The sequence below is a fragment of the Paraburkholderia sp. BR14374 genome, assembly GCF_040948685.1.
GTDB lineage: Bacteria > Pseudomonadota > Gammaproteobacteria > Burkholderiales > Burkholderiaceae > Paraburkholderia > Paraburkholderia youngii.
Genome location: NZ_JBFPKF010000010.1, coordinates 171,551 through 217,202 on the forward strand (window position 1 = coordinate 171,551; position 45,652 = coordinate 217,202).

The window sequence follows — 45,652 nt, forward strand, 5'->3', positions numbered from 1 at the left end:
GCACAGGCAACCGCGCAGCACCTCTCGTACCGCCCGAGCCAGCGCCGCGGCGGCATTGCCGAATGTTCGGAGATCATCGAGCGTCAGTTCTGACCGCGACGTCGGCGGCGGCAGCGCGATCTGTTCCACTTCGCACAACAGATCGCAGTGTGTGTTGTTCTGGGACTGCTCCATGTGCTCCAGCAGCCAGGCCCGGATCGCCGCCAGGGAGTCCGCGGCCGCCGATTGCAGGTCCGGTGACCATACCGCTCCATAGGCCAGGGCTTGCACCGCGATATCCCGGATCACTATGGGCTTGACCTGCCTGGCGTCCTCGGCGGGGACTTCGCCACCCGCCGCTTCCTGGAGCTCGGCGGGTTCCTGTTCGGCGAGCCGATGGACCACCCACAAGAGCGCCGCGGCATGGGCACGTTCAAGTGCGGTCTCCATGAATTTCCTGATCTCGGCGGGCGTTATGGTCTTGCGGACCCTGGCCATGAGCCCTTCGGCTTCCCTGATTTGATTCCTCACGCCCCCAACCCCGAGAAGACGCTCCTGCATTTCCACTGTCTGTATCCGGAGGCGTGCAACGTCCCTGCCCAGCACACGGACCGCCGCTAGCACCGGCCGAAGTTCCGGTGACTCCTCCCGTTCGCCCACTTCCTTGAACTCGCCGAACTCGCGGGCAAGATGCGCCAGGTGTTGCTCCAGTTCCGCTGCGAAGGCTTCCGGCTTAAGCGGTGCGGGAGCATCGCGCAAAGCCTTCACTGCGTGCACGGCCTCAGCGCCATAGATTCGCAGGTGTTCCGAGTCGACGGTCGTCCGCTCGAGCGCCGTCGGGTCTCCGATGCAGTCCCAAAAGCGCGAGCAGATAGCCGGCGGCGAATCCTGTTTGTCCGCACAACGTAGCTCGAATCGAAAACCCTCCCGGATGCGCGTCGGCTCACACGCCTGTGGGACGCACGGAGAGTCGGTGGCATAGGGCGACACCGGATCACTCGGCTGCTCGCAGTAGCTGATATACAAACAGTACTCGCGCGCGCCATTCCCCCTGTGTCTCGCCTCACCCGCGGATGCGGGCAGCGGCTTGCTGCCGGCGATGTACCGGCCAGACGCGCCCGCTGCTGAATCGGCGCACGGATCCCCGCAGTCATAACCGCTGTTCAGGCGAAGCTTCAGGTCCCGCACCATGGCATTGATGTCCAGTTCCTGCGAACAGGACACCACGATGTCATTCCCGCAACAATCCAACGCATAGCCCGGCTTCACGATCACATGTCCCATACCGCAGGGCTGGCAGACCACCTCGAGCCCGCATACGACGCCGGACCCAAACAGCGCGCGACTATGGAGGCGGTTCTTGGCGTCTACGTAGTCTCCCAGAAGCTGCAGGTCTTCGTCCGTGAGGAGTTGACCGGCAAAGAACCTCGGCCGCGTGAATCCCACGTTCTGACAGGTCATGCACCCAACACCTCCGCACGCGCATGGCCCGCCCGGCGCGCTGCTCGTACCCACGCAGCCGCAAGGCTTACTGGAACGGCTTGCCTGCATGGTCGTATTAGTGCTCATCGAAATCTCTCCCGTGCCTGCCGCCCTGCGGATGCTCCCGCTCCCGGATGTAGAACCAGCCTTCGAACGTTCCTCCGGGGTAGCCGTCGCCTGAAGTCCAGGGACCGTAGCCTCTCGGTGGCATCCCGCATTCCGTCGGGGATGGCCGTATCCTGAAGCGCTCGGCATACTCTTCCAGGATGGGGACCCGCCCACCCCAGTTCTCGCCGTCCACCGGGCGACAGCATTCATCCAGGATAAACTCGCACCGCACCGTGATCAGGACGCGGTCGCCTGGCTCCAGGGTCTCCCCCGTGCGGTCCCGATAAACGATGCGATCCGTCAAAGGATGATCGTGGAGATCGACGAATTCACCCGCCTTGTGATAGATCTCGGCCGAGCGTCCGCGCCCGCCCTCGATCACCCAGACATCCACAACACCAGGCCGGATCGAAGATGACAGTACCGGCCGAGAGAATCGGATTTCCAGCCCTCGTTGCGCGTCGCCGCGCTCGTGGTCGGTTCCCAGAAGCAGTTTCGCCTCATCCTGGGTATAGTGATGCCCCTGTTGCCAGCTCACTCCAACGATCGTGGTTGGCTGATAGAGGCCGACTGGCCTGCGCACGTGATTGTGGACGTGGTGTTCGCGGATCGGATGGCCTGGACAAAAGGCGTCTATTCGGGCCAGCAGAAGACATGGTTCGGTACAGGGCTCGCAGCAGGTTTCGCACCGACAGTCGGCCGCAGGAGGGTCGACGCTCACCCGGACCGTCACATCGTCCTGTAACTTGCTGTACGAGCAGTCGGCTGTGGCCCCGCACGCCTCGGTGATGACGGGGCGAACCGGGTCCAACGGTCGCTCGCAGTAACAAATGCTCACGTAAAGGCTGGAGGCACCGTGTCGAACTCGCCGATAGTCGTCGGCGCTGAGCCGTTCCAATACATCGACCACAAGGGGCCGGCGCACGACCAGTTCGTTCCCGCAGCAGTCCAGCGCAAGGCCGCAGTCGATGCGAAAACGCGTGCGCGGGGCTTCGCGGCAGTGCTGCTTGTGCAACGCTTCCAGTCGCCGCCTCAATTCTTCGATGTGGGCGTCCAGCGTGCCGAGGTCCTCCGCGGGCGTCTCCGGGAGGGCAGGTTGAGAGTCCGCCGGTTTACCTGAAGCGCCCGTCGATTCAGGTGCAGTCGGCGATATGGCGGCCGGAACGCGGACGGGCCCCGGCGTTCGGTCGGCTCCACGTTCAGATGCCGACGCCGGCTCGGCCCCCGCTGCCCCGGCCATTGGCAATGCAGGCGCGGAGGCCTTATACGACCCTGCGGCTACCCTGCGGTCCAGCAGGCGGTCCAGCTCTTCGCGCAATTTCCGTTCTTCTTCCTCTTCCTCCTTGAAGCAGTCTTCGGGAAATGGGACCGGTTCGACGAGCAGCCCGCAGATCGTTCCATATCCATGCAGGCAGCGGTTGTGCAGCTTGAGCTTCTCGCGAAAAAAATGTTGCTCGGTCTGAAAATCCTGAGCGCTCAGCATTTGCCCATAGAAATATCTCAAGCGGCGAAACGCCGGCAGGTCGATACACCCGTCGCCGTTGCCTCGCTGCGGTAAAACCCGTCCCGTGCCGTTCATGGTGTCATCACCCTGCGATGGTTTGAATGCCAACGAGCGAGTCGCGTCCTAGCACGCGCCCCGGTGTCGAGCCGCCCCGTCCCTGACCCAGAATGCCCATGCGATTGAGCCGAATGTTGCCGCGCGCGCCCAGCACGGACTGCGCCAATGGAACGAAGGCCGTGTCTACGCCGACCGCCGACCAGTGGCCCAACAGAAAACCAGCGCCCCCGAACCGTACGCTTGCCAGCGTGTGGGCCGGCTTCTGCGCGTCGATCAGCCGGATCAACGCATCCCGCGCCCGTTGGGACATGTCCGGCATTGGTGGTACAACGATACGCAATCGATAGGCGCCGTCACTCAACGGATCCTTGTCCGGATCCCCGTAGCTGCGCAGTGGCGTAGTCGACAATGGCGAAGCCCCCAGCCGGAAGCGGGCCCGGGCCTTGCCAAACAGTCGCACTGCTCCAACGCATGCCGTGCGGTGCAGCGCCGGCCGCAATGCAGGATCCGCGCGCCGTTTCGCGCACACGATTTCCCGGCTGCCGAGCGCCCCCCAGATACCCGTCGATGACAGCTCCTCAATCGATGGCGCCACGCCGAACACCAGCTGCAACGCCTGACGCAGGCCGTCCAGGGTACCGCGCTGCCGATAGAGCTGGGGCGCGTTCTGAAGGATTCGCCGCCGCTTGTCGGCGTCCCAGGTGGAATCGAACCCGATGTCGAAGAATCCGCCCAGCCACGGCAGCAACTGTTCCGGGACACCCGACGGATCCAGCAGCGCGGGATAACGTTCGATCGCGCGGTCGACGTCCGCGACCGAGGCGTCGAACAGAGCCAGGAAGCGCTCCGTGAAGTCCTCTGCCTTTGGGTTCTCACGGTAGACCGAGGGCAAGTGGTTAAGGCTCGTCACCCGGGGAAAGTCGATTTGAACGCGTCGGACAGTGGGCGTTGCACCGCCGTCACCGATCAGGCGCAGGCGGAAGTAGAGGTAGCGGCCCGGGGGCTGGTCGATGAGGAAGTCGGTGGCGCCCGGCGGCGCAGTAGTCCAGTCCGAAAAGTGCGGGACGCCTGCAGGAAAATCCCGCCACTGGGCATCCCGTTTCGAATCGCCAGCCGCTGGCGCCTGGGAATTTTCCGCGCTGGCGACTGCGAAGGATAGTGCCGTCCCCGCAGGAACATCCGCGTCCACACGGACGCGATGCCAACGGCAGCGCGGGACGCCACTGTCAAGCGGTAGTGTCAGAAGCTGTCCCTGAGTCTGGCGCCGTGGCGCCGCAGGCGGGGGCACGTCCCTGGCTTCGAGATTGCGGCCGTACCAGGAGAAGCACGCCACCACCGCGCCATCATCGACGCAAAAACCCGCTTCGGCAGCAGCCACCAGGCCGCTTGGCGGAAATGCCAGCGCCAGTTCCGCGACGGTCACCGGGGAGAACCGATCATCGCCCGGCTCCGCGCGCAGCAGACCCCAGACGGATCCCAGCCGCGTTACCACCCAGACGCGCTCGGCAGAATCGACCGCCAGCGCCCAGACATTGTCCGGTGCAGCAGGAACGGGCGCCCGTCGAAACCCATCGAGCCCAAAGCGTTGGATCTCCCCGGAGCTACCTGTCGCCACCAGTAGTTCACCGGCCGGCGAGAACGCGATCGGTCCGGGGTCACGGATCTCAATATTGCCAATCAACCTGCGTCCTCGATCTGCCCAAACCAGCACGCGGCCAGCGGCACGGTCGGACACCGCGACGAGACGCCGCCAGGCGGTCACCGCTGCAACGTCTCGATGCACCTCGGGCGCGCAGGCATCCGTCCACAACGATCGCCACTCGGGCTGGCATGCGTCGCGGTGCAGGATCAGGGACTTGGGAGGCGCGGGCGTCGCGAGGTACCACTCGCAAACAGAGCAACCGCGCGCCAGACGCGCGGGCAGAATATACGCAAGGATGCCAGCAGGATCGACGGCAGCCGGGTCAACCAGCGCCAACGACAGACCGACCGGATCGTCGATGCCGACGAGATTGGTGATGTCGCTGGTGGAGGCATCCCATCCCACGTAGGCGTCGAGCAGGCGGAAGTTGCCCTTGGTGGCGGCACAGCTCATAGCCGTTCCCCCGGCGCGAGCGCGATCAAGTTGTGGTCGCCCGGCCACAGCAGCGCCGCAGCAGGGATCGCATAGTCACTACAGGGCGCACCAGCAACGCCGGCCACGATGAAGCGCAGATTCGACACCGCGATCACCCCGTTCGTCGGCACGACGAGTCGGCGAACGAGCGCAACATACGAAATCGTTCCACCGAACGGCCAGCCCTGCCCGCTCTCCCCCCCGATCACCGGATCGAAGTAAGCGTCGAGCAGAGCCAGGACGGCGTCGACCACCTGTCCCCGGCGGAACGCCGGGTCGATAACGAGGGTGAGTTGTACTTGCAACCGACGATATTGGGGCGCCGCGGCCACGACTTCGACGCCTGCGGGAGCTAACTCTCCACTGAGGTAGGTCGAAACCGCGCGCAGCGTCTCCGCGTCCGGCACCGGCGCCCCCGAATCCCTCTGGGCGGGAACAACGAATACGCCCACCACGCCGGGGATCTGCGTCCCGGGAAAGGCAGGATGAAAGCCAGCAAAGGCTTGGGCGCGCGCCACCAGCGCACCGGGTGTGCGCAACGCAAGGATTTCATAGTCCGCAACAGCAACGGCGCGGCCGCGTGCGCGGATTTCTCTCGCGCCGCGCAACTCAGCCTGATCCTGCGTTTCCGCGTCCAACCCACCAGTGGCCGGTTGGGGATTCTGCACACTTGAGACGAATGGCACGGAATTGACTGGATTGCTGACCTTGCCTGCTGCCACCGCTCCCGCTGCGCCTCCGCCAGCCTGGTATTGCTGTGCGACGACATTGCGGAACCCGGGTGGAACGCGTTTGCCGTGGGTTCCATCTCCAAAAGTCACCTGCCCGCTTGCCGAGTCAAGCACAAAGACCTCGTCCTCCGGTCCGAATTCGGAAAGATCATCCACTTCGCTCCACGGTCGCGCGGCGGCGAGCGCTGCGGTGGCGGAACCAGGCTGAACGGACGCTGGCTGCCCGGCCACGAAAGATAGGTCGGCGGTGTCATCGACGAGGAGTATCAGTGAGTGAGGAACGACCGGTACCTGGCTCAGGCTCATCACTGATCCGCCGGCGGGGTTGTTCGCGAGCGGCGTGAGAACTTCGCTGGTGATCGTTCGAACGGCCGTGGCGCGCACCATGTTCAGCCTGACCGACAACAGGAGAGGAGCTTGCGGATAGGCCCCGTACTGGACCTGCAACCTGATCCAGCGCAGGGCACTGGAGTCAGGCGCACCATCGGGTACCCCAGGCCTCCACGTCGTTGGCAAAGCTACGGTAACGACACCGCTCTGCAGCAGCCCGCTGGTCTCGTCGACAATCACTGCAGCGCGCTGATATTCTCCGCCGTCCAGGACGTCCCACTGCAGGAACGGTGCGAGCGGAACGGGTAAAGGGAGGAGGCCGCCAGTCGATACCGGCGCCGGCTGCCCATCCTGTTGCTGGACCTGAATACCGATAGAAAGCTGCGGTCCGAACTGCACGGACGCGTCGGTCGACAGGCCGATGAAGAACGCGACTCCCGGCCGAGGCTTGGGGCCGAACGGTTGGAACGGGACATTATCAGTGGTGGGATCAATTGCTTCATAAAAGCCGCGGTCCAAAACATAGAGTTGCTGGATTTTCCCCGGCGCCGCATAGAGATCGGCATCGGTTTCGAAGATCACCAGATCTCCACCGCCTGCCGGTGAGGCACCCACCTGGAATCCGCTTGGCACAAGCACTGAATGGGGTGCTGCATCTGCAACCGTGAATTGCAGTAAGGCGACTGCGGGAATCGGCGGCGATGGCCGCACCCCAGCGGTACGCAAAAACTCGACAAAGGATTTTTGCGGCAAACAGTTCAGACGCTGCAGTACCGGTTCCATTTCCTCGGAGAACAGCTTCACCAATGCAAGGCCCGCGTCCCCTGGACGGCGACTCGTCCATTCGGCGGCGAAAGATCCCGCTCTGGCGAGCACTTCCCGCCGCACGCCGTCGCGAACAACCCCAACCAGTTGGGGCTCGACCTGAGGAGCGGCCCCCTGCGGCACGGGCCGGGATCGAGCCAGATCCGTGGCCTCCTTGCCCCACCATGGCGCGCTCATCGCAGCCCCCCGTTCGACGAAGTGCGGCGTTGCGTATGGAGGTCTACGCGCCGCAACTGGACAAGCTCGTGGGACTCGATCTTCACGTCCTTGCAGTTTTCCGTCGTGTCCATGGCATCCAAGCTGATCGCCACGGACAGCACGTCGCCAGCCGGCCCCAAGATGTCTTGCGCGACCTGGAGCAGAGCCGATGGGCGCAATGGGTCTCCAAACGGCCACCCGAGCCCGTCAGCCCCCCCAACCAGCGGATCGAGAAACGTCTGCAGACCTCTCCTGACCTGCTCGTGAAAATCGGTGGGTAGTGCACCGTCGCTGGCGATGATGACGGAGACCCAGACCGGACGATAGACTGGCCCCATCACGAAGATTTCACTGCCAAGTAGGCGCCCGGTGTCGAGCCGCGTCCGGGCCGCTTGCAGCGCACCGGAATCCGGCTGCGGCGCGGCCACAAACGCAAGCGCATCAATAGTCCCGTCGTTTGTGATGCGCGGAGCGTAGGGAACAACAAACACTGTGACCACCCCAGGGACCGTGGTGCATGGAAAGTCGGAATGAAATCCGATGCCGGCGTAGGCCCGACGAAAAGCCACCCCGGGGGTCGAACGCGCAAGGTTCTCATAGTCCGAGCGGATGACGGCCCGGTTGCGCTCGTTTAGTGCGGCCCGCGCGCGCTGGGTGGCGGCATCCAGCGTCTCTGCCTCCAGGCCGCCATCACCGCTGACCACATTAACCGCCGTAAAGCCGGGGTCCGGATCGCCGTCTCGCCCTGGCAGCGCAACCCAGCTCAGGTCCGTGCCGACATTTCCGTCCGCTCCGCCACCCACCTCGTACGCCAGCTGGATCGCCGCAGCCACTGTCGTCAGCGGTACCGGCAAGCGGCCGGTAAGCCCGTCCCCAAAGCGCAACTGCGATTTGCCGCGCTCTACGACGAAAACGCGGTCTGCGGGCCCCGAAAGCGACAGGTCTGCAACCGCCGACCACCGATATGCTTTGCCAGCCGGGTTCTGGGGATCTCGCTCCTGGAGCGTCAACTGCACCCTATCCTCCAGGGGCGGATACTCCTTCAGACTCGAATCGCTCGGAACAGCGGGCAAGGAAATTACGTTCCCTGGAATCGGCAGCCAACCGGGGTTAGCGAGCGACTTTTTGCGAAGCCATCTATGGTGTGCTACCGCAGCGTTCGGCACGATGCGAGAAAGGAGTGGCACTACTGAAAATTGAGGATTACCGATCAACATCCGTATCGTGTAGGAATTGGAGGCGGAATCGCTTCTGTCCGACTGCCCCTGCCAATCCGCAGGTATGGCGAAACGCAGAAGACCCGAACGGCGCAGACCGGCCGTCCCATCGTCCACCTGTCCAGCCTGAAGCGGGAGCCACGTCCCCGAGGCACCAGCGTAGGAAAATGCCAGCGTGGCAGGCGGTGCAACCGCCGCCGCATCCCACGACCATTGTGGAAAGACGTCCGACGGCGTTTCGAGCTCCAGCAGCAGTGAAACAAAGCCCCCCGAAATGCTGGCGGGTACTGGCGCGCTTAGCTTGAGGGTGATCAAGACTATGGCCGACCCCGCGCCGGGCGACATTAGCGGAACCGGTTGCCCCTGTGTCAGGTCTGCCGACCGTTCGACGCCGTCGACATCAACTGTGATCGAATTCACCGGCAGCACCGTAAGACTCTGGTCGAGCGTGAAGATGAGAGGTGGAATAGTATCTCCGCGTCGCATCAGCATGCCTTGAGGGGCGGTGGAGAATACGTTCGAATGAGACGTGGGCGAATCGGCGACAAGTTGGAGGACCGTGACGGCAGCCCTCGCCGGCTTCGGCGCTTCGCCGAGCAGTGACAGAATCGCCAGGATGAGCGCATCGGGTACCTGGTCCATCCAATAGATCCGTTGGTCGAGCAGCCACGCGAACAACTCGAGCATTGTCACGCCTGGATCAACTGGGGCGTGCAGAGTCCACTGCCGGTCCGAATCGGGAAATATCCGAGTCTGGATCGCCGTGACCATCTGGTCCCAGGTCAGAGTGTCGAGTTGTACAGGGTCGAGAGCCATCAGAGTCCCGCAACTGTGCCAAGGTAAAAGGGGAAGACGAGGTTGCCGCTGGTGTTCGTCTGGCGGACCGTGTAGCTGATCGAAACAGTCGCCTGGAATGCCCTGCCCGGATCCGGGTCGGCTTCAGCACGCACGTCGGTCAGGTCGACCCGGGGTTCCCAATCCCGCACGGCTTCCTGCACTGTCGTTTCCAAAAGACGCAGACATTGCGAAGTCCCCGGAGCGAAAACTAGCCGCGGCGCCTGCGTGCCAAAATCCGAGCGCATCACTCGCTCACCCAACTGGGTCATGAGCAGGATGTGCAGCGACTGTTCCACGTTGTCGTCGCCGCTCACGTAGCCGAGGCTCCCGCTCGCATCCGGCAGGATCGGAAACCTCCAGCCCGTGCCAATGAAGGATTGCGCCATGGCTCAACTCGTTCGGGTGACCAGTGACAGCACCGCCTGCGTCATCGGAACCACTGGAGGCGAGCTAGGCGTGGTCGGGGCAGTACACGCATGGGTGTGAAGGTTGAAGAACGTCATGAATGCCTCTCCAAGGACCAAGGGCTCTGTCGCCGCCGCACCACCGAGGGCGATGCTGGTGCCCTGCAGGACGATGGTGGTCGCGTCCAGCGTGATGGTCCCCGAATCGCCGTCGACCGTGACGGATCGGCCGTTCGTGGTCAATGTGATCGTATTGCTCGAATCGTCCACCACCACGCGTTGGCCCTGGCTGCTTTGGAGAGTGATCTTCTTCTCAGCATCACTGAGGTCTGCGGTGTGCCCACCCTGCGTTGTGATGCGCACCCGCTGCTGTCCACTCGAGTCATCGAACAGGAGTTCGTGCTGACCCTTCGTGCGGATCATCTTCTGATCTTGGCTCGCCGAGCGATAGCTGGGCGGCTTGTCCTGGCCGTTGTATAGCCCCCCCAGAATGATCGGCAAACGCATGTCACCGTGGATGAACGCCACCAGGACCTCGTCGCCGATCTCGGGAACAAAGAACGCGCCGTACCCGTTTCCGGCGTAGAACTGGCGAACCCGACACCATTCCGTTTCCATCTGATCGTCGAGCCACGGGTATTTGACCTTGACCCGCCCCTCCTTCCCTGCTTCGTCCTCCACAGCCGTGACGATCGCCTCGACGACGCCGTAGAATCGCTTGTCCGTCGTCCGTGTGCGGGAAATCGTTGCGTTGGCGGTGCTCATCCCTTAGTCCCTCCATCGACATAGTTACGCACGTCGAAACTGGTCATGTACCCAGAACTGCCCAGCGCGTGCTCGACCTTGGTCACGTAATATTTCCCGCTGAAACGCTTGCCCACGCCCTGAACCTCGATGTTGTCGCCAGGACGCAGGTCGGGCAGGCCGATCACCTGACCGCTCGCGGTGATGTAGCTGTAGGCTCGCTCTCGCAGCAACGCCTGAGCCAGTGCCTTGGCTTCCTGTTGGCTAGTCACGGGCTGGTCGACAACGATGTCCTCACGGTCCTGTAGACGGGTCTGGATGGCAGAAGGCCCATTCTCCCCGCCGCCAGCGGTGGGGAGATCCCCAGGGCCAGCGACGTACTGAATGATCGACTTCGTGTTGGGATCCCAGCCCTTCACCGTGACTTTCCCGACCTGGCGATTCAGCGAAATCGCCGGATTGAAATTGATCAGGCTCTTCCCCCACTCAAACACGTACACTCGCACCCGGCTACCATTTCGGGCGTCAGTGGGACTCTGGAAATAGAGCGCGTCCAGTCCGGTGTCCGGATCAACGCCAATGAAACAGTCGAAGTCCACGCGCTTCGCCCGCTCCATGAGGAACGCTGCATCGTCCTGGTTCTTCTGAATAACAATGTCGTGCATCAAGCCAGTGTTCTGGATCTTTGGCACTAGACCGTTGCGCAGTGCGATGGCACGCACAATGTCCCCGTCGTCCTTGTTGACGAACTTCTTCTGCTCACCGTCTCTAGGTTTGCGCTCCTTCAGTTTGACCATCCGGTCCTCCCCACCAACCGCCAAGGTCGGCGGCCCAGATTCAGGAAAACGCGGTGTCAGGCTGGTGATCAATCCTTCGACCATGGAGAGCAGGTTGCCTGCGTAGCCCATCTGCACATGGACCCGATTCCCCAGGTCGAACGTCGTCGTATCGCTGTACTTGAACGTCAGATGCTTGTCGTCCCAGTTATTCACGGTTAGATCGAAGTGCGTCATGTTGTCGAGGTCCATCGTGACCTTTACTTCCAGTACATCGCCCTTCGATGTCGGATCGAGTTCCTGCCCCTCAACCGTAATCCTGTAGTCGGGTGCGTAGTAGTCCGTGGACGGCAAACCTGAGGAGCGTAGCGAACGGGCGGCCATGGGTTTTCTCTCCCTACGTCAACCTGGGCAACTGCAATACGGTGCCAGGCTCAAGCGAGCGCGGATCACTTATCCCATTGTTGCGGGCGATGTCGCGCCAGACTCCGGGATCCCGGTAAACAGCGAAGGCGATTGAGCTCAGGGTATCGCCGCGCTGAACCACATAAGTCTTGTCATAGTCCGGCGACGCAGTGGGATTTTCCTTGATCTGGATTTCGACCGGCCGGTATTCCTTGAGACTGAGCGCCAGCTTCGCCCTCAGAGGTATACCTTCTGGTGTGAACAGGACGTAGGTGACATTCATGCTTTCCAGAACACCGCGAAAAACCTCGGTATCCCAAACGAATCGCACGATCGGCGGCGCATGCAGCTCGCGGTTCAGATCGAGAAGGCCGCGCAGCTTGTTCACGTACGCAACGCGCACATCGTCCAGTGTCTCCGACGTGTCGACCAGAACCTCCGCGGTCATCTTTTCGCTGGCACCCCGGACGAACTGAATTGGCGGAGACTCCAATCCGGGAATGGCAATTTCCGCAAAATTGTTTGCCTTCTGCAATTGGTATTCTGTCGGATTGAAGCGCAACGGAATGACAGGATCAGCAACGCGAGGCGCCACGATCTCCAGATAAGCCTGGACAAGACTTTGGCCGGCAATTTGGACAGGGCTTAGCATCACGTACCGTCCGTCGAAGGGCGATCGCCGAGCGAACGATGAGCCTCGGCGAGCCGCTGGCGGGTCTTCGCCTCCTCCGCCAGCCGGCTCCACTGCCGCATATACTTGTCGAACAGACGAGCGAACACCGCCTCGTCGCTGTCGCCCTCTACGTCGAGCCGAACTTCCAGATTGTGGATAGTGATCATGGTCAGGACGGTCCCGGTGGTGAGAGCAGAACCGATACCAAGCCGTGATGGGCGATTTCCAGCGACTCCACGGCGACGGCGCTCTGCATGGCGTTCAGTTCGGGCCCGACCCATTTTGCTGCCAGACCCGCCTGGAAGGTCCAGCTCATCGCCGGCGTTCCGGCGGCGGTGAGCATAATCACTGAGCCGTCGCGCCTGGCGCCGAGCGACTGGGTCAAGCCAGCAACGTACCAGGACCACAAACCGCGATCGCGGACGACACCCCGGCGCAGAGAGATCCTTGTCCACGAATGACGGACGGGTAGCTGATGCAAGTGGTCATTCAAGCCACCCTCGGCATACGCGGTTACTTCGAGGTCCGCGCCAAGACCCTTGACTTCCATGAATTCGCCGCCCGCCACAAGCGGTAGTAGCGCGGCCTGGGCCGGCGGGAGATAAGCGTCGCCGGGCTGCAAGGTTACAAGAAAGCGAAAGGCTGGCAGGACGTCTTCGATCACGATTCAAATACCTCCAGTTGTCCATTCGCGCTGACTTGTACGCGCAGCGTGATGAATTCCATGGGGACGGCAGGTGCTACCTGGATCAGGCACAACACGACTCCCTGGTCGATCTCGTCGGGACCGTTGATGGTGGCGTCGCAAGTCACCTTGAAGGCCTGTTCCGGCGTGGCCCCCTTGAGCGCTCCGGCCCAAAAGGCCTCAAGCAGCACGGTCGTGATGCTGCGCACGAAGGCAAGCCACAGTTCTGGTCCGTTGGTGCTGAACACTAGAGGCTCGGCGACCGCCCGGATTGCCCGCACCAGCACATGTACCAGTCGTCGGTGTGCAATGAAGCCGCCCGGTGGAGTCAGTCCAACCTGCGTCCCACGGCCCTCGGCTCCATGATGGTCGGGCAGGCCTAGTACGCGGCCACCCCACACGAGCAGCCCGCGTCCAGGTGAACACCGAAGCAGGTTGATTCCGCCAGCGTAAAGGATGGCTTGATCGGCGGCGTCGATTGACTGTGAGAGGTCAAGCGCTTCCATGATCGAGGCGTTTGCGGGCGTATAGTAAGCCCCCAACTGACCATCGAGGCGACTGATCACCCCGGCCACGTGCCCACAGCTGGCTACACAACGCAGGGGCGCAGCAACTCCTCCGAGCGGGTCGGGCACGCGCAGGCGGGGATGGTACACGGCGGCATTGCGAAGCACCGCCTCGTCCCCTAGTTCGGGGTGCAACCGAAGCCCGTCGACCCAAGACACTGCCTTCAGCGAATCTGTCAGGTCGGGCGGGACATCGATGATGACCAGTCGATCGTGGAGTTGCTCCGCCTGAATCAACAGGGCGGCGAGCACGTCGATCCGGTCCGCCTCGGTTAATATTGAGTTGCCGTCAGAACCATATGAAGCGCTTGCTGCGTGTAGGTCCGGACTGGCTACGAGTGCCACTTCGGGTTCGTCCCCCAGGGATTGCACTGCCGCCAGGTAATCCGACCGGCTTGGGGGTATGGTTAGCCCGGATCCCAGTCGCGGCGGCGTCCATGTCCGATAGCGAGGCCCCGCGGCGCCCAGCAGGACCGGCGCCAGCCCCGGCGGCAACGGCATCGCCGCAATCCGAATGTAGGCAGACTGTGCCGCCACTTCCTCTGAGATAGAACCGGGGTCGATGCCGGTCAGAAACTCAGGCTGCTGGTTTGGTGGAATGATGTCCAGCTCTATTTCGGGCTGCCCCATGCGGCCGGACGTCCAAAGGCGGATCTCAATGAACGTGCCGTTCGCCCAGTCACCCGGACTCGTTGCCTCGATGCGGTACTGGATGGCTGCTAGCCCGCTGGCCCCCGGCCAGTCCGCGTCCAGATTGCCAGTCGCTGTGTCAAAGCATCCAGCCGTCCACGTCGTCCAAGCGGGCTGCGAACCGCCCCCAAGGAGACGCACAATGTGCGCTGCCCGTCCTCCGTTTTCGAAGTAGCCGCGCAGCGCGTACGGCGTCATCATCCCTTCGTCAAGATCACCAAACACGTTCACGTACTCCCGCCACCCGGTCACACGGATCGCCAGCCCAATCGGTCCTCGCACCGTGCGGCCGAAGAAGCCCGCCACGTCAGTGCGCAGCGGCGACTTCTCGGCTGGCGGCGCGACAAACGTGTAGTAAAGACCGGGAATGGACGCCGCAGGACTCATGCTTGTCCGTCCACCGAAAGCCCCTCATGACAGATCTCCAGGGTCTCAATCGCGATTTCATTGTTTTTCGCATTGAGCCCCGGACCCGTGTACTTGCATGGCCATGCACGCGTAAAGTTCCAGCGCATCACCTCCTGCCGCTGTTCGTCAAGCAGCACGATAGAACCGTTGGTGCGCTGGATCGTTCCGTTCATGCCCTGCAGAATCCAGTTCCAGAACGTGAGATCAGCAGTCACTCCCCACTTGAGCGTAATGTTGGTGAACTTCTTCAGGCCTGGGATCTTGCGGACCGAGATGTCTTCGGAACCGTTACGGTACTCGATCGGAGGGACCTCCGAGCCGAGCCCCGCGACTTCCATGAAGGAACCCTTCACGTTCTTTCCGTCATTGCTAATGCCGGTCACAATGACCTCAAAACAGTAGCCGGCATAGGGGTCCGGACGAAATACTGCGGGCATGCTGCTCTCCTTAGCGATGGTGTCAACCGGCGGCCGTGGTAGCTTGGGTAAATTGCTGGATGCGGAAGATCACGAACTCCGCAGGCTTCACCGGTGCAATACCAATTATGCAAATGAGCCGCCCATTGTCGATGTCGTCCTGCGTCATTGTCGTCCGGTCGCACTTGACGAAAAATGCTTCGCTTGGCTTGGTTCCCTGGAGCGCACCGCTGCGCCACGTCGTTGCCAGAAAGTCCGAAATGGTCTGCCGTACGCGCGCCCAAAGTGGCTCGTCATTGGGCTCAAACACAACCCATTGCGTGCCATAGTCAATCGAGGCTTCCACGTAAATGAAAATCCGCTTCACGTTGACATACTTCCACGCACTTTCCGACGATAGAGTCCGGGCTCCCCATACTCGATTTCCGCGTTGTGGAAAGAACCGTAAAGCATTGATGCCCACCGGGTTCAGCAGCTCCTGCTCCCGCTTGTTCACGTCCTGCGAAATATCAAAAATCGACAGGATTTCCTCGTTTGCGGGTGCCTTGTACACGCCGCGATCATTGTCGACACGTGCATAGATTCCCGCAATGTGGCCTGAGGGAGCGATGGAAACGTTCCGGCTCACCGAGGCGTCGCGCACATCAATCCATGGGTAATACAGCGCCGCAAATTTGCTATCTAGAGGCGCGCGAAAGGCCAGGACGTCGTCGATTCCAAGGTTCTTGCCAGAGTCTAAAATCGCGAAACGGTACCGCAACGACTCGCAGTGTGTGATCAACGCCGACTGTATCGTTCTCGACCACATCCCCGGCACGACGCATAGACTAACGTCAGTTACGTCCTCCAGCGCCTGGATGCCGGTACGGGCTCCGCTGCCTTTGTCGACACCGACAAAGTCGTCAATAGTTAGGTCAGCGAGTTTGTCGTCCCCTTGCGTCAGGGCTTGCGCACCACCCTGCGCCGCCGTCGGAAACGCAGCAAGGTCGTCCGTCGAGGACAAGCCCGGTGCAGCGACGGTCACGAGCATGGACTGTTGATTAACCCGATTAGGAAGATAATTGACGGTGCCGTCATTCACCAGGCGAAGATTGGAAAAACTCTCGAAAGCGGAGTTGCCATCCGCCGGCGTGTAACTGATGTCCACAGCGGCCTCAACCACATTCAGCTTTTGGCCTTCGTAGTAGGTATTCTGGATATTCTTGTTGCCTCTGACCGTATCGAGCGTAACGAGGTTGCCTGCGATGCTCTTGACAGTGAATGTCTCCTTGAGATGGCCATTGTCCAATTCCACAATGGCCCCGATGTACAGCGAGGGAGCTGTCCAGACATTGATCGTCTGTGATGCGTTCGCCGTATTGGCGACCCTGAGGCGCTTTACGCCTGTGCCCGCGGCCCAGTTCTGACCAGGAGCCAGCGGCGGCGTGATGTCGAATGTAGCCGGAGGTCCAGGCGTAACATTCCCGATCGCGTATTCCTGTCCAAGTACCGAAATGTGGTCGCCGTTCGCGAAGCCTGCCGCACTGGCTACGGTGACCGTTGTCTTGGCAAGCGGTCCGGGGTTCACGGTTTTCACGACGGTCGTACTGGCCGTGTTGTTACCAGCAATTGTGGGATCGAAGGCAATGCTCATAGTACTGCCGACGGTGGGCCGGACCATGACGCTGAGGGCATTGCCCCATTGGCCAAGTGCCTTCGCAGTAAAGGTCAACGTCGGGTTGGCAGCGGCCGGTTTGATGCTGTAGATCTGGGCGTAGTCGCCACGCTTGCTGATAAGGGCCGTCGGGAATGCAAGATCAACGGTCACTTGCCCACTCGAACCATCGTACGCGACGACCGTGAAGTTCCCGCCGATCTGGGCGTTGGTGTCGCCCCGAAAGAGTTGCAACTTCACGCCTTCGAATATGTTGATCAGATGGCTAAGCTTGACTCCCGTTGCATTCACTGCTGCATCGGCAGCCACGCCGGCAATCAGCCCTTGGCCCAAGCTCGCGCTAGCTGCGACTGCGGTCTTCGCGGATACACGCTTGACGTAAAGCTGTTGTCCGCCATTGTCAAAGTAGCCCTTTACAGCAAGGGGGAAATGCCACCACTCGCCGCCCTCAACGCCATCCAGCGCCCAGAAGTTGTACACCGCGCTGGGGGGATCCGGCAGAAATCCGCCGAAGCGTCCCAGAAACTCCGCAAAGCTTGTCACGAGCACGGGCTTACCACTGCTCGGACCGAACGCGGTCACGCCGACCGCTCCCGTTATGCTTGTGCTCACGCCCTGTATTGGTTGCGGTCCTGTATCGACTTCTTCAACGTATACTCCGGGACTCAGATATGTCGGCATGGTCGCTTCCTCTCAACTGATTGGAATCGTTTGACTCGTCCCTAGGTCGACCGGGAACTTGATCTGTATCGCCCCGGAGCGGCGAGTTCGTCCGTCCACCGCTGCGATCGAAATCACAGTATTTGGTGACACCCAACGCAATGCAATTGCGAAGGTGCCACGTGCATCGGTAATAGCCTGCTCATCTCGCGCCGGAGGGTTGTTGCGATGCGCCACTGAAACGTTGGGCACCGGCGCACCGCTGGGGTCGGTAACGACACCCCACAAGACCGGTATGTGAGTTTGGAACGGATAGTTTGGCGCGGGCAGCATCAAGGCGTCCTCCGCGATGCGGCTTATGGTTGCCGGGGGACGGTCGGCGTCATACGGAAAAACGGTGAATTTGATACCTTCCGCGTCGAGGCAATATCTCGGGACATAGAACTCGGGAATCAGCCGCACGCGGTAGATACGCTTCGGCAGTCCCGCCGCAACTGCGTGCCTTTCGAGTCCTGGATAGGCAATAATTCCGCCCGGTGTCACGATCGCTGGGATCCCTGTAGGCCGCCAGAGATTGTTAGGGTCGAAACTATCCAGATATGCCGCGATGCGGCCAATCGGCGCGCTTCCGGTCAGCGTGTCCACGGGCCGCACGCCGTATTGCCCGTACGTGGGGTTGACATCGGCGTTCGCTGTGATGGGCGTGTTCATGACGCTGTCGCAGAGTCCGCATAACGACTAAGCCGCGCCGCTACGGGTATGACGGATTTTGCCGTTTCCGAGTCAAGATTGACGACACGGACTTCGTATGTGACGGACAATCGGTAGGGCTTTTGAATGGCGTACCACACCCGTGCACGCTCTTCGAGCGTCAAGGGTGAGAGCGTCACCTTAAGGGCTTGATCGGTGCCCTCCAAGGTAGTTCCGCGCAACTGCGGCCCGCTCAGAATCGCCTCGTCGTAGAGGACCTGCATGGTCCGACCCAGTAGCTTGTGGTCGGTGAAACGGTCCCCACTCCACGGTGTGAGCATATATCGGAGAAGCAGCGCGAGTGGCGGCTTCTTCACATTTAGCGTAGGTGGGTTTGGTGTTACGCTGCGCGGACGATTTTTAGCGCTCGCATCCTCGACCGATTCGAAGAGGAAGATCGTCATGCGCGCCGGATTCGTCGAGATCCCCCCCTGGAGGTCGCTGATCTCAGCGACCGGTGGCGCAGCGGGGTCCAGCGGCGCCAACGCCTGGTTGAGAACGCTTTGGAGAGTCAGCGAAACGTCTGCGATCACGCCATAGTCCGACATCCGAATCTCCTATTGTTCGCGAATACAGGCGTAACAACTCATGACAGTCAATGCGTCCGCGACGATTTGTCATTTGCCGAATACAGAACTGTGCCGTCCGCTAACATGCTTTTCGCAACCTCTCTCTCTTTAGAACACGTATGCCGCGAGCATTCTGAGTCCAACTAGTTGCGCGCTCGAATCGGTGCCGTCGAAGCAACCATCCGGACATGCGAAGGACGTCCTTCACTGCGAAACTCATTGAACTGCCAACCTTCAGGCCATCAATCGACCATCCTTAATCCACCATGCGGGTTCGCCCGGCAACCGTCGTCGACAGGCAGTTTGTGCGCTCGCGCACCGAAGGCTGCATCAAGGTGGCGATGCTTGGACCTTATCCGCCCCGTTCGCAACCTCCGCGACATGGACATCTGAACAGGCTGCAACACTGCGCATGACACGTTCTATCAAAAACCCAGGCGGGTGACATCGGATGCTACGGCGTGCGCTCGATCAATTGATCGAGCCGGGCGTCGATCGCCGCCGTAAGCGCAACACGTCGATAGCGCACGCGGCCATCTGCCGCCCGTGCCGCTTCGACGACCCCTATGGTCACAAGCCACCTTAGCGCGTTCGACAATTCCACCAGACTCGGTGGATCAAGGCCGAGCCACCACTTCCCGATTCCTTCTTCGGTGTCGCAAGCGAGCGGGTTCACACGCAAATAGCGAGCAAGACGCCGCACGAGTTCGGGCGACGGAGCGGAATCGTTCATGACCGTGACAAAACTCCAATGCGATACACGACGCAAGGTGAATGCCAGCTGTTTGAGGCCGCGGCCAGCACGGTTGCTGGTGGAAAACAGCATATTGCGAACCTCGCTGACAGGACACATTTGCCCTAGTCCCGCGCTCGCCTCTTTCGATGCGCATGAAACGAACGCGGTGGATGGCACGGACAATAGTGTCCGGCTCGCTCGGATAAAAATGTCCTGGTCTAATCGCAATCAAAGCGGTGCGTTGTCCGCTCCGCGAAACTGGTGGGAATGGATGCCATGCTTGCGCATCAGTTCGAAAAACGCTCGCCGGTCTTTTTTTGCCGCCAGCGCCGCACGCGTCACATTGCCGTCGCACATTGTGAGAAGCCGCTCAATGTAGTGGCGCTCGAACGATTCGACCACTCGGGCTTTGGCGGCGCGGAACGAGTCGGCATCGATCGGACAGGTATCGTCAAGGCCGGGTGACGCGGGCATATCAAAATCTTCCACCTGCAGGACGGCGCAGCTCGACATCAAGACTGCCCGTTCCAGCACGTGCTTGAGTTCGCGCACATTGCCGGGCCACCCATAGTCGATGAGCTTTCTTAGCGCTGCAGGCGAGCAGCGCCGCGCAGGACGCTTGTCGCGCTGGCTGAAATGATCAAGAAAATGTGCGACCAGTACGGGAATATCTTCGCGCCGTTCACGCAGAGGAGGTAGTGTGAGTTGGAGCACACTGAGTCGAAAGAAAAGGTCCTGGCGGAATCTTCCCACTGCCGCGAGCGCGTTCAGGTTCTGGTTACTCGCCGCCACCACACGTACGTCGGCCCAGGCCGTCGTGCTGCTGCCGACTGGCCTATATCCCTTGTCCTGCAAAAAGCGCAGGAGCTTACACTGCGCTCCGAACGGCATAGAATCGATTTCATCTAGAAAGAGCGCTCCCCCTTCGGCCTCCTGGATAAGACCTGTACGACTTGCGTGCGCGTTAGTGAAAGCGCCGCGCACATGTCCGAAAAGCTCTGACTCGACCAGTTCGTTGGGAATCGCACCGCAATTGACCGCGACCCATGGCTTCGAGTTGCGCGCGGACAAGTAATGGACCGCGCGGGCGCAGAGTTCCTTTCCGGTACCCGTTTCTCCAAGGATCAGGACACCAGCGTCGCACCCCGCGATGACCGGAAGTGTCGATAGCACCTTGAGGAACGCCGGACTGTTGCCTACGAGATCGTGCAGTTTAGACGATAGCAAACGTCGCACAGGCACAGGGCGCGGAGTGGGCAAAAGGCCCGCTGCACGAAATAGACGCACCCGAAATTCTTCATCGTTAAACGGCTCCCCGACGAAATCGAAGGCTCCACAAGCCAGCAATTCGAGCATGTTCTGCCTGGGCAGCCCCGCGGACAGCAGCAGCACGTTAGAGTGCGCCCCCCCATGTCGCAGTGTTGTGATCTCCTCCCTGATCCGCGCATAGTTCGACGCGTCAACGATTGGAATCAGGAATTCCGCATCATCGTCAGAAATTGGGCCAACTCGAATCTCAGCGGAAAACCTCTCTTGACCGAGAGAGCTGATCAAGGTCAGCACACGCTCGGCAAGCGCCGCGTGTATCGTCTCAGCCGCAATGAGGCATCGAACGGTAGGCATGATGGCCTCTGTGCAAACGCGTGTCGCGATCATGAGGTGAGGTGCCTCAACGCGACGAAGACTGACCGATCGGTTTTCTCGAAATTCGCACGTAGCGATGATTGAGTTCGCGTGCGGTCGCCTTTTCGTGGTCCCAGCGAGCATACCGGTCGTCGAGTGCCGCCGGACACACGGACTGCTCGAACCGGCGGTATACCCCGAAGCGAAGCTGCAACCGCACGTTACACCAATCGCAATTCGACATGCTAATCTGGAAGTCGCACCCACCCAGCTGATGAACAGATTTGCGCCATACGCATCTCACTGTTATTCGGAATTCTCAATTTTAACGAGCCCACTCTAGGGTACGTCGGAGAACGTCCACAAAGCGAGTGAATTCCCTTTCATCACGATGGACACTCCTGCCGAATGGGTTCGCAACATTTAGCTTCTCGTGTGCAGTCAAGAAGCCGTCTCCAGAGTTTTGATTCAGACGCCCATTGACGCATTTCCCCTGCCACATTGTTAGGGAAGGTCTGCACAACTCGTTTTTCAGAGAGTTGGCCGTTTGCCACTTGCGTCTTATCAGCCATGAGAGTCTGCTGGTAGGTTGGTCGTCTGGCTTTTGAAGCGTGACGACCACTGTTTGCCGAGATTCGCGGCCTGAATCTGCGAGCGTTTCAAGCTTTCCACAAAGCCTTGCGTGCCATCCACAGGTTGCCCAGAGCAAATAGTGTCGTGATCTGGGCGGTGTTCTTCATCAACCCTCGGTACCGGGTCTTCGTATAGCCAAACTGCTGTTTGAGGACGCGGAACGGATGTTCAACCTTGGCGCGGATGCCGGCCTTCAGGCGTTCAATCTGATCGAATATCGCGTCCAGCCGATCGGTTAGGTCCAGTTGTCTGCGCCTGCCTGGTCGCATCGCGACATGCCAGCGTACCGCGTTTACCTGGCAGCGCTTTTCGATACCCTGATATCCGGCGTCAGCGTACACATCCATTTCCTGGCCGTGCAACAGCGCTTCGGCCGCATTGATGTCATGAACGTTGGCGGCTGTGCCGATGACCGTGTGGACCAGGCCCGACTCTGCGTCCACGCCGACGTGCGCTTTCATCCCGAAGTACCATTGATTTCCCTTCTTCGTCTGGTGCATTTCCGGGTCCCGTGTACCAGAGCTGTTCTTCGTCGAAGTGGGTGCGGAAATCAAGGTAGCGTCGATCGCCGACCCCACCTTCAGCATCAAGCCTTTCTCGCTCAGGATCTCATTGACCAGCGTGAGCATCTGCGCAGCCAGGCCGTGCGTTTCGAGAAGGTGACGGAACCGGAGAATCGTGCTCTCGTCCGGCAAACGCGTCATACCCTCGTCCAGCCCAGCAAATTCACGATACAGCGGCACGTCATAAAGCGCCTCTTCCATCGCCGGGTCTGACAGACCAAACCACTGCTGCATGAAGTGGATCTGCAGCATCGTCGCAATAGGAAACGGCGGCCTTCCAGTCTTACCCCTTGGATAGTTCGGTTCGATCAACGCAATCAACCTCGACCATGGCACAACGCGACTCATCTCATCGAGAAATTCCCGCTTGCGCGTGCGTTTCGTTGAAAGATCCAGACCAAGACCAAGCTGTGTCATCGAGGTACCCCTTAAACCTGCCTTCTCCCAGGATAGTCCACCGAGACGTCAACGTCAGAACTTTTGCAGACCTTCCTTAGATTGACGAATCAATTTATCGGTAAGTTGTTCACTGTGCAGCTGAGCGTTTCAAATTGCCAAATGCACATGTATTTTAGGCACTGTTCTCGGCATATACTAGGGCGGCCCCTTTTTGGGGCGTCACACATTACGCCCGCAAAGTGATGCGTGCTGTCCGCAGTGTGGTGGGGCCCTAGACTGGGCCCATATACGTCCTGCGCCCACCGCTCGCACAACGGGTCGTCACTCTAGTTGTAGGCGTGCATAAGATATCGCAGCCCCACTATCAGCCGCACAGGCAAGCGCTGGCGTCCTGCCGCACTGACGTCGCCGGCAACTTCCTGCGAACCCACTCCGAACAGGTCAAGGCGCTTCGCTCACTCGCTCATCGTGTGAGCGCCCCTAAAAAGACGGAGCCACCGCCGCTTTGATCGAAGCCAATGACACCTTCATTGTCAACACGGCATGCCGGTGGCGCAGATCGATTCTCCGATCCGTTAACTAACGGTATAACCACGTCAGCCAAGGCCTCACTAATTGATGCGGGGACTACTGATTAACGACTTCGCAATAAGCGGAACGCGACGCCTGGGTAGAAAAATGAAGTATAGAAATATTTCGAAAGAATGTCAGTGAATCGATAACGTCATTTTCAGCCTGTGGCCGCGCGAAAATCTTTGCACATGATGATAACAACTCAGTGCGACCTATCGTGCGCACCCGAAACCTTCACTTGCTAGCGCTTTACCGCCATTCTTGATCCGGACGTGCCTTTGGTCTATACCCCACCAAAGCGATGTTTCATTAAAGGTATCCAGCAAGCGGGAAAAGAGTCCCTCACGGCGGGACATTGAGAGCGTGTGACAACCCGCATTCCAGTGCTTAACCCTGAGCTAACTGCACGAGGTGAACTATGCCAGACATTTCCGTTATCAACGAATCTACGACTTATCCCAGTGCTGATGTACAGAGCATGCTGGCCGCCTTTACCCAACAATGGAACCAGGATCTCAAAGCGGTCTGGGGCGTAGATACCGCCACGTTCACCATGGTCCCTGCAGGTCAGGCACCAGCGCCCGGCACGTGGTGGCTGGTGTTTCTCGACGACAGCGACCAGGCGGGCGCGCTTGCCTATCACGACCTGACCAATGACGGATTCCCGATCTCAAAGGTGTTCGTCAGGAGCATACTCGCCTCCAAATCGAGCGTTAGCGTCGGCGCCACACACGAGCTTTGCGAAATGGCAGTCGATCCGTGGCTCAACAGCGCGTATCAAGATCCTCAAGGCGTGTTCTGGGCAGGCGAAGTCTGTGACCCGGTGGAAGACGACCAATATGGCTACTTGATCGGGACAGTCCTCGTGACCGATTTCGTCACGCCGAACTGGTTCGCGCATCAAAACGCGCAGACCGTCATGGACCTGAAAGGCCACGCGCGCACCGCCTTTGAGGTACTGAGCGGCGGATATGCACAAAAATTCGATCCCACCCAAGGGTGGCAGCAGGTCACCGGATCGAAAGCGAAACGCAGTGCGCGCAGTAAACCTGAACAAGGTTCTCGCCGTGAGAGACGCAGTCACAAAACGGAAAGATGGGAACGCAGCGACGTAAAGTGGACGAGGGCAAAGTGAGAATTGCCCCTGGCAAACGTCATTTGCAGTTGCGAGAAGCAACGATGACCTGCCAAATGCTGTAAGCGGCTCGCGCGGGCCGTTGTAGACGATGACTAAAAGAGACAGCAAAGTGGCGCCCGTCATTTCCGATCTGACGGGCACCACTCTGTCACAGTCTGAAGAGAAGAAGCTGAGCACCCGAAGGGGCCGCCCGAATTACCCAAGCGAGCTTCGAGAGCAACTGGCGGCAGCGGCCTGCGAGCTGGGCGCATCCGTCGCGAAGCTGGCTCGGGAGAACGGAATCAACGCAAATATGCTGTTCACATGGCGGCGGCAATATCTGGCCGAGCAACTGGTACATTAGCGTGTAAGTTTCGAAACATTATGGCGCCCGAACTTGTGATCCGCGTCCTGTCGGTTGAACTTCCACTCAATAGTTCGGCGTAGCGCGTTTCGTTCGGTTTGCCAGGCAGCAACTTCCTGCGTCAGATGTCGCCGGCTTGCAAGACGTCGCTTCAGGCATTGGCGCGAGAGGATGCCGATCTCGATCTCTGTCATGTTGTTGAGCCAACTCGCATGCCTGGAAGCGTACCCCACGCAGCAACTTACTGGCTGCGCGCTTTCCCAGCACATCATCGAAGCATTTTTCTGAAATGGATGTTGAGGTTGTCCAGCGCGAGGCGAACGCGGCGGGCAGCCGCATACGTGTCGGTGAGAAGTCCCTGGACGAAGCCGACGAAGTCAGTCTTGCCGCGGTGATCGGTCGCAGAGACGACGCACCGTTTCCCGCCTTTGGGTCGACGGCCGCGTACAGGTTCGTCTTGCCCCGGCAGATGTATTCATAGTCCTGCCTCTGCTCGGTGTGCCCGGCGTCATTGGCGACGGCGCGTGACTATGCGCAGTGAGTTGCAGACTCTTCTCGTCGATGCAGACCACTGGATCGTCGCAGCGCAGCGGGCCAGGCGTACAATTTAAGGCCGTTGTACATGCGACACCGGTACTCCTCGGTGAGCGTGCCGACGTACCACAGGGGCCGCCGCCACGATTTCACGTACGGCATGTTCGTGTCTCCTGATGCGTACAAAGAAGTCAAATGACTTATGCCGAGTTCATAGCGACATCGGATGAAGAACTTTCCGAACAGTTCAAGGCGGCCGGAATCGTGATGATGGGCCGGGGATGGCACGTTCTCGCGGTCAATCGCGGTGCGCTCGTCGACCAGCATTTTTCTCCGGTCGGCGATATATCGGCTATATATCTGCACGCCAACCACGTCACCAGCATTCTCGGCTGCCGTGGAGCGAGGTAAAGTTGTCATCCATTGAAAGGCGTAGATCAAGAGATAAATACTCCTCTCCCAGGCCTTACCCTGTTTAGCTGAAACAGTTTCAGCCCACCCTCACCACGTCGACGCGCATAAGCATGCATCCGATTTTTCGCTCATGTGGTTGCAGAACTGGTCTGCACCAGTCATCCATCGGGATCAAGGCGAGGGCCGGTGTCCTGGCTTTCGCCCGTCGCTCATGGGAGAGCCCCAGAAAACCATCGGTACCAGACCGGTGTCCACGGGAGTATTCACCAATGATCGGCTTGCTGCGTGAGCAGTGCCAGGCTCATTTCGGCTCATGGTCTGGGCATCCCAGCGATCGCTGATTTGGGGGGCGGCGGGAGCGCGTGGCCCAATCGCTAGCTTGGGTTCACGCCGACAACTTTACCAGGCTCACGGCCCCGCCGGATTTAACCAAAGCATTTGGTCACCTCAAAGGGTTTGCCGTCTCGCAACATGTAGAAAGCCGCGCGCGCGAGCTTGTGCGCGAGTGCCTTCATGGCGACCACGGGCATGCGTCGGGCTTTCTTGCGCTCATAGAAGCGTCTCGCTTGCGGACAGCTGCGCATGGCAACAGCAGCAGCCTCGATGAAGGCCCAGGAGAGATACTTGTTGCCGTTCTTGGCATTGCCTTCGCCTTTCTTCCTGCCGTTCGAGACGCGCCTGCTTTCAACGCACCGGCAGCAGGAGCTGAACTGGCCGACAGTGCGGAAACGGGAAATGGTGCCCGTCTCCAGCATGATGGTGGTCGCGAGTGTGACTCCGATGCCGGGTGCAGTTTTGAGGATTGCGAACTCGGGACGCAGTTTTACTTCGCGATGAAGTATCGACTCGATTACCCTGATCTGTGCTCGCAGAGTGCGCAAGACCGCGAGGTTTGCGGACAGGGCAGTCTCGATATGCGGCGGCAAACCGAGTGAGGTCACAGCGGCGCTATCGAGATGGCGGACCTGCTCTGCGTTGAGGTGCACATTCAACTGCCGGGCCAGGATGTTCTCGATACTGAGAGTGTTCAGCGTACTTTGCTGAACGAGTTGCATGCGCTTGCGGGCGAGATCACGCAGGCCTCGCTCCTCCGAAGGATAGATGTAACCTTCTGGCAGTAGTCCAAGGCGGAAGATATGCGCGAGAAACACGGCATCTCGTTCATCGCCGCCATACTTCAGGCCCTCGTACTGCTTGATGGCTGCGGTATTCGCGAGATGGACGGCAAAGCCTGCGGCCATCAGGCCATCGACAAGCCAGTACCAGTTATATGTCGATTCCACCACGACCCCTTGCAGGTCCTCGCGGAATAGCGCGAGGACTGCGATGATTGACGACAGGTCGTTGGCCAGTCGCTTGCAGTAAAGCACCCGGTCCTGATCGTCGATCACGGCGACTACGGCGTTATTCGAGTGCAGATCGATGCCGCTATACTTCATTTCAGCCTCCTGAACGGGTCGGTTGAGCTTGGCATCTCAACTGTAGACCCTGGCCGCCCCTTCCCTGGGCGGCCAGGAGGTCTTTCAATGATTATCACCAAAAACCCGGACGGTCAGTTGAAACTCCCCCGGTTGTGGTCGCGTAAAATCCCCCACCGGGTGAAGCAGGATGAGGTGGAGTTTTATTCCTCTTTCGTTTTCTGCGCAAGCGCCTCGGCGGCTTCCTTGAGCCGGTAGCTGCGACCGTTGAACTCGAGCTGATGGCAGTGATGCATGAGCCGATCGAGAATCGTCGTGCTCATCGTGTTGTCGCCCAGATACGCGCCCCAATCCTGTACTACGCGATTGGATGTGACGATGATGCTTCTTCGCAGTTTGTAGCGCTGATGGACCAGCGTCTGTAATAGCGCGCCGGCCTCGTCAGGAATCGAGCGCGCCAGGAACAGGTCGTCAAGCACGAGCAGGTCCGCCTCGAGTATCGCGCGCAGTCGCGTCTGTCGCTGCTCGGGCACACTGAGCGCGTAGCGGTTAAAGAAGTCGTCGGTTTCAAGATATTGGACCTTGTGGCCCTGAAGCACGGCCTGGTATGCGACTGCCTTGGCAACGTGCGACTTACCAGTGCCAGGTTTGCCGATGATCAGGCCGTTCTCGCCCGCGGCGATGAACTTCAGCGCGTTGAGTTGGAAGCAGGCCTGACGCGGGATTTTCGGATTGAACGACCAGTCGAACTCGGCCAGCGTGAGTTTTTCCTCGAGGCCCGACTGCTGGTAACGCCGCTCGATGAGCCGCGACTGACGCCGGTCGAGCTCGTCTTGCAGGATCATGGCAAAGATCTCCAGGAACGGCTGCTGGGTGCCCTGTGCCTGCAGCACGCGGGTCTCCAGTGTGTCGCGTACGCCGGACAGGCGCAGCATCCTGAGCGCCCGCTCGATATCGGGTAGCGTGGTGGTCATAGAGTTTCTCCTGTCGTGGGAGGTTGAGAGCCGGCGCTGTGCTGCGCGCCGACGTTGAAGAACTCGCCGTATTCGTTACCCGGGCGGATCAGGGGATGCTCCTGCGTGAGCGGCAAGGCCAGTTGCGGCGCCCGGTCGAGGCGCTCAAGTGCCTGTTCGAACAGCCGCTCGACGACGGCGCGTAGCTGCCGGTATCGATAGAGGTGATGACGCAGGGCGTGATCGCAGGCTTGCTCGACCAGCCAGGCGGGATACTTCTTCGCCAGCGCGACGATGCCCCACATGCCGCGGTGGCCAACGCGACCTTCGGCGTCGAACAGGTGCTGGCACAGCGCCTTCGTTTGTGGACCGATGTCGCCGGCGCTGGCTAACGCGACGCTCGTCTGTCGCGATGGATTGAATGGCCGCTCGCTTTCGGGAAGCTCGAGCGAGCCGGGCTCAGTGTGGCGTGGATGAGTGCGCAGCAGTTCCTGCGAGCGACGATCGCGGATCTCGATCGTGGTGTCGTAGATGCGCACACACACGAGAGAGCCGATGGGCGCCGGACGCGCCGCATAGTTGCTGCGCTCGACGCTCACGGTGGTATCGTCCTAGACGGTGCGCACAACCTCGGTAAAGTAACGGAAGCCCGTTGCTGGCAACGGTCGCAGGTGTGGCCTTTCCTCCTGGAACATTGCTTCGACCTGTCGGCGCGCGCGGCCATGGATCCGTTTCGCGGCCCAGTTCTCTTCCCAGTGCATCAGGAATTCGTTCTGGGCCTCGAGCGATTCGAAACGCCGGCCAGCGAGCGCAGTGTTCTGCGTGTGCTGGATTGCATTCTCAACGGTGCCCTTTCGATTCGGATCACGCACGCGGGCCGGGTCGGCGACGACGCCGTAGTGCTCGAGCATCGCGGCATAGAGCCGGTTGATCTCGGGCTCGTACAGGTCGGGCGTGATGACGCCCTCGCGGAGGTTGTCGAGCACGACGTAACTGACGCTGCCACCGAAGTACCGGAAGGCCTCTTCGTGGAGTTGCGCCCAGACCTGTTTGCTGGACTTCCAGACCACGCGCCTGAAGCTGCGTCGCGAATACCTCAACGTCATGACGAACAGGCGTGGCCGGCGGTAGCGGCCCGTCTTTGGATCTCGGGCCGGGGCGCCTTCGCCGTAGTCCACCTGCGCCTCTTCGCCAGCGGCGCATTCGAGACGGTCGAACTGTTCCGGATCAACGTGGCGCAGGGCTCGCACGAAACGTTTGACGCTCTCGTAACTGGCCGTGAAGCCATGCTGGTCGACGAGGTCCTGGTAGATCGCCTGGGCGTTGCGCTTCAGACGCACCTGCTGTTCGATCCACTCCCGATAGGGTTCGCTGGCCGAACGCGCGAAGTTGAAGGAACTGGACGGTACGCCGCCAGAAGCCGGTGGTCGCGGGAGTGGAGGAGTTTGCGGTGGGGGATTTTGCGCGACCACCGGGTCGCCGGAGCCGGTGGTCGCGGAGGTGGAGGAATTTGCGCCCGCGGCCCGCTGAGCCTCATGCAACGCCTGATACCGGCGAATCGTCTTGCGATCGATACCGGTCAGTTCGTGGATCCTGCGCTGGCTCACGCCGCGTTCGAGCAGCGTGAATATCGTGCTTTGCAGATGCTGCTTCAAAACGTTCACTCCCTGGTCTCCTTCTTCTTCGAAGGAGACAAAAATAAACGTCCTGCAGCACCGCTAAGGACCGCTCAGCCGACGGTCGTTACATGGGGGAATTTGAAGTGACCATACCTGGGGGAATTTGACCGACCGCCGGGGACCAAAAACGAAGTAAAGCCGTCAACGCCCGCTTTTTTGCGTATTTCGCACGACGGTTTCATAGCGAAGATCATTGGACGCTTTCGCTCCATCAAGCATCTCCCCTGCCCAGATGCTGCGAGCTACAGGTCGCGTTCAACCTTGCCAAGGCAAAAGCTGCCTGCCATGCGATTGTGGAAATGTCGCGCGATGGCAATTCGATACTCCTTGCGCATCGCTGGCTTCGATGTAAATGCTGGAGGAGATTGAGCCGCGTAAAGAAAGCCTCACTGCGCACAGCGATACGGCGAGCCCACAAGACTCGTGTTGAGGATGTAGGGTGTTTCCCGCCCGCACCTATGGCATTGCGTCTCGAGCTTTCGTCGGTGAGCGGGACAACGGTTTTCGCTGAACATCTGGTCCGTCACGCTGTGATGAGCGAGCAATATGCATTGCCTGAAATACCGGAAGACCGGGTGATGCCTTCCCCGCTGGCCGGCCTTGAGGAGTGAAGCGCGCAACACCTTGCCAGGCAGTTTCAGCATGCGCCTCAGATGCCCCACATCGACGGCATCGCGCATCGGCTCAACGCCTTCGTACGGGTCGATGTCCGCGCCCACCAGCCGCACCAGCACATGCCCAGGAAGTCCGTTCGCACGCGCGAACTTCCACAGGATCGATACGATCGACTCGCCAGGCAACAGCCACCTAGCATCGAGTATGAAGCCAAGTGCCGCGGTCAGTCGTCGCTCATCGAGATTGAGTATCGGGAAGCGCGGGGCAATGAACGCGGGCGCCTCCTTACGCGTGGACAAGCACACGACCGGTTGCATGGCGCGCTTGGACATAGCCGGAGTGCCGAACTGCGTGGGCCCACAACGAGGCGTCCGGACAATACACCGGAGCATCCCTGACCTGCTATCCTTGAGTACGATCTCGACAGCCCGCGCGAACGATTCCATAGGGATTTCGAGACGCCCAACCAGGGTCGCCCTGTGATGGGCGGCTTCGAAGGAATCCCACAGTACGACCGCATCGCTGATAAGTCGATATCCTGCCTCGAACGCCTATGGCAGGTAGAATCTCGTGAAGCTCCATTGCGTCCCCTCGGGATAGGCGGTCTGGTCGTAACCGTTCAGACACGTGGCAACATCTTCGGCATTGCGGATTCCTTGGAAAGCAAGTTCTTCGACCATCAAGCGCGCGACGATCTCCGTTTTGGCCCGCGATCTGCAGTGCGCTCTTCTGGGCGAGAAGTTCCTGTTGACCCACGAGGAAGGTGAACAGTTTGATTTGCAGGCCGACGAGGGCATCGTGCACATCCCTCAGCCATTCGTATTCGTTTTCGTTGTAGCGCTGGGCTTCATCGCAAAAGAGCAGAACCGTCCCACTGCCAACCCGCGCAGCTGTTTCGCGGATGCGAAGCGACAGCCGCATACGTTTAGCGGGGTTGGCGCCCGAATTTGGATCGTGACAGCCGACAGCTTCGAGCAGGTTTGAGAAGAATGGACCCTCTGCGTGCCTCGGCTTGTGCTCACACCGTGCTGGTCGCTTGACACCGGCCTGCTAATGGGTGTGGGTAATAGCAAGGCTGCTGCCACGCTTACGTTTCGCGATGGTCAATTGGGGTTGAACTTTGTTGCGTAGTCGATCGGCTCGATCTACCAGAGCAAGCACTGTTTGGGGGCGCACCGACTACCTCGACTCGATGGAAATTGCAGTTTTCGTACTCACATCGGGTTGTTGGCGCCTCCGGTGAGTTCCATCACGCATGGTTCGATGCTTCGGCCGAACCGGTGACATCGCGTCATGCACGTTTTTTGATGAGGTGGATGGAGGTGATCGTCACGCTCGACGATGGACGCGAATATCGCACGATCTGGTCGACAGCCATAGCGGCTTAGCGGACGACATACCCACGCTATATGCCACAAATCTATTCAAACATGTGCTTAGTTTAGAAAGGCTTTCAGTTTTGAGACACGTATCCCGGCTACACTCGGACGTCGTCCGTTAGATTATAGCTAGCGCCATCCCCTACTTGGGGACTTCCGCCAACGAGCTATTCGCTGCAAACGGCAAGCCCGCGCATCATGTTCATGCATCAGCTGAGGGTCCTCCGCTATTTCCCGCTTTCTCTAAATCAACATTTTCAACAAACTCCGGTGGATTATTTTGAGCTAGAGGCTCTCCTTGCATAGAGGTAAGTCCCATTTCATCGGACGCAGTACCCACTACTCTAAATGATCCATTTTTTTCGAAGACAACTAACATGGTCTATGCTCCATTTTTCAGCGTGACAAATGTATTTAGCAACGAAGTTGCCGCGTCAGACATCAGTTCAACCACGCTCGCATCCCCATCAAGATGCGGCGAATCTTTGTAGCCTAGCCGAACCATTGCCGCCGGCTCATAGATTTCAGGCAGCCCCGACGGCCGAATCGGTATGGTTATCAACACATCCTCACCAGCAACCAAATCAAACGGCCGCTCAGGATATGGCGGCTTTAGCATTGCTAGTTTTCCCCACCAGCACATGCGATAGATACTTTCTTCGTCGTGAATGTGTAACGTCTCAAGGGGGAGCTCGGTTTCATCCCCGGAAAACAAGTGGCCAGCACGAATCCACGTTGGGGGACTGGCTTCCGGTTCAGAGACATAAATGGTTGCCGAAGTGTACTTGCTTAATCTTCGAGGAAGAGCGTCACAAAATGCCTCTAGTAAGTCGCGCCCCTTTCGTTGCGCAATGTTTTTGAATGTTGAACAGGCTCGCCCCCCTCGTGGCAAGTGGGCAATAGGCCATGCAAGCCCATATCGCATTTCAGGAAACGGGGAGGGTACCGTCAGCACGAAGCTTCCTCTTCCCAACTCCACCGGTTTCAGTTTTGTCGCGGTACTGGTAGGTGCTTGTTGTTCGTGCGCATCAAGCGATTCTACAATTATCGAAATATCCTCTAACTGCGGAGCAATGTCTTTTGGTAACAACACAACTAGCATCAGTTCCTCAAGTGGTTGCGTGACGCGAGCCGAAACGAATTCCATTTTGTCCAGTCTGTGTTTTCCAATTGTCGCGTTGTCCCTCACTAGTCGCAGGTCATCGGTGGTCAATAATCCGCCAAGCTCCCAAAGCGTATCCACGGTAATGCTCCGTGCCATGTGCTCAGGACGCGGTAGCTCGAGTTCGAAGTAGTAGAGGTGATTCTGTCCGGCAGATATGTATTTCGCGTCAAATCTCTCTCTATCTCCATTGCTCCACTCGATTACTACGCCGTTACATGTTGGAGAGCCGGTACTATTAACTACCTCGTATCTAAACGTTCCTCCATCAAATGCGCACGGAGTACGCACTTCACGGACCCGGATATCACGACTCGACGAAAATTCAAATCTTTTTACTATTTTGCAGTTGGATCTTTCGTACGACGGGTGCGCCCGAAGCAGCCTTATTCGACGCACGTCGGCTTGAGAAAATAACTGACTTGGGTTGTTCGGGCTCGACCCCCACGTTTCGTTGTTGACGACATGCTGCCGTAGCCAGACACTAGCGTCATTCCGAAACTCCAACATATTGAAGGACGCGTTACTCTCGCAACATTTATTTGCGTCGATACAGCCTGTCGCGGATGCGGCAGCGACAATAGTTACGTCATTCCATTTGCAGCTTACCTTAGCAAAACGCGCCGCAAACGAACGATGTTCGTGCCCATGCAAAACAAGATTTATATTGTGTTTGGATAACCGCTCAAGCAATGCGGCGGCGTCTTTCATCATGCCATGCGTAGCTGCCTCGGTAGCGCCTTCTTTATGTAATTGTGCGATTGGCAAAAGTTGGTGATGCTGCAATACGATACATAAATCGATGTCCTTTTTCTTTTCTTTTTTTATTGTCTCCGCAGCATCATCGACTGCCTTCAACGACGGTCCAGCGTTGCCACGCTCTGAATCTGCTGCTTTTTCGCTCGTATCCAAGCCCAATATTGCAAGCTTCCACTCATTGTCGCCGCGACATAACTTCGGGCGAAGGATGGTTCCCGGGGGGATTAGGTTGCGTGCGAACGTTTCGTCAAATAAACCAACCCTCTGCCTCGCGTTTTGCGCGCCTCCCGGTGTCGACTTGTGCCAGTAATGGTCGGAATTGCCCGGGCAGACGTAATACTCGACACGAAGTTGGGAAAGTTGCTTCACCGCCTCATCGAAGTTAGCCGGCTCTGGTGAATCTACAATGTCTCCGGAAATTAGCAATAAGTCAGGTTCCACCTTCATTAGGTATTCACGAAGCTTTTGCCATACGGGACCTTGATTAGCCGCCCCGAAATGCAAGTCACTCAAATGAGCGACGCGGAAAGTCGCATCATTTTTTTTCGACGAGGACCTCGCACGGGCGCCATTGGGAAAAATTCGACCTGCAGAAGAAGGGCCGGATTTAATAGACTGGGCTTCTGCCTCAAACGGAGCGGGATTATCGGGGTCTCTTCGGAGAGCGTTGTACGTCAGGGTTCCTATTTCGTCCAGAGAGAGGTAGTCTCCATAGCGAATATGTCCCGCATACAGTGCCTTTAGTAAGGCATTGCCGAATCTCGTGTAATGTTCACCTTTTATTGCAATGGCCGGTGTATGTGGATCGGTCGCTGATAGCACTGCGCAACCTAGTTCTGGAATTTCCGATAAAAAAAGGCGTACGGCCTCGCCGCCGAAGCAGCAATCTACTAGCACAATAGTTCGGACGTGTGGATTAACGTCTACGAGCGCTTTTGCTAGCCTGCTAACGCTCATTGATGTATCGAATGGAGTTTCTTGCGAACTGCTCTTTATCGCAAAGGCAAAGTCTTTTGTTTGGTTGCTTGTGCCAACGACACCATGTCCAACGTAATGCACAATTACGTTGACAGCGTCACAGGAACTGGATTTTTTTTCGACTTCCTTAAGAAATATTCTTATCTTGTCTAATTGGGTATCCGCGACCTGCTCACTTCCGAAGAGGTCAAGCAATGCATGAAAGTTTTCTGGCCGCTCCTGAAGGTATGTTGCGAACGCTCGCGACGAGTTCGCGAACAGCGCTCCTGCGTTCAGGTTCGTGAAGCTAGGATAATCACCGGAACCAAGAAGTATCGCTGCGGTGAATATGCCCCTATGTTCCGACAACGTACTCACACCACTTACTCCTTGGTCGACTGAAGCAGCCCGAGTATCTTCTCAACGTCACCAGACTTAGCATTCTCAACAATAATTTCCCCATTTCCTTTTATTGTCACCTTTGCAGACTGATTTTTTTCTAGCCACGCTCTCACTCCTTTGCTTAGCTCAACAACCGCCTTCGTTCCCAATATTGCGACGAGGACTGTTCCGACAAGCTGGGTATTCTCTTCATCCGGCGCTTTTTGTCGAGTCACTTCCACACCTCGCACAGCGCGTTTTAGTTCCCTCGTGAGGTCGCCGGCCAGTGCGTCTGCTGTGTCTTTCGTGTCTGCCAAAACTTGTATCTCAAATGAGGCGGATTCGTCCATGGTTCTACTCCTTAGTTAAACGCATTAATACTAGCGAGCATTACCCCCAAGGGAGGCAATCACCGTGTGAATAACGCTCTTTCGAACTGACGGACATAGGACAGAATTCATTTAATGTCATAGGAAGTCGCTATGCAAGATGAATGCGCTCCCTGCGAGCCAAATTGAAGTGGTCAAATGTGCGCTCGATATTGAACCCTGACTACAAGCTTCCACACCTGACCGTAGGCCAATTGGAAGATGGCTCTGGCTACACGGCCCCACCATTACTAACTAATTACAATATCATGACGACTCTTGCTGGCAGTCAGTCGATAGACGAATTGACATGTTGTGTTTTTTATTGATGGCGCCCGTGTCAGAAGCGACGGCGCCAACCCCGAGAATCTGGCATCGCTCTAGTCATCGAAGACATTCTTCATAGCAAAGACGAGGGTTAAAAGAGTTGTACGGCGGTAATCAACCCGCAATTTCAGAAGTCCCTATAGACCAACTCGGTCTCTGCTTTGGGAGTTGCTGCCGTGTGGATGTTTGCTTGGGGCGCGAATTTGGGTACTGAACGAACCGAAATAGGGCCAGCTTCCGTAGGTAGATGTCACACTGTAGGTGCCGCTATACGCATGTGATAGTGGCCAGATCTATTGCGTCGGCGGTTGTGCGTAGGCGGGCGGCTGGGCTAGCTTGCGTGAAGCGGGGCAACGCTACCAGCGTGCCTGCAGAAGAAGGCACTCGTCGGTGGCTACTTCTGCGCTGCGCCTCTCTACTGCAATCACTTCATATGTTCATCCCTCAACGCGCTTTGCGGGTCTGCACTCACCTACGGGCTCCATATGCCGCGCAAAGCGTCAATGCGCACGTACGCCTTCCCTATACATTGCTTATTGAGAACCGGCTGTCTAACGGTTCGATTCCAAAACGCCGTCGTTTAGTGTTGGATTTAGACCAGCGTTCACAGCTGCGGAGAAACCGGCAGACCTGGCAACTAAAGGACGATTACTCCGCCTTACCCTCTTCGTTGGTCGGACGCTGACAACTGGCATGTGATTGATGCAGTCGCTCGCGTCGATCTTGATGTTCGCCGCCGTCGATTGCTGGGCTGGCAAAACGGGCGCCCATGGTGCTGGCTTTATCGGTCGGCCGGTGGGCGCTTCGTCGCCAGATGGGATCACGCACCACTGCAGGCGCTCGGCGCCACGCCCCGCGAGGCAATTGCTAGTCTGCGACGTTGCGCGATCGATTATCAGCGCATCTGTCACATAACCTTGCCGATTGCTCCGCAAGCGTTGAGCATCGAGCCCGAGCCGATAGCGACGCGATCAAGGACACACTACCGGTTTTCCGTGGGCGCTGCCCGTTCCGCCGAAGGCTTCTGGTCGCACGCGCGAATACTCGCTGAATCGGCCCGCAAATTCCATCGCGAAAGAGTATCCTGGCAACCCGCCGAAAAGGCGCAAGATGGCGGACAAAGGAAATCAGCGTGGTCGACCGTCTGAGAGCAGGTAGAACCAACTTTAGTTGAAATTTAGTACCAACTTTAGTTGTGTGAGCGGCGGTCAAGTTTTCCAGAGAAATACGCGACCCAACCACACTATTGAGATAATCTTTCTTATCATAATGCATCCGTTTCTACGTTAAACTCGACGGTATGACAATCCACCTCACCCGGCCCCCCGCCCCGGCCCCCGCTGATTTGACCGGTTTTCCCAACGCCGATGAACTCGCCGTGCTGCGCGCGTGGTATGCAGGACTGCCCGTGCGCGAGGCGGTCAAGCGCTATCAGCCCGCGTCACTGGACGACGGCAAATCTGCACGGGGCGTGCTCGGACGCATCCGGCGCCGGCTGCAGACCATCGCGCGCGCCGCACATCGTGACGACCTGGCCGCCCTCCTCGATCACCCCGCCGAAGATCGCACACGGCACGCGAAGGCAGTCGCGCACGCCATCGAATTGCTGCGCACCGCGCGTGCACCCGAACCGCAGATCACCGATGACGTCACTCAGTGGTTCCCAGCACGGGCCGTGAGCGCGCTGCATGCCCACGGCATCCGCACGCTTGCGGATCTGACCGTGCGCGTGCCGCGCCGGCGACAGTGGTGGAAAGCGGTCCCCGGCCTCGGAGTGGCCAGCGCCCGCGCGATCGAGCAGTTCTTCGCGGCATGGCCGGCCCTCACTGAAAAGGCACGGGCGCTCATCATCGCGAGCCGCCGCGCCGAGCTCGTGCCGTGGGAATCACTGCAGGTCCCGCAGGAAGTCGATGGCTCCCAGGGGACATTCCGTGCGCCGAAGGCCACCTGCGCGCTTGACGCCGACAACGACTACAAAGCGGTGCAGACCTGGCTCGCGTTACACGAATCACCCACCACGCAGCGCACCTACCGCAAGGAGGCCGAGCGCCTGATCCTGTGGGCAATCGTCGAGCGCGGCCGTGCGCTGTCTTCGCTCACGACGGAAGACGCGATCGCGTATCGCGCGTTCCTGCGTCACCCGTCGCCGCGCGGACGCTGGGTCGGACCGGTGCGGCCGCGCACCTCACCGGACTGGCGGCCCTTCAACGGCAGCCTGTCGGCCCGCTCGGTCGCGCATGCGCTGTCGATTCTGGGCGCCCTGTTCCGCTGGCTGATCGAGCAGCGTTACGTGCTCGCCAATCCGTTCGCTGGCGTGAAGGTACGCGAGGCCAGCGGCGTGAACGTGCTGGACACGTCACACGCGTTCAGCGAAGGTGAATGGGCACTCGTGCGCACGATCGCCGACGGACTCGAGTGGTCGTATGGCTGCTCAGCATCCGCCGCACAACGGCTACGCTTCCTGCTCGACTTCGGCTACGCAACGGGGCTGCGTGCGAGCGAACTGGTCGGCGCCACACTCGGACACGTCGAGACCGATGCCCGCGGCGATCACTGGTTACGCGTCACGGGCAAAGGCAAGAAGCTGGCACGCGTCGCGTTGCCGCCACTCGCGTGGGAGGCCCTCGCACACTATCTCGCCGAACGCGAACTGCCGGTCCTGCCCGTGCGCTGGCGGCCGGAAACGCCGGTCATCGGCAGCCTCGAGGCGGACAGCGTCGCGGCGATCAGCAGCGTGCGACTCTGGGGTGTGCTCAGGCGCTTCTTCCTGCTGGCTGCAAAGAGTATCGAAGCCGATCATCCGCCGCTTGCAGAGAAGCTGCGGCGCGCCAGTCCTCACTGGATGCGCCACACCCACGCCACCCATGCGCTCGGGCGCGGTGCGGAACTGACAACTGTACGGGACAATCTGCGGCACGCTTCCGTGTCGACGACGTCGATCTATCTGCACAGTGATGAGGTGAAGCGGGCGCGACAGATCGGGGAGGCTTTTGCTACAGACAGACGCCGGTAGTCAGGACGCAACCGGCGTTGAGCACCACGGGCTTGCACGCAGTCCGAAGCGGCGCGCCATGACCTGCATCCCGCCAACTTCGCCCGTACCCGAAATGCATAACCTGTGCAAAAATCAGAGTGACCTGATCAGAAGCACCGTCCTTGCCGTCTATGGAAACCGCTGAAACCGTCGAACTTGAACCGCAGGTGCTCGCCAGTCGCCTCGGCGTGGCATTTTCCCTCGTCCGCCAGAACCGCCCGGTCGAATGCATGATCACGATCACGGCGCTGGAAGCGTATTTCTGGCTCGAGCCACGTGCAGGCGACGAGCGCATCCTCAAAACGTTTCGCGATGGATACGGCCGCATCCGGGCGATAGCTGAACGGAAGTTGCTTGCCCATCCCGCTGCACGACTTGAGCTGACGCCGGCAGACTTCTCGCGCCGCTGAGCCCCCGGTTCTCTTGTGAGCTGGTTTTGGGGCGAAGCCCGAGTGCGATGGTAAATGACGCTGACGGTTAGTTGCGCTTTTATAGGGAAGTCATTAAACGGTCGCGACCGCACCGATATGCTTCGGATCGCCCATCAACCCGCCTCACCGACCGACGTACCAAAAGGAAACGACACCATGCGATTGCGACGCATCACCGCACGACGCTCTCCCGTACATGGCATGGGACTGTTCGCGCTACAGCCAATCGCTGCAGGCGAACGGGTCATCGAGTACAAGGGGGAATTGACCAGTTGGCGGCGCGCCGCCGCCCGCCAACGCTCCGAGGTCGGCCACACGTTCGTGTTCGGCCTGTCTGACGGACGAGTGATCGACGGCAGCCGGGGCGGCAACAGCGCCCGCTTTCTGAACCACGCCTGCGCCCCCAACTGCGAAGCCATCGAGACGGGCGACAGGGTATTCATTCACGCCCTCGCCCCTATCGCACCCGGTGACGAACTCTTCATCGACTACGGTCTGTCAGTCGACGGCGCGGTCACCGACGACATCCGGACCCAGTACACGTGTCATTGCGGCGCATCGCGATGCCGTCGAACCATGCTGGGCAGCAATGCTGCGTCGGCATAATCCTGCTGCAGCGCAGACAGTCCGATGCGCGATGTGTCCGGTGTCTCATACAGACACGGCGTACGCCGATATCTGAGCACGGCCTCCGGCCGGCACAGATGGGCGCCCGATTGCGACCGTTTGGCTCATTGCCGATCAGGGGGCGCACTCCCTCCGCCGTCACGTGCATGGTTCAGCGTGAGGGGCGGCTGTCCGGGGCGTTACGGTCTTTCCTCCCCGGGTCTGAAGGAGCAGAGTTCGGCCTTATGTGAAGCTTTACATAAGGCCGAGTTGCGCGCATAGCTTGTCAGTCAGGTCTTGGAGTAATGCAGCCAGTCCAGCGGCAGCTTTGGTTTCCAGCATGTCGTGACACCGGGCTTACGGGACAGCGTGCGCACGACAAGGATTAAGAACTTCGCAGGATGCCCTATACCGGTCCTGCCCAAGGTACCTCTGCATGCCTCCCGCATCGTCATGTACGCAGTCCGTAACGCAGGTGATCTAGGACGTGCATGACGCGCTGATGCTCACCCTGCGCCAGTAGCTCAAGCGCGCTGGATCGACCAATCCCGATCGTGCGGCTTACGAGCCACGGAGCGGCCTCGCCGAGGGCTGCACGGACCGTCCTTAAGGAACGGCAGCCACCAGCTAGATATCCGCGTCCTGGCAGTCGGCACGCAGCGCTTGCAGATTCTCGCGCGCATCGCTGAGCCGCGCCACCAGCTCCGCCGATGCGGGAGCGATCGGCATGCGCGTCTCGGCGCAAATCGGATGGTCGAGAGCGATCATCGCCTTGATCGCGGCCGGGTTTGGAGCGGAAAACAGGAGCCGTGTAATCGGGCTCACATGTGCGAACAGCGCGCGGGCATCTGTCTCGCGGTCGGCGTTCATCAGTGCGAGAACTTCGGTGAGCACGTCCGCGAAGACGTGAGCGCTCGCGAGGATGCCACCGGCGCCCCCCATGCTCAGGCAATCGACGAATGCTTCATCGTTGCCGCACAACAGGCTCACAGACAAGCTGCTGAGCTCGGTAAAGTGGCTTGCCACGCACTCCTTGATGGCGACGACGTTGTCGTGCTCGAGCAGGGCCGCGACCGTGTCGGGCGCAATCGTCACGCCCGTCCGATGGGGCACGTTGTACAGCACGATCGGGCGACTGGTTGCCCGCGCAATCTGATCGAAATGCCATCGCACGCCAGTCTGATCGGGGCCGACGTAAGACGGTGCCGACACGAGGTAGCCCGCGCAGTCCCAGCGGTCGTAGGTATCGATTTCGCGCAGCACTTCGCGCGTGTCCGGGGCGCCGGCGCCCACAAGCACCGGCAGCTTTTTGCCGACAACCCCGAAGAGCGCATCCAGCACCGAGGCACGCTCGGTCTGCGACAGCAAGGCGGCCTCGCCCGTCGTGCCAAGCGCGACGAAGCCGCTGATTTCCGTGCGCAGATACATATCGGCGAGGTATTGCAATGCATCGATGTCAACTCTGCCGCGGCGGAACGGCGTGACGATCGGCAACCAAACTCCCGAGTACATGATCAGCGTGCCCCCTCGTTGCCGACGTGGCGCGAAATGCGCCCGATCCTCGCTTCTGGCAGCGTCGCAATCAACGTGTGCAACGTGAAGTCGAGGTCGTCGGGCGCGATGTCGAGCTGCACGCTCACTTCGTTGCGAACCCGCTCGATCGAGGTCACGTAGACGCCGAGCGGCGAGTGCAGAAGTGCCTGCAGTTGCGTGGGCGACCTTTCATCCGACGCGCGCACGAAGGACACGGGCAGAAGCACACGCGAAGGAAACGGGATCACGTTATTACGTTTAACAGCCGCTACAGCGCGACGGGCGCCTGCATCGGGGATATTGAGCGACAGGGCGGGGGCCATGATATGCGTTTGGAAAGATCCGGTGGATTCGAGACGGTTTCAGCGTAAGAGATAACGAGTAAAGATCTCGAAAAAATCAGGCCATCGCGTGGAAAAAAGTGCGATAGCTTCGACATCGACAGGCGTCAATATCCGAACGTCGCCGACGCTTGCGACGCGGGAAGCGGCTCGACCTCGATTGAGCAAAGCGCGGCGGCAATGAGCAACCCCGTGTGCATTCATCAGTGCCTTCATGCCGCCTCCCTGGTCTGTCGGGCACTGACGATCAGCTACTGGCAACGCGCCATCTTCAGTACGCGAGACACTTGGCCCGGTGTGAACCCGCTGTTGCGCACATATGGCGCGCAGTCGAGGGGCGCGGTCAGGGATTCACTTACCGTGAACAGACCGACGAAGCGAAACGAGTCCACTTCGATCTTGATGAAGACCGGAATCGCATCCCGCTGAGCTGCGAGCGTCCGGCCAGCAGCACGCGCCGAAGCGCTGCCGTCGCAGATGATGACGTCCGGTGCCTGCGGATTCAGATCCGTGCGCAGGCAGGCAGCCACGATCCTTCCATTCTTCGCAGGAAGGAAGGCCTGCTTGCTGCCCCCACAAGCCGAGCGAATCGCTTCGCGGGTATATTCCTTGTTGAGATCAAACATGGCAAGACTCCATTTTTCATTTGCACTTCAAAACACATTACTTACTAACCAAAAATCAAGCGCAGTAGCTGACATCTACTGAATGTCCGGAGTGCCCCATTCCGGACGATGGCACTACGTTCATAACGTTCCGGATGCGGCGAGCCATTCACCGACGTCTTCAGGACCGGTCGATGCACCAAGCACGCGCAATACATCCCTGCCCTCGCTCGTAATCGAAAACTCCTGCCAGCCTGGTTCGCGCTCAATCCGTTGCGCGACTCCCGCATCGTGAAGTGCAGTCATGTCAAGATCCTCCACTTCCATTTCGACCTTGACCGGCGCATGGCCGAGCAGCATTAATGCCGCCATCTCGTGCGCGCTCAGACGCGGCGAACCTGACTCCAGATTCTCTGCACCTGAATTTTTCATATGCATTCCTTTTTAAATGGAGCCACGCCAGCCCGTTTACGGCAATCTCATGCGCTGCGATGACTACGGCTGAAGCTCGACGCAAGTCGGACACGCGGTTAGATTCCGCATGCTTGCGCCCGAAACCCGCGCTGAGTTCGAAGTGGCCGCACTTCGCCCGCGGAGAGTCGCAATACCGCTATCCACGTGGCGCAATAAGGTGCCTGGAAAGTAACTACGATGCGCACCGCTTGCCTGATTGCAAGACGGTGGCTCAAAGGAAAGAGACGCAGACGTCCTGCCTGTCAGGCAGCGAAACGACTCGGGGGACGGGAACTTCGGATGGTACTCATTTGACCGGCTTTATCTTTTAGATATTCGACTATTCTATTACGCATTGGCAGACCGGCAAGTAAAAAGATCGTAAAGGCCCGAAACTACTCTGTCGCGGCAATTCCGCCTTTCCATTCCGCATGCAACACGACGAGCCAGCGGCGCGGGCATTCCGGCCGGATCACGACCCGCCCTGCGTCGGGCTATCGCGACGGGGCTGACAAAGCCAGATTCGACCGCGTCCTCCCACGCGTGCTTCGCATCCGTCCGAATCCAGACAATCAGGCTGGCGCATGACACGACGCTGAACAGCGTCGTGAGGCCGAACGCGACGTCGGGGTAATTGCAATGCGCGAGAAAGGCAAACGCCGTAGTGGGGATCTGGTTGGCGAGCATAACCAGGACCGCGATCTTGACAAGTGCACGTCCGTGCGGCGAGCCTCGACCGCGAGGCACCATTCCGGCACGCGTGCCCTGCGGGTAGGAGTTCTCATGTCTTGCGCTCATTCCAGCATCTCTCTGCGAAAGAACCTACTGGGGGCACTGGTACGTGGAGATTCCTGCTCATCGCGAGCGATAGCGGGCGCGCGACATTCGGAAACACGGCCAGCCGGGCAGGCTCGGCCGGCTAAGGACGGCACTTTCGTATTCACAGCCAGGAAATCGGACGGTATCAACCAGACTGAAGCCCTGGCTGCGGTAGAAATCCAGCAGGACCGACGCGGTCATCGGCGCTTCCAGGGCCAATTGCATATATCCGTGCGCGGCGGCCCAGCGGTTGGCAAACGAAAGCAGCGCTCGGCCGATGCCCCGCCGCTGCCTCGACGGTTCGACACCATACCGATGTACCGTGGCGACATCTGGCCGCCGAAAGTGCCGACAGGCCGAAACCGGGTCCGCACCGCGCAGGGTTAGCGTTCCCGCGACGCGTCCCCTGCACACAGCGACAAAGCACGCTTCGTCCACGGTGTCCCGATGCACCCTACGCTCCCTTCGCTGGCAATGGCCCGGGAGGTTGCTCACCACATCAACCGATGCGGCTGCCCGGCGCAGCAGTTTCGTGATCTGCGAATTCAGGTCGAGTTCGGGATCAAACGGCCTGATGATCACCCGGCCAGTATCCAGTGAATCCTGCATGAGGCTGTCGTCAGTTGGTATCGAAACAGGCGTACACCGCATGGCGCTTCTGCCTCACCAGGAAAGAATGATCAGCGGCGCGAGCGATGCGACTAGGCGGCAAGGCCAATAACGGCCAAGCCCGACGCGACCGCGACACAGGCAACCAGCGCACCGGCGATACTGATCGCGCGCATGAATTGCAGACGCGAGCACCGGCGATAAAATCCCGTTCCAGAATCGTCCGGATTTCGACGACCGGTTCGACGTGTAAAGCGCACCAAAGTAGACATACGGTAGCCCTGTTGCAGCATTGCGACTTGCCTGCATTAGAGCTTACGACACTCAATCTAAAAATTGCGTAAAACGGATTCGGCGCTTCATAAACGTTCTGTTTCTGCCGACGCCGTTCCACCTGATTCACCGGGTAGACTCACAATGCGCCCGCCCACACTGAAGTCTTGCGTAGCAGGTGCGGATATCTGCTTCTCAAGCTGATCAATGTCCCGCTCAATCCCGTTGATGTCCCTCAACTTGTCCTGCAGGCCGGAGATCATGATTGCCGGCAGGGCGTCCTCGAATTCAGCCATGCGTACGCGGATCGCATTGAGTCCGGCGATGCAACCTGTTCGGAACGACACTCCGAACTCGCAGGGCGAGCCCGGCGCGGTTCCAAAGCCCGGGCGCGAACACCGGCCGGTATCGGTCTAATGGCTGATTGCTGCGCTCACCTGAGACGCACCGGCGGTCTGCCGCTGCTCGCGATTGGTCCTGGTTGAGCGCGGGTGAGGTCGGCTCGACCTTTCCTGGATGGCCCGCTACCTCAACGAGATTGGCAATATGATCAGCGGGATACCCTGCATATGCAGCCGGCGTTGGAGGCCAAGTGCGGTCTGGTTGTGCATCCATTCGCTGAAACGCCGGTTTGGCGGCAGGATCAGTTGATTGGCAAAGCAGACGCATCCCGGAAAGCTCGCCCCCGTGGCCAGAATCAGGCGCTCCAACTCCATGATGGTATCTGTACCATTGCCGATCGTCCGAGTGACAGCAAGGCCGGCTTTGGAGCAATAGCCCTCCAGCTGGTCCAGTGACGCGTCAAGCCGCTCCTGCCTGCGCCGGATGGCCTCTGGCGTGCCGAGCGCGTCCGCCTGCACCTTCACCACACCGACTAGCACGATGGCGCGAAACTGCTCCGGAAACAGCCGCTGAACCCACAAGAACGTGTGAACCGCCGGCCCCCAGTGTTCTGTAACAGGCAGGACCGCGACCTGGTGACCCGATATCGACTCTTGCGTGCAGGCGGAAACGAACTCGTGCGCGGGCAAGGCAAAGCTCGCGTCCATTTCGCGCCGCCGGTCCTCGACCCAATCGTATTGCCGCCGTATTACCATGCAGCCCGCGATCACCAGCAACGTCACGGACAGGGTCGCCCAGCCGCCCGAAGAAAACTTTTGTGTCAGGGTCACGAGAAGTATCGTCGCCGCGATCGCAAAGCCTGCGCCGG

38 protein-coding genes and 3 pseudogenes (1 of these 41 only partly in view) are annotated in these 45,652 nt (G+C 59.5%); 6 read left to right on the forward strand and 35 right to left on the reverse strand.

What is annotated here, in order from left to right; translation table 11 throughout:
- From AB3X86_RS23340 to AB3X86_RS23430, 19 genes are all read right to left on the reverse strand, one after another.
- Positions 1–1,440, reverse strand: partial view of a hypothetical protein gene (locus AB3X86_RS23340; protein ID WP_368597834.1) — the 5' portion only. 597 nt of this gene lie to the left of the window's left edge; 1,440 of the gene's 2,037 nt are visible here — the first part of the coding sequence; it begins with the start codon at positions 1,438–1,440; the stop codon falls past the left edge of the window.
- 97 nt (positions 1,441–1,537) lie between these two features.
- Complete coding sequence (locus AB3X86_RS23345; RefSeq protein ID WP_368597835.1) at positions 1,538–3,148, reverse strand: hypothetical protein; 1,611 nt, start codon at positions 3,146–3,148, stop codon at positions 1,538–1,540.
- 7 nt (positions 3,149–3,155) lie between these two features.
- Positions 3,156–5,225 carry a phage tail protein gene (locus AB3X86_RS23350; protein ID WP_368597836.1) on the reverse strand — a complete coding sequence of 690 codons (2,070 nt, stop codon included), beginning with the start codon at positions 5,223–5,225 and terminating at the stop codon, positions 3,156–3,158.
- Positions 5,222–7,309 carry a putative baseplate assembly protein gene (locus tag AB3X86_RS23355; RefSeq protein ID WP_368597837.1) on the reverse strand — a complete coding sequence of 696 codons (2,088 nt, stop codon included), beginning with the start codon at positions 7,307–7,309 and terminating at the stop codon, positions 5,222–5,224. Before AB3X86_RS23355 ends, AB3X86_RS23350 begins: the two co-directional genes overlap by 4 nt.
- Entirely contained in the window at positions 7,306–9,363 is a 2,058-nt protein-coding gene (locus tag AB3X86_RS23360; RefSeq protein ID WP_368597838.1) for a hypothetical protein, read from the reverse strand. The genes AB3X86_RS23355 and AB3X86_RS23360 overlap by 4 nt, the downstream gene beginning before the upstream one ends.
- The gene (locus tag AB3X86_RS23365) at positions 9,363–9,770 is read right to left on the reverse strand and encodes a GPW/gp25 family protein (RefSeq protein ID WP_368597839.1); all 408 of its coding nucleotides are present in this window, start codon (positions 9,768–9,770) and stop codon (positions 9,363–9,365) included. The genes AB3X86_RS23360 and AB3X86_RS23365 overlap by 1 nt, the downstream gene beginning before the upstream one ends.
- A gap of 3 nt (positions 9,771–9,773) precedes the next feature.
- On the reverse strand, positions 9,774–10,553 hold the full coding sequence (locus AB3X86_RS23370; protein ID WP_368597840.1) for a phage baseplate assembly protein V: 780 nt from the start codon (positions 10,551–10,553) through the stop codon (positions 9,774–9,776).
- Entirely contained in the window at positions 10,550–11,692 is a 1,143-nt protein-coding gene (locus tag AB3X86_RS23375) for a phage late control D family protein (RefSeq protein WP_368597841.1), read from the reverse strand. Before AB3X86_RS23375 ends, AB3X86_RS23370 begins: the two co-directional genes overlap by 4 nt.
- A gap of 13 nt (positions 11,693–11,705) precedes the next feature.
- The gene (locus AB3X86_RS23380) at positions 11,706–12,365 is read right to left on the reverse strand and encodes a LysM peptidoglycan-binding domain-containing protein (RefSeq protein WP_368597842.1); all 660 of its coding nucleotides are present in this window, start codon (positions 12,363–12,365) and stop codon (positions 11,706–11,708) included.
- Entirely contained in the window at positions 12,365–12,553 is a 189-nt protein-coding gene (locus AB3X86_RS23385; RefSeq protein WP_368597843.1) for a putative phage tail protein, read from the reverse strand. The genes AB3X86_RS23380 and AB3X86_RS23385 overlap by 1 nt, the downstream gene beginning before the upstream one ends.
- 2 nt (positions 12,554–12,555) lie before the next feature.
- Positions 12,556–13,050: a phage tail protein gene (locus tag AB3X86_RS23390; protein WP_368597844.1), complete on the reverse strand. Its 495-nt coding sequence runs from the start codon at positions 13,048–13,050 to the stop codon at positions 12,556–12,558.
- Entirely contained in the window at positions 13,047–14,714 is a 1,668-nt protein-coding gene (locus AB3X86_RS23395) for a phage tail sheath C-terminal domain-containing protein (RefSeq protein ID WP_368597845.1), read from the reverse strand. The genes AB3X86_RS23390 and AB3X86_RS23395 overlap by 4 nt, the downstream gene beginning before the upstream one ends.
- Entirely contained in the window at positions 14,711–15,172 is a 462-nt protein-coding gene (locus AB3X86_RS23400) for a phage tail protein (RefSeq protein WP_368597846.1), read from the reverse strand. The genes AB3X86_RS23395 and AB3X86_RS23400 overlap by 4 nt, the downstream gene beginning before the upstream one ends.
- 22 nt (positions 15,173–15,194) lie before the next feature.
- Positions 15,195–17,486 carry a phage tail sheath family protein gene (locus AB3X86_RS23405; RefSeq protein WP_368597847.1) on the reverse strand — a complete coding sequence of 764 codons (2,292 nt, stop codon included), beginning with the start codon at positions 17,484–17,486 and terminating at the stop codon, positions 15,195–15,197.
- 12 nt (positions 17,487–17,498) lie between these two features.
- Positions 17,499–18,176 carry a carboxypeptidase-like regulatory domain-containing protein gene (locus tag AB3X86_RS23410; protein WP_368597848.1) on the reverse strand — a complete coding sequence of 226 codons (678 nt, stop codon included), beginning with the start codon at positions 18,174–18,176 and terminating at the stop codon, positions 17,499–17,501.
- A complete protein-coding gene (locus AB3X86_RS23415) occupies positions 18,173–18,763 on the reverse strand; it encodes a DUF4255 domain-containing protein (protein WP_368597849.1) in 591 nt (196 codons plus the stop codon). The genes AB3X86_RS23410 and AB3X86_RS23415 overlap by 4 nt, the downstream gene beginning before the upstream one ends.
- 475 nt (positions 18,764–19,238) lie before the next feature.
- On the reverse strand, positions 19,239–19,610 hold the full coding sequence (locus AB3X86_RS23420; RefSeq protein ID WP_368597850.1) for a hypothetical protein: 372 nt from the start codon (positions 19,608–19,610) through the stop codon (positions 19,239–19,241).
- Positions 19,611–19,748: 138 nt separating this feature from the next.
- The gene (locus tag AB3X86_RS23425) at positions 19,749–21,143 is read right to left on the reverse strand and encodes a sigma-54 interaction domain-containing protein (RefSeq protein WP_368597851.1); all 1,395 of its coding nucleotides are present in this window, start codon (positions 21,141–21,143) and stop codon (positions 19,749–19,751) included.
- A gap of 659 nt (positions 21,144–21,802) precedes the next feature.
- Positions 21,803–22,756 carry an IS5 family transposase gene (locus AB3X86_RS23430; RefSeq protein ID WP_368597802.1) on the reverse strand — a complete coding sequence of 318 codons (954 nt, stop codon included), beginning with the start codon at positions 22,754–22,756 and terminating at the stop codon, positions 21,803–21,805.
- A 973-nt stretch (positions 22,757–23,729) separates the two neighbouring features.
- On the opposite strand from AB3X86_RS23430, the gene AB3X86_RS23435 reads away from it, so the two are divergent.
- The 3 genes from AB3X86_RS23435 (at position 23,730) to AB3X86_RS23445 (ending at position 25,737) form a co-directional block, all read left to right on the forward strand.
- Entirely contained in the window at positions 23,730–24,446 is a 717-nt protein-coding gene (locus AB3X86_RS23435) for a hypothetical protein (RefSeq protein WP_368597852.1), read from the forward strand.
- A 112-nt stretch (positions 24,447–24,558) separates the two neighbouring features.
- Entirely contained in the window at positions 24,559–24,792 is a 234-nt protein-coding gene (locus AB3X86_RS23440; protein WP_368597853.1) for a transposase, read from the forward strand.
- Between the two features lie 729 nt (positions 24,793–25,521).
- A complete protein-coding gene (locus tag AB3X86_RS23445) occupies positions 25,522–25,737 on the forward strand; it encodes a hypothetical protein (protein ID WP_368597854.1) in 216 nt (71 codons plus the stop codon).
- Positions 25,738–26,165: 428 nt separating this feature from the next.
- Here AB3X86_RS23445 and AB3X86_RS23450 read toward each other — a convergent pair whose 3' ends face one another.
- From AB3X86_RS23450 to AB3X86_RS23485, 8 genes and pseudogenes are all read right to left on the reverse strand, one after another.
- Complete coding sequence (locus tag AB3X86_RS23450; protein WP_368597855.1) at positions 26,166–27,179, reverse strand: IS110 family transposase; 1,014 nt, start codon at positions 27,177–27,179, stop codon at positions 26,166–26,168.
- A 182-nt stretch (positions 27,180–27,361) separates the two neighbouring features.
- Positions 27,362–28,132, reverse strand: a complete 771-nt coding sequence (gene istB / locus AB3X86_RS23455; RefSeq protein ID WP_368597856.1) for an IS21-like element helper ATPase IstB — start codon at positions 28,130–28,132, stop codon at positions 27,362–27,364.
- Positions 28,129–29,775: pseudogene (gene istA / locus AB3X86_RS23460) on the reverse strand (IS21 family transposase). Before istA ends, istB begins: the two are co-directional and overlap by 4 nt.
- Positions 29,776–30,176: 401 nt before the next feature.
- Entirely contained in the window at positions 30,177–30,737 is a 561-nt protein-coding gene (locus tag AB3X86_RS23465) for a hypothetical protein (protein WP_368597857.1), read from the reverse strand.
- Positions 30,691–31,434, reverse strand: a pseudogene (locus AB3X86_RS23470) (ATP-binding protein); the annotation flags it as partial. The pseudogene AB3X86_RS23470 and the gene AB3X86_RS23465, both read right to left, overlap by 47 nt.
- 552 nt (positions 31,435–31,986) lie before the next feature.
- Positions 31,987–32,163, reverse strand: a complete 177-nt coding sequence (locus AB3X86_RS23475; RefSeq protein ID WP_368597858.1) for a hypothetical protein — start codon at positions 32,161–32,163, stop codon at positions 31,987–31,989.
- A gap of 3 nt (positions 32,164–32,166) precedes the next feature.
- A complete protein-coding gene (locus AB3X86_RS23480) occupies positions 32,167–35,040 on the reverse strand; it encodes a metallophosphoesterase (RefSeq protein WP_368597859.1) in 2,874 nt (957 codons plus the stop codon).
- Between the two features lie 5 nt (positions 35,041–35,045).
- A complete protein-coding gene (locus AB3X86_RS23485; RefSeq protein ID WP_368597860.1) occupies positions 35,046–35,393 on the reverse strand; it encodes a hypothetical protein in 348 nt (115 codons plus the stop codon).
- Between the two features lie 1,645 nt (positions 35,394–37,038).
- Here AB3X86_RS23485 and AB3X86_RS23490 point away from each other — a divergent pair.
- The 3 genes from AB3X86_RS23490 to AB3X86_RS23500 all read left to right on the forward strand — a co-directional run bounded on the left by AB3X86_RS23490 (position 37,039) and on the right by AB3X86_RS23500 (position 39,809).
- Positions 37,039–38,751 carry a phage integrase family protein gene (locus tag AB3X86_RS23490; protein ID WP_368597861.1) on the forward strand — a complete coding sequence of 571 codons (1,713 nt, stop codon included), beginning with the start codon at positions 37,039–37,041 and terminating at the stop codon, positions 38,749–38,751.
- Positions 38,752–38,903: 152 nt separating this feature from the next.
- On the forward strand, positions 38,904–39,182 hold the full coding sequence (locus tag AB3X86_RS23495; RefSeq protein WP_368597862.1) for a DUF1488 family protein: 279 nt from the start codon (positions 38,904–38,906) through the stop codon (positions 39,180–39,182).
- Between the two features lie 177 nt (positions 39,183–39,359).
- Positions 39,360–39,809, forward strand: coding sequence for an SET domain-containing protein (locus AB3X86_RS23500; protein ID WP_368597879.1), 450 nt, complete (start codon positions 39,360–39,362; stop codon positions 39,807–39,809).
- Positions 39,810–40,436: 627 nt separating this feature from the next.
- Here the strand turns inward: AB3X86_RS23500 and AB3X86_RS23505 are convergent.
- The 8 genes and pseudogenes from AB3X86_RS23505 to AB3X86_RS23540 form a co-directional block, all read right to left on the reverse strand.
- Positions 40,437–41,321 (reverse strand): 4-hydroxy-tetrahydrodipicolinate synthase, encoded by an 885-nt coding sequence (locus tag AB3X86_RS23505; RefSeq protein WP_368597863.1) that lies wholly within the window; start codon positions 41,319–41,321, stop codon positions 40,437–40,439.
- Between the two features lie 2 nt (positions 41,322–41,323).
- The gene (locus AB3X86_RS23510; RefSeq protein WP_368597864.1) at positions 41,324–41,590 is read right to left on the reverse strand and encodes a hypothetical protein; all 267 of its coding nucleotides are present in this window, start codon (positions 41,588–41,590) and stop codon (positions 41,324–41,326) included.
- Positions 41,591–41,704: 114 nt separating this feature from the next.
- Positions 41,705–41,899, reverse strand: a complete 195-nt coding sequence (locus AB3X86_RS23515) for a hypothetical protein (RefSeq protein ID WP_368597865.1) — start codon at positions 41,897–41,899, stop codon at positions 41,705–41,707.
- A gap of 35 nt (positions 41,900–41,934) precedes the next feature.
- The gene (locus AB3X86_RS23520) at positions 41,935–42,309 is read right to left on the reverse strand and encodes a hypothetical protein (RefSeq protein ID WP_368597866.1); all 375 of its coding nucleotides are present in this window, start codon (positions 42,307–42,309) and stop codon (positions 41,935–41,937) included.
- 120 nt (positions 42,310–42,429) lie between these two features.
- A complete protein-coding gene (locus AB3X86_RS23525; RefSeq protein ID WP_368597867.1) occupies positions 42,430–42,720 on the reverse strand; it encodes a hypothetical protein in 291 nt (96 codons plus the stop codon).
- Between the two features lie 876 nt (positions 42,721–43,596).
- Entirely contained in the window at positions 43,597–44,169 is a 573-nt protein-coding gene (locus tag AB3X86_RS23530) for a GNAT family N-acetyltransferase (RefSeq protein WP_368597868.1), read from the reverse strand.
- A gap of 359 nt (positions 44,170–44,528) precedes the next feature.
- Positions 44,529–44,738, reverse strand: a complete 210-nt coding sequence (locus AB3X86_RS23535) for a hypothetical protein (protein ID WP_368597869.1) — start codon at positions 44,736–44,738, stop codon at positions 44,529–44,531.
- Between the two features lie 228 nt (positions 44,739–44,966).
- Positions 44,967–45,652 (reverse strand): annotated as a pseudogene (locus AB3X86_RS23540) (hypothetical protein); the annotation flags it as partial.

What these genes read in the sequence shown, in the direction of transcription:
- AB3X86_RS23435 (WP_368597852.1), top strand. Translation starts at nt 23,730, where the DNA reads ATGCCAGACATTTCCGTTATCAACGAATCTACGACTTATCCCAGTGCT.
- istB (WP_368597856.1), bottom strand. Translation starts at nt 28,132, where the DNA reads ATGACCACCACGCTACCCGATATCGAGCGGGCGCTCAGGATGCTGCGC.
- AB3X86_RS23345 (WP_368597835.1), bottom strand. Translation starts at nt 3,148, where the DNA reads ATGAACGGCACGGGACGGGTTTTACCGCAGCGAGGCAACGGCGACGGG.
- AB3X86_RS23490 (WP_368597861.1), top strand. Translation starts at nt 37,039, where the DNA reads ATGACAATCCACCTCACCCGGCCCCCCGCCCCGGCCCCCGCTGATTTG.
- AB3X86_RS23415 (WP_368597849.1), bottom strand. Translation starts at nt 18,763, where the DNA reads ATGTCGGACTATGGCGTGATCGCAGACGTTTCGCTGACTCTCCAAAGC.
- AB3X86_RS23520 (WP_368597866.1), bottom strand. Translation starts at nt 42,309, where the DNA reads ATGTTTGATCTCAACAAGGAATATACCCGCGAAGCGATTCGCTCGGCT.
- AB3X86_RS23375 (WP_368597841.1), bottom strand. Translation starts at nt 11,692, where the DNA reads ATGGCCGCCCGTTCGCTACGCTCCTCAGGTTTGCCGTCCACGGACTAC.
- AB3X86_RS23420 (WP_368597850.1), bottom strand. Translation starts at nt 19,610, where the DNA reads ATGCTGTTTTCCACCAGCAACCGTGCTGGCCGCGGCCTCAAACAGCTG.
- AB3X86_RS23400 (WP_368597846.1), bottom strand. Translation starts at nt 15,172, where the DNA reads ATGCCCGCAGTATTTCGTCCGGACCCCTATGCCGGCTACTGTTTTGAG.
- AB3X86_RS23355 (WP_368597837.1), bottom strand. Translation starts at nt 7,309, where the DNA reads ATGAGCGCGCCATGGTGGGGCAAGGAGGCCACGGATCTGGCTCGATCC.
- AB3X86_RS23450 (WP_368597855.1), bottom strand. Translation starts at nt 27,179, where the DNA reads ATGAAGTATAGCGGCATCGATCTGCACTCGAATAACGCCGTAGTCGCC.
- AB3X86_RS23505 (WP_368597863.1), bottom strand. Translation starts at nt 41,321, where the DNA reads ATGTACTCGGGAGTTTGGTTGCCGATCGTCACGCCGTTCCGCCGCGGC.
- AB3X86_RS23530 (WP_368597868.1), bottom strand. Translation starts at nt 44,169, where the DNA reads ATGCAGGATTCACTGGATACTGGCCGGGTGATCATCAGGCCGTTTGAT.
- AB3X86_RS23525 (WP_368597867.1), bottom strand. Translation starts at nt 42,720, where the DNA reads ATGAAAAATTCAGGTGCAGAGAATCTGGAGTCAGGTTCGCCGCGTCTG.
- AB3X86_RS23465 (WP_368597857.1), bottom strand. Translation starts at nt 30,737, where the DNA reads ATGTCCAAGCGCGCCATGCAACCGGTCGTGTGCTTGTCCACGCGTAAG.
- AB3X86_RS23535 (WP_368597869.1), bottom strand. Translation starts at nt 44,738, where the DNA reads ATGGCTGAATTCGAGGACGCCCTGCCGGCAATCATGATCTCCGGCCTG.
- AB3X86_RS23495 (WP_368597862.1), top strand. Translation starts at nt 38,904, where the DNA reads ATGGAAACCGCTGAAACCGTCGAACTTGAACCGCAGGTGCTCGCCAGT.
- AB3X86_RS23475 (WP_368597858.1), bottom strand. Translation starts at nt 32,163, where the DNA reads ATGTTAGTTGTCTTCGAAAAAAATGGATCATTTAGAGTAGTGGGTACT.
- AB3X86_RS23445 (WP_368597854.1), top strand. Translation starts at nt 25,522, where the DNA reads ATGACTTATGCCGAGTTCATAGCGACATCGGATGAAGAACTTTCCGAA.
- AB3X86_RS23410 (WP_368597848.1), bottom strand. Translation starts at nt 18,176, where the DNA reads ATGAACACGCCCATCACAGCGAACGCCGATGTCAACCCCACGTACGGG.
- AB3X86_RS23395 (WP_368597845.1), bottom strand. Translation starts at nt 14,714, where the DNA reads ATGAGTCCTGCGGCGTCCATTCCCGGTCTTTACTACACGTTTGTCGCG.
- AB3X86_RS23370 (WP_368597840.1), bottom strand. Translation starts at nt 10,553, where the DNA reads ATGAGCACCGCCAACGCAACGATTTCCCGCACACGGACGACGGACAAG.
- AB3X86_RS23500 (WP_368597879.1), top strand. Translation starts at nt 39,360, where the DNA reads ATGCGATTGCGACGCATCACCGCACGACGCTCTCCCGTACATGGCATG.
- AB3X86_RS23385 (WP_368597843.1), bottom strand. Translation starts at nt 12,553, where the DNA reads ATGATCACTATCCACAATCTGGAAGTTCGGCTCGACGTAGAGGGCGAC.
- AB3X86_RS23485 (WP_368597860.1), bottom strand. Translation starts at nt 35,393, where the DNA reads ATGGACGAATCCGCCTCATTTGAGATACAAGTTTTGGCAGACACGAAA.
- AB3X86_RS23365 (WP_368597839.1), bottom strand. Translation starts at nt 9,770, where the DNA reads ATGGCGCAATCCTTCATTGGCACGGGCTGGAGGTTTCCGATCCTGCCG.
- AB3X86_RS23380 (WP_368597842.1), bottom strand. Translation starts at nt 12,365, where the DNA reads ATGCTAAGCCCTGTCCAAATTGCCGGCCAAAGTCTTGTCCAGGCTTAT.
- AB3X86_RS23515 (WP_368597865.1), bottom strand. Translation starts at nt 41,899, where the DNA reads ATGAAGGCACTGATGAATGCACACGGGGTTGCTCATTGCCGCCGCGCT.
- AB3X86_RS23430 (WP_368597802.1), bottom strand. Translation starts at nt 22,756, where the DNA reads ATGACACAGCTTGGTCTTGGTCTGGATCTTTCAACGAAACGCACGCGC.
- AB3X86_RS23350 (WP_368597836.1), bottom strand. Translation starts at nt 5,225, where the DNA reads ATGAGCTGTGCCGCCACCAAGGGCAACTTCCGCCTGCTCGACGCCTAC.
- AB3X86_RS23360 (WP_368597838.1), bottom strand. Translation starts at nt 9,363, where the DNA reads ATGGCTCTCGACCCTGTACAACTCGACACTCTGACCTGGGACCAGATG.
- AB3X86_RS23425 (WP_368597851.1), bottom strand. Translation starts at nt 21,143, where the DNA reads ATGCCTACCGTTCGATGCCTCATTGCGGCTGAGACGATACACGCGGCG.
- AB3X86_RS23405 (WP_368597847.1), bottom strand. Translation starts at nt 17,486, where the DNA reads ATGCCGACATATCTGAGTCCCGGAGTATACGTTGAAGAAGTCGATACA.